At 36.8% G+C, this 57671-nt stretch carries 36 protein-coding genes and 1 other RNA gene; 18 read left to right on the top strand and 19 right to left on the bottom strand.

Features of this window, described 5'->3' with window-relative positions; all coding sequences use genetic code 11:
• Positions 1–245: 245 nt before the first annotated feature.
• The 8 genes from ssrS to lysA (Q4496_RS14765) all read left to right on the top strand — a co-directional run bounded on the left by ssrS (position 246) and on the right by lysA (Q4496_RS14765) (position 8966).
• Positions 246–426: non-coding RNA, 6S RNA (gene ssrS / locus Q4496_RS14730), on the top strand.
• A gap of 229 nt (positions 427–655) precedes the next feature.
• A protein-coding gene (locus tag Q4496_RS14735) for an IS3 family transposase (RefSeq protein WP_303610740.1) occupies positions 656–1833 on the top strand; the annotation gives its coding sequence in 2 pieces (ribosomal slippage) (positions 656–914 and positions 914–1833; 1179 coding nt in all).
• Between the two features lie 1345 nt (positions 1834–3178).
• Complete coding sequence (gene metK, locus Q4496_RS14740; RefSeq protein WP_303610741.1) at positions 3179–4366, top strand: methionine adenosyltransferase; 1188 nt, start codon at positions 3179–3181, stop codon at positions 4364–4366.
• A gap of 194 nt (positions 4367–4560) precedes the next feature.
• Entirely contained in the window at positions 4561–5307 is a 747-nt protein-coding gene (gene rsmE / locus Q4496_RS14745; protein ID WP_215971246.1) for a 16S rRNA (uracil(1498)-N(3))-methyltransferase, read from the top strand.
• Positions 5308–5354: 47 nt separating this feature from the next.
• The gene (gshB, locus tag Q4496_RS14750; protein WP_215971247.1) at positions 5355–6326 is read left to right on the top strand and encodes a glutathione synthase; all 972 of its coding nucleotides are present in this window, start codon (positions 5355–5357) and stop codon (positions 6324–6326) included.
• A 94-nt stretch (positions 6327–6420) separates the two neighbouring features.
• Entirely contained in the window at positions 6421–7083 is a 663-nt protein-coding gene (locus Q4496_RS14755; RefSeq protein ID WP_215971248.1) for a YqgE/AlgH family protein, read from the top strand.
• Entirely contained in the window at positions 7083–7529 is a 447-nt protein-coding gene (gene ruvX, locus Q4496_RS14760; RefSeq protein WP_303610742.1) for a Holliday junction resolvase RuvX, read from the top strand. The genes Q4496_RS14755 and ruvX overlap by 1 nt, the downstream gene beginning before the upstream one ends.
• 162 nt (positions 7530–7691) lie before the next feature.
• The gene (lysA, locus tag Q4496_RS14765) at positions 7692–8966 is read left to right on the top strand and encodes a diaminopimelate decarboxylase (protein WP_303610743.1); all 1275 of its coding nucleotides are present in this window, start codon (positions 7692–7694) and stop codon (positions 8964–8966) included.
• Between the two features lie 149 nt (positions 8967–9115).
• Here the strand turns inward: lysA (Q4496_RS14765) and Q4496_RS14770 are convergent, their stop codons facing one another.
• Both Q4496_RS14770 and Q4496_RS14775 read right to left on the bottom strand, forming a co-directional pair.
• Entirely contained in the window at positions 9116–9460 is a 345-nt protein-coding gene (locus Q4496_RS14770) for a rhodanese-like domain-containing protein (protein ID WP_215971250.1), read from the bottom strand.
• A gap of 38 nt (positions 9461–9498) precedes the next feature.
• The gene (locus Q4496_RS14775) at positions 9499–9705 is read right to left on the bottom strand and encodes a DUF2892 domain-containing protein (protein WP_215971251.1); all 207 of its coding nucleotides are present in this window, start codon (positions 9703–9705) and stop codon (positions 9499–9501) included.
• Positions 9706–9891: 186 nt separating this feature from the next.
• On the opposite strand from Q4496_RS14775, the gene Q4496_RS14780 reads away from it, so the two are divergent.
• From Q4496_RS14780 to Q4496_RS14805, 6 genes are all read left to right on the top strand, one after another.
• Entirely contained in the window at positions 9892–10197 is a 306-nt protein-coding gene (locus tag Q4496_RS14780) for a helix-turn-helix transcriptional regulator (protein WP_303602335.1), read from the top strand.
• Between the two features lie 40 nt (positions 10198–10237).
• Positions 10238–13684, top strand: a complete 3447-nt coding sequence (locus Q4496_RS14785) for an efflux RND transporter permease subunit (protein ID WP_303610744.1) — start codon at positions 10238–10240, stop codon at positions 13682–13684.
• Between the two features lie 8 nt (positions 13685–13692).
• The gene (locus Q4496_RS14790) at positions 13693–14817 is read left to right on the top strand and encodes an efflux RND transporter periplasmic adaptor subunit (RefSeq protein WP_215971254.1); all 1125 of its coding nucleotides are present in this window, start codon (positions 13693–13695) and stop codon (positions 14815–14817) included.
• A 154-nt stretch (positions 14818–14971) separates the two neighbouring features.
• Entirely contained in the window at positions 14972–16645 is a 1674-nt protein-coding gene (ettA, locus tag Q4496_RS14795; RefSeq protein ID WP_215971255.1) for an energy-dependent translational throttle protein EttA, read from the top strand.
• A 107-nt stretch (positions 16646–16752) separates the two neighbouring features.
• Positions 16753–17115, top strand: coding sequence for a PilZ domain-containing protein (locus Q4496_RS14800; protein ID WP_215971256.1), 363 nt, complete (start codon positions 16753–16755; stop codon positions 17113–17115).
• A 41-nt stretch (positions 17116–17156) separates the two neighbouring features.
• Positions 17157–17657, top strand: a complete 501-nt coding sequence (locus Q4496_RS14805; RefSeq protein ID WP_303610745.1) for a glycine cleavage system protein R — start codon at positions 17157–17159, stop codon at positions 17655–17657.
• Positions 17658–17822: 165 nt separating this feature from the next.
• On the opposite strand, the gene Q4496_RS14810 is transcribed toward Q4496_RS14805, so the two are convergent.
• The 5 genes from Q4496_RS14810 to Q4496_RS14830 all read right to left on the bottom strand — a co-directional run bounded on the left by Q4496_RS14810 (position 17823) and on the right by Q4496_RS14830 (position 26532).
• Positions 17823–18074: a TIGR03643 family protein gene (locus Q4496_RS14810; RefSeq protein ID WP_303602339.1), complete on the bottom strand. Its 252-nt coding sequence runs from the start codon at positions 18072–18074 to the stop codon at positions 17823–17825.
• A gap of 484 nt (positions 18075–18558) precedes the next feature.
• Positions 18559–19008, bottom strand: coding sequence for a polymer-forming cytoskeletal protein (locus tag Q4496_RS14815; protein ID WP_252727307.1), 450 nt, complete (start codon positions 19006–19008; stop codon positions 18559–18561).
• Entirely contained in the window at positions 18998–20155 is a 1158-nt protein-coding gene (locus Q4496_RS14820) for a M23 family metallopeptidase (RefSeq protein WP_215971259.1), read from the bottom strand. The genes Q4496_RS14815 and Q4496_RS14820 overlap by 11 nt, the downstream gene beginning before the upstream one ends.
• Positions 20156–20962: 807 nt before the next feature.
• The gene (pbp4b, locus tag Q4496_RS14825) at positions 20963–23452 is read right to left on the bottom strand and encodes a penicillin binding protein PBP4B (protein WP_303602340.1); all 2490 of its coding nucleotides are present in this window, start codon (positions 23450–23452) and stop codon (positions 20963–20965) included.
• Positions 23453–23601: 149 nt separating this feature from the next.
• Complete coding sequence (locus tag Q4496_RS14830; RefSeq protein ID WP_303602341.1) at positions 23602–26532, bottom strand: TonB-dependent receptor; 2931 nt, start codon at positions 26530–26532, stop codon at positions 23602–23604.
• Between the two features lie 328 nt (positions 26533–26860).
• On the opposite strand from Q4496_RS14830, the gene Q4496_RS14835 reads away from it, so the two are divergent.
• Complete coding sequence (locus Q4496_RS14835) at positions 26861–27715, top strand: MurR/RpiR family transcriptional regulator (protein ID WP_215971262.1); 855 nt, start codon at positions 26861–26863, stop codon at positions 27713–27715.
• 56 nt (positions 27716–27771) lie between these two features.
• On the opposite strand, the gene Q4496_RS14840 is transcribed toward Q4496_RS14835, so the two are convergent.
• The 12 genes from Q4496_RS14840 to Q4496_RS14895 form a co-directional block, all read right to left on the bottom strand.
• Positions 27772–28953 carry a DUF1343 domain-containing protein gene (locus Q4496_RS14840; RefSeq protein WP_303610746.1) on the bottom strand — a complete coding sequence of 394 codons (1182 nt, stop codon included), beginning with the start codon at positions 28951–28953 and terminating at the stop codon, positions 27772–27774.
• Entirely contained in the window at positions 28946–29908 is a 963-nt protein-coding gene (gene murQ, locus Q4496_RS14845) for an N-acetylmuramic acid 6-phosphate etherase (protein ID WP_303610747.1), read from the bottom strand. Before murQ ends, Q4496_RS14840 begins: the two co-directional genes overlap by 8 nt.
• Positions 29898–30812: a BadF/BadG/BcrA/BcrD ATPase family protein gene (locus Q4496_RS14850; RefSeq protein WP_303610748.1), complete on the bottom strand. Its 915-nt coding sequence runs from the start codon at positions 30810–30812 to the stop codon at positions 29898–29900. The genes murQ and Q4496_RS14850 overlap by 11 nt, the downstream gene beginning before the upstream one ends.
• Positions 30813–30814: 2 nt before the next feature.
• Positions 30815–32407 carry a sodium:solute symporter gene (locus Q4496_RS14855; RefSeq protein WP_215971266.1) on the bottom strand — a complete coding sequence of 531 codons (1593 nt, stop codon included), beginning with the start codon at positions 32405–32407 and terminating at the stop codon, positions 30815–30817.
• A 133-nt stretch (positions 32408–32540) separates the two neighbouring features.
• Positions 32541–33632, bottom strand: a complete 1092-nt coding sequence (locus Q4496_RS14860) for a dipeptide epimerase (RefSeq protein ID WP_303602345.1) — start codon at positions 33630–33632, stop codon at positions 32541–32543.
• Between the two features lie 66 nt (positions 33633–33698).
• Entirely contained in the window at positions 33699–35105 is a 1407-nt protein-coding gene (locus tag Q4496_RS14865; RefSeq protein ID WP_215971268.1) for an SH3 domain-containing protein, read from the bottom strand.
• 57 nt (positions 35106–35162) lie between these two features.
• Positions 35163–37061 carry a glycoside hydrolase family 3 protein gene (locus Q4496_RS14870; protein ID WP_303610749.1) on the bottom strand — a complete coding sequence of 633 codons (1899 nt, stop codon included), beginning with the start codon at positions 37059–37061 and terminating at the stop codon, positions 35163–35165.
• Positions 37062–37121: 60 nt separating this feature from the next.
• Positions 37122–38699 carry a serine hydrolase gene (locus tag Q4496_RS14875; protein ID WP_303610750.1) on the bottom strand — a complete coding sequence of 526 codons (1578 nt, stop codon included), beginning with the start codon at positions 38697–38699 and terminating at the stop codon, positions 37122–37124.
• A gap of 102 nt (positions 38700–38801) precedes the next feature.
• Entirely contained in the window at positions 38802–40196 is a 1395-nt protein-coding gene (locus tag Q4496_RS14880; RefSeq protein ID WP_303610751.1) for a Na+/H+ antiporter NhaC family protein, read from the bottom strand.
• Positions 40197–40302: 106 nt separating this feature from the next.
• Positions 40303–41304 (bottom strand): D-cysteine desulfhydrase, encoded by a 1002-nt coding sequence (locus Q4496_RS14885; RefSeq protein WP_303610752.1) that lies wholly within the window; start codon positions 41302–41304, stop codon positions 40303–40305.
• A gap of 193 nt (positions 41305–41497) precedes the next feature.
• Positions 41498–45592, bottom strand: a complete 4095-nt coding sequence (locus Q4496_RS14890) for an OmpA family protein (protein ID WP_303610753.1) — start codon at positions 45590–45592, stop codon at positions 41498–41500.
• Positions 45585–53936 carry an SdrD B-like domain-containing protein gene (locus Q4496_RS14895; protein ID WP_303610754.1) on the bottom strand — a complete coding sequence of 2784 codons (8352 nt, stop codon included), beginning with the start codon at positions 53934–53936 and terminating at the stop codon, positions 45585–45587. The genes Q4496_RS14890 and Q4496_RS14895 overlap by 8 nt, the downstream gene beginning before the upstream one ends.
• A gap of 391 nt (positions 53937–54327) precedes the next feature.
• On the opposite strand from Q4496_RS14895, the gene Q4496_RS14900 reads away from it, so the two are divergent.
• From Q4496_RS14900 to lysA (Q4496_RS14910), 3 genes are all read left to right on the top strand, one after another.
• Entirely contained in the window at positions 54328–55392 is a 1065-nt protein-coding gene (locus Q4496_RS14900) for an LD-carboxypeptidase (protein WP_215971275.1), read from the top strand.
• A gap of 7 nt (positions 55393–55399) precedes the next feature.
• On the top strand, positions 55400–56221 hold the full coding sequence (locus tag Q4496_RS14905; RefSeq protein WP_215971276.1) for a hypothetical protein: 822 nt from the start codon (positions 55400–55402) through the stop codon (positions 56219–56221).
• A 70-nt stretch (positions 56222–56291) separates the two neighbouring features.
• A complete protein-coding gene (lysA, locus tag Q4496_RS14910) occupies positions 56292–57563 on the top strand; it encodes a diaminopimelate decarboxylase (RefSeq protein WP_303610755.1) in 1272 nt (423 codons plus the stop codon).
• Positions 57564–57671: the final 108 nt, after the last annotated feature.

The raw sequence follows: 57671 nt of genomic DNA on the forward strand, positions 1-57671 counted from the left end.
TTTTATTTCTACCGTCAACTATTATTTATCAAAAAGTTCAATTATTTGTTTAAGTGCTCAACAATGATACAAAGCTTGTAAATACTGTGGTTTAAATAACCAAGACTCTTTATAATCTACACTTATCTATAAGCGTATTTATTAATATTGTTTGTAAGTGAGTAGTTAAGTAGCTAAATATTAAGCAAACAAACTACTCTTTCTAAAAAAAGCTTATCACTCATAAAATTTCAGTTATAATGGACATTCTTCTGGGGTGTTTGTATGTGACTATGTCCCTGAGCCGATAAGTTTTACCTTAGGAAGTTGATTATTAGCTATTGTGCAAGCCCGGCTCGTATCGGGAAGCCTACGGTTGAAATGATACTTCCGCCCTGAACACACGGTGTTCAGGACTACGGTTTACTGCGGCACTCTGGAAGAGCCTTCCTAATATATATAATTTCAACAACACTTAAGAATAAACTTCCGCGCCACCTCTAGAAAAGCACACGGTGTTCAGAGCTACGGTTTACTGCAGCACTCTGGAAGAGCCTTCCTAATATATATAATTTCAACAACACTTAAGAATAAACTTCCGCGTGAAGTGGCATAGTTAATTTGGCCACCTAATTAGAGGTGTTATTATACACCTCATCAAACTTTAGGTGACACTATGAAAAGAAGAACAAGACCCAATTTCACACCAGAATTCAGACTTGAATGTGCTCAGTTGGTCGTTGATAAAGGCTATTCAGTTATTGAAGCTTCACAAGCCATGAATGTGGGAAAATCATCACTCGATAAATGGGTTCGTCAGTTAAAAGGTGAGCGTAATGGCATCACAAGTAAAGCAACACCATTAACACCAGACCAGCTTGAAATTCGTGAGCTCAAAAAACGTATTGCCCGTATTGAGGAGGAAAAGGAGATTCTAAAAAAGGCTACGGCTCTCTTGATGTCGGACTCGCTGAACAGTTCACGATAATCAAAGCCCTTAAAGGGAGTCACGCTGTTAAACGTTGCTGTGAGGTATTCGAAATACATCGCAGCAGCTATAAGTATTGGGCAAAGCAAGCGAGAAGCATTAAACCTGAAGAGGTTGAAGCGTTGGCTATGGTGAAAAGCATTTACGCACAAAGTAATAGCTCCGCTGGTGCTAGAACGATTGCCGGTATTGCTACTACCAGAGGCTTGCCCTTAAGCCGTTATGTGGCAACTCGTTTAATGAAAGAACAAGGCTTAGTGAGCTGCCAACTCCCTAGCCATAAATATAAGAAAGCGAAACAAGAGCATGCTGCGATACCGAATACGCTTGAACGTCAATTTGCAGTAATAGAACCTGATCAAGTTTGGTGTGGTGATATCACCTTCATTTGGACAGGAAATCGTTGGGCTTATCTCGCGCTTGTTATGGATTTATTTGCACGTAAACCCGTTGGTTGGGCTATGTCTAACTCGCCTGACACGAAGTTAGCTGCAAAAGCATTAACGATGGCATTTGAATCAAGGGGTCGACCAAAAGGTGTTATGTTCCACTCAGATCAAGGCAGTACTTATACAAGTAGAAACTATCGTCAATTATTATGGCGATATCAGATTGAACAAAGTATGAGTCGTCGTGGTAATTGTTGGGATAATAGTCCAATGGAGCTGTTCTTTAGAAGTTTAAAAACAGAATGGGTGCCAACAACGGGTTATCGTTCATTTACTGAAGCTGAAAATGCAGTTGTTAAATACATTATTGGATATTACAATCAGGTTAGGCCTCACAGCTATAACGGTGGACTAACACCAAATGAGTCAGAGAAAAGATACTGGCTTGAATATAAATCCGTGGCCAAAATTAGTTGACCACTACAGCGCCACCTCTAGAAAAGCACACGGTGTTCAGAGCTACGGTTTACTGCAGCACTCTGGAAGAGCCTTCCTAATATATATAATTTCAACAACACTTAAGAATAAACTTCCGCGCCACCTCTAGAAAAGCACACGGTATTCAGACTACGGTTTACTGCGGCACCCTGAAAGAACCTCTTTATATTAGTTAAGTAGTAATAGGTAATCAAAACAAATTTCCGCGCTATCTCTAGAAAAGCACACAATGTAGAATAGTATGGTCAACTTCGCTACCTAGGTAAAAATTTTCTCCTTATACTTATAAGTAGACAACCTAATAACCACTGGCAAAATGAATGGTTATTTGTAATATAAAATCTTAACTCTTACTTTTATTATTCCCTTTAATTATTTAAAGATTGAATGTACATGATCGTTAAATATTACTTTTTATTAAACGTGTTCAAATAGGCTTGAAGTTATTATTTAAGCTGCTATATTGGGCCTATGAAAACACCTATCTCAGTATTTTATTATATTTTATTTTTAGGGAGCTTCGCCCTAAAATTCCCCGTTTAAACGAGCGTACCTTTACGCTCGTCTGTATTTCCAGATAAAAACTAAACACACAGCATTTATTTAATGGTTCTTTTTTAAGTTCGCTTAATAAAGAAGGCTTAATTGTATCCATATTTTCTAGAACTGTTTATTTCATAAAATATTTAGCTAACTCATTATAACTATCTAAGGAGGGTATTTTATTTGATTTATTTTCTATAATTTTTAGTTTTTGCAAAAAACATACGTAATTAATCTGTAATTTATTATTAGGTGATAATATGTCTAAAAATGAAAAGAAAAAGCCCGTATTAACGTTAAAAGAAAAACGTAAATTGAAAAAAGAATCAAATACTACTCAAGTAGTAAAACCGAGAAAAAGAAAAGGTTAAATTTACTGGGCGCCAATTGTAGTGGCGCCCTTTTATTTTCTTTTCCACAAAATAACGTCAACGACCGCTGATTCGCTAACGACTACTCAATTGAGTACCTTTCTCTATTTTATATACCCTGCCTCAACAAAAAGTAAATTTAATAAAAAGTGCATAAACCCCATAAATTACTACGTAAACAGTTGTAAAATAAATAAATTTCATATTTTTCATTATAAATTTAATGATTTATACTTTAAAAGATTAAAGCCATTTAGACGTCTAGGCGTAAAAAAGATAGAAAAGTGATTCCTATAATAGTAAACTGCATCTATATATTGTATTAATGTTAATTTTTATCTTTTTTATCTACTTTTTAAATAACTATTTACTAAGCGAGATAGGTTAAAGATTTAAACTGTTGAGGTTTTATGTCTACACACTTTTTTACTTCTGAGTCCGTTTCTGAAGGACACCCAGATAAAATTGCCGATCAAATTTCTGATGCGGTTTTAGATGCTATTATTGCGAAAGATAAATTTGCACGTGTTGCGTGCGAAACAATGGTTAAAACTGGCGTTGCTATTATTTCTGGAGAAGTAAGTACTAATGCATGGGTTGATTTAGAAACCATTACTCGTAATGTTATTAGTAATATTGGTTATACATCTTCCGATGTCGGCTTTGACGGTGAAACTTGCGGCATTATGAATTTAATTGGTCAGCAGTCACCAGAAATAGCGCAAGGTGTTGATCGCAGTAAGCCGGAAGATCAAGGCGCTGGAGATCAAGGATTGATGTTTGGTTATGCTACCAATGAAACTGAAACGTTAATGCCTGCACCATTATATTATTCTCATCGTTTAGTTGAACGTCAAGCTGAAGCCCGTAAATCGGGTATTCTTCCTTGGTTACGTCCTGATGCTAAATCACAAGTAACCTTTATCTATGAAAACAATAAACCTGTGGCAATTGATACTGTTGTTCTTTCAACTCAGCATAACCCTGATATTAAACAAGAGGATTTAGTTGATGCAGTTATGGAAAATATTATTAAGCATGTGCTTCCTGCTGAGTTTTTAACTAAAGATACTAAATATCACATCAACCCAACAGGCCGCTTTGTTATTGGTGGCCCAGTAGGCGATTGTGGCCTAACAGGTAGAAAAATTATTGTTGATACTTATGGCGGCATGGCGCGTCATGGTGGTGGTGCTTTCTCAGGTAAAGATCCATCAAAAGTGGATCGTAGTGCAGCATATGCTGGTCGTTATGTTGCTAAAAATATTGTAGCAGCAGGTTTAGCTGATCGTTGTGAAATTCAAATATCATATGCTATAGGTGTTGCTAAACCTACATCAATTTCTATCGATACCTTTGGTACAGGTAAAGTAAGCGAAGAACGCTTAGTTGAACTTGTTCGTGAACACTTTGATTTGCGTCCTTACGGCATTACTAAAATGTTAGATTTATTACATCCTATGTATCAACAAACAGCTGCGTATGGACATTTTGGTCGTGAACCTTTTGAAATGACTGTAGGTGACGATACATTTACTGCATTTAGTTGGGAAAAAACGGATAAAGCTGATGATTTAAGAAAATCAGCTGGAATTTAGTTAAAAGCTTTATTCATTAAAAACTGAAACAAAGTAATAAAACCAGCACTTGTGTATAAGCAGTGCTGGTTTTTTGCTTTTCTCCATTGAAAAACAAATATAGTACTAAATAGTTCATAGGGAGTATTGTTTTTATCATTTATGCCCTTATCTTTTAACTATATAGTCCCATACATTAATTAGTATTAACCAGCATGCCTAAAACACGTATTTACCAAGATAGTGAGCTAACTTTAAATGACACAGTGAAATTATCTGATGATGCCTTCGGTCATATTGTCAGAGTGTTACGTTTATCAGAAGGCGATACTGTTGCCCTGTTTAATGGTAAGGAGGCTGTACAATACACCGCCCAATTAGTCGATGTAAAAAAGAAAGAAGCAAGTGCAAAAATCATCGAACAAAAAGTAATAACAAATGAATCTCCAATAGATATTCATTTAGGGCAAGGTATTTCTCGTGGCGATCGTATGGACTACACTTTACAAAAGTCAGTAGAACTAGGGGTTAGTAAAATTACGCCATTATTTACTGAGCGTTGCGGAGTAAAGTTATCAGGTGAGCGTTTAGCAAAAAAACATGACCAATGGCAAAAAATAGTCATTAGCGCTTGTGAACAAAGTGGTCGTTGCATAGTGCCAGAAGTTACAGAACCTATGTATTTAGAAGATTGGTTAGCACAAGAAACCAACTCGCTTAAATTAAACTTACACCCTAAGGCTACACATTCTATTATGACATTACCCGTTGATAGCACTGAAAATGCGCTTCAGGTTAGGTTATTAATAGGTCCTGAAGGTGGATTAAGTGATGAAGAAATAAGCAAGGCGAATACAGCTGATTTTCAAGACATATTACTTGGTCCTAGAATTTTAAGAACAGAAACTGCGGCACTAACCGCAATAACGGCATTACAATGTCGTTTTGGTGATTTAGCATAAATCATTACCAAGTTACTTAACTAAATAACATACAGATAGGATATAAAATGACAATAGAACAACCTAAAACCATAAAGCTCGGTATCGTAATGGATCCTATCAGTGAAGTTAAAGTAGCTAAAGACTCTTCTATGGCGATGATGCTAGAAGCACAGAAGCGTGGCTATGAAATTTACTATATGGAAATGAAAGATTTATATCTAGATCGTGGTCAAGCTCGTGCAAATACTCAGAGAATAAAAGTATTTGATGACGCTAATCATTGGTTTGAATTAAGCGACCAACAGGATATTCCACTGAGTGATCTTGACGCGATTTTAATGAGAAAAGATCCTCCTTTTGATACTGAATTTATTTATGCCACTTATATGCTTGAGCGTGCAGAAGTAGAAGGTACATTAATCGTCAATAAACCACAAAGTTTACGTGACTGTAATGAAAAGTTATTCACTGCTTGGTTTGCAAACCTAACTCCTCGTACTTTAGTTACCAGAAATGATGTTCAAATTCGCGCTTTCCATCAAGAATTAAAAGATATTATTATTAAGCCACTAGACGGCATGGGTGGCTCTTCTATTTTTCGTATAAAAGAAGATGATGCCAATGTAGGTGTCATCATAGAGACCTTAACTAATCATGGGCAACAGTACGCGATGGTACAAGAATATATGCCTGAAATAGTTGAGGGTGATAAACGTATTCTTATTGTTAACGGTGAACCAATGCCTTATTGCTTGGCCCGTATTCCTGCTCAAGGAGAAACTCGTGGTAATTTAGCTGCAGGTGGCCGTGGGGTCGCACGTCCGTTGAGCCCTAGCGATAAGCTCATTGCCGACACTATTGCGCCAGCGCTTAAAAAACGCGGTTTATTCTTTGTTGGTCTAGACGTTATTGGTGATAAGGTTACTGAAATTAACGTCACTAGCCCAACGTGTATACGTGAAATAGAAGCAGCTTACCCCATTAATATTAGTGGTAAATTAATGGATGCTATTGAAGACAACATCCGTAAAAAATAAACTTAATATTTTACTCTTATCAATTTAGATAAAATATTATTTAGCATATGTAGTGTAAACTTTCTGTTTAAAACAATCTATAAAAGGTAAATAGATGAAAAGCTTAGAGAATCAATTTTTAATTGCTATGCCATCATTAGCCAATGACTATTTTAATAAAACCGTAACTTACATTTGTGAGCATAATGACCAAGGTGCTATGGGCTTAATTATCAATATGCCAGTCAATATCACCTTACATGATTTATTAAAGCAAATTGAAGAGAATGATCGAGAAGAAAGCAATAAAAATATCGCCAACCAGAGCACTGATGATGCATCTGAACAATCACTTGCACATCCCCCTATGTCTGAAACAGATAACGATAGCGACAACATCTTAGTAGATATCAGCTTAGAGCAACCCGTACTTTCTGGCGGTCCTATATCTCAGAACCGTGGTTTTGTTTTACATCAAACACAACCGGGTTGGAAAAGCTCTTTAGCGTTAAGTGAAGACATAATGATCACCACCTCGAAAGATATTTTAATGGCATTAGGTACAGATAAAGCACCTGAGCAATTTATGGTAACCCTAGGCTATGCCGGTTGGGGTCCAGGCCAACTTGAGTCGGAATTAAAAAGTAACGCTTGGCTAACAATTGATGCTGACAGTGATATTTTATTTAACACACCAATTGAACTACGTTGGAAAAAAGCGACACAAAAACTCGGAATAGATATTGCGCATCTTTCTTCTGAAATTGGCCATGCATAATGACTAAAAAAATAACAAAAGAAATAAGTCAACGTACCATTATTGGTTTTGATTTTGGTAAAAAGTATATTGGTGTAGCTGTCGGTCAAGAAATCACAGGATCTGCTTCGCCATTAGGATCGGTTAAGGCGACTGATGGAATTCCTCATTGGGATTCCTTATCAGTATTTTTAACAGAGTGGCAACCAGATTTAGTTGTTGTTGGTTTGCCTCTTAATATGGATGGTAGTGAACAACAATTAACGAAAGATGCTCGAAAATTTGGTAATAGACTTGCTGGACGCTTTGGCTTAAAAGTCGAATTTCAAGATGAAAGACTGACGACAGCTGACGCAAAAGAACAATTATTTGCACGTGGTGGCTTTAAAAATTTGAAAAAAGATAATATCGATGCAGAATCGGCAAGGCTAATTATTGAAAGCTTCTTCGAGCAAAGCTATCAATAATAGCTATTCAATAACTCACTAGTTTACTTAACAGTTAGCGACTTGAATAAACATCAAGAATAAGATAAATGTTCTTCAGCTATACTGATATCTTTGTATAAAAACTTTGTTGAAATACTTAGCTGGCAAACCTTACTAAAAAACTATACTGATGGTAATCAAATGACTACACAAAAACACTTCTCGCACGTTAATGGAAAAATGCTAGTAGAAGATATTCCACTTAGCGATATAGCAAAGCAAGTAGGCACACCTTTTTACTGTTATTCAAATACAGCTATTAGCGAAAATTATAAAGATTACCAACAAGCATTCTCTACGGTATTGCCTGATCAAGACACACTTATTTGTTACGCAGTTAAAGCAAATGGAAATCAAGCCGTTTTATCAACATTAGCGAAATTAGGCTCAGGTGCAGATGTTGTATCAATAGGTGAAATAAGCCGAGCACGTGCCGCAGGTATTCCAGCGAATAAGATTGTTTATTCCGGTGTAGCAAAAGTTGAGCCGGAAATAGAATATGCATTAAACGAAGGTATTTTTCAATTTAACGTTGAATCAGAGCCAGAGCTAGAACTCATCAGCCAAGTTGCTGTTCGTCTAAATAAAGAAGCCGCTATTGCCTTTCGTATAAACCCGGATGTTTGTGCGAATACGCACGCTAAAATTTCTACCGGTAAAGCTGAGAATAAATTTGGTGTTCCTATTAGTAAAGCTCGCATTGCATACAATAGAGCGGCTTCGCTTCCTAATATAAAGGTACAAGGGGTTGATGTTCATATTGGCTCCCAACTTACCAAAATTGCTCCTTTTGAAGAAGCTTACAAGCGTATTGCCCAGTTAATTATTGATTTAAGAAGTGATGGTCATAACATTAGCGTTGTTGATATTGGCGGTGGTTTAGGTATTACCTATAATGATGAAGTGATTCCAAGTAAAAAAGAATATGCTTCAATAGCCAAAAAGCAGCTAGGTCATTTGAATTGTAAAATAATAATTGAACCAGGACGCTCTTTACTCGGCAATGCCGGTATTTTAGTTGCTAGCGTTGTGTATGTTAAAACAGGTGAAGAACGCCAATTTCTTATTTTAGATGCAGGCATGAATGATATGATCCGCCCAAGTATGTATGAAGCTCATCATGAAATTTTGGCAGTTGATCAAAGCCAAACTGCACTTAAAGCGTATGATGTGGTTGGCCCTGTTTGTGAAACAGGTGACACCTTTGCCAAAGCACGCCAAGTGCATGAGTCAAAATCAGGTGACTTAATTGCTATTATGAGCTGCGGAGCTTATGGAGCAGTAATGGCGTCCACTTATAATACACGTATGCTAGCACCCGAAATTATGGTAAAAGGATCTGACTTTGCCGTTGTCAGAGCACGACCTAATTATGATGAAATCATAAACGCAGATTCTGTGCCTAGTTGGGTATAACGATAAGTTACCATGTAAATACAGCTAGAAAAATAAAGTTCAATAAAGAGATAAGTTACGTAACATTAAATATTAGTAGACTGTTTCGTAACTCATCCTTTGCAACTATCCTTTTGTAGCTAAAAGTCTCATCTAGGCTATTACAATGATTAAAATACGCAACAAACATCATCAAGCATACAAGTAACAACCCAAACATTTTTGTAACCAACACGATTCAGTTGTTCTGCAGCAAATGTAGCTCTAGCTCCTGTAGCACAATGAATAAAAATAGCTAAATTCTCATCTGGATACATTTGCAACATTTTCATTTCTAACAATCCGCGAGGGATATTAATAGTACTATCTCCTGACCTTTCAGCGAACTCTGCAGGCTCTCTCACATCAATAATAATACCATTCTCAAGCTTGCATTTTACTACAGCATCGGCTGCAGTTATGGTATTAAGTGATTGTCTTGCCTGAGCAATAACTTCAGGAATTGTTTTTAACATATTTATATCCTCAATTAAATTTTTTACTCTATTAATGGTTATCTACATTCAGTATTACTGTCTTTCAAACCTAGCTTTTTTAAAACAATCATCATTAAACACCACTTGCTGAATGCGGATTGTAATAAATTAAAACCAATAAACGCAGTAAACCATACCCAATTTGGGGAGTGATATTGTGTAAGCAGTAATGAAACTAGAATCATTACGCCTACGATCAAACGAAATACATCATTCACTGTCATGATCTTATCCTTGTAATCTCTATAGCGGTTATCACTTTTTATCAAATATATTTTCTTAATATAAAACAACCTTTAAATTAGATTATACTAAATTAACTTTATCTTATATAATATATATTAGCCTTTACTAAATTAAAGTACAATAGTAGACTAAAATAAAATTAACGGATGAAATTTGTACAAAATATGAAAGCAGATCAAAAAAAGTTACTGGAAAGTGCGCAGCATGTTTCAACAATACTTAAGCAACTTTCTAACCCTTATCGATTAATGGTGTTGTGTTGTTTAGCTGATGGCGAGCTAACCGTTGGAGACTTGAATGAACAAATAGATTTATCACAATCGGCACTATCACAACACTTAGCAAAATTAAGAGAAAGTGAAATAGTAGCAACTAGACGTGAATCTCAAACAATTTATTATCGAATTGCCAATCAAAAAATATCGTATTTATTAGACGTTTTACAAACACAATTTTGTGAAGATATCTAAGTTATTGCCATTGCTTCTATCGAAGGAAAGTTAACTAAACATGCAAACACCAAGCAACTTAACATCGACATTGCTAAAAAGAACATTAAACAGCAAAATACCTTTCATCTTGCTAATGTTATCTATAATCGCCGGCATAATGGCATTGAACTATACGCCACGCGAAGAAGAGCCACAGATTGTGGTACCTATGATAGATATTATAGTCAGTGCCCCAGGGGTCAATGTTCAACAAGTAGAACGACTCGTCACAACACCGCTAGAAAAATTATTATCACAAGTAACTGGGGTTGAGCATGTTTATTCAGTTACCAACAATAGCCAAACTATAGTCACTTTACGATTTCACGTTGGCGAAAACCGTGAAAAAGCATTACTTAATACCTACAACAAACTTCACTCCAATACAGATAATATTCCCTCTATTGTCAGTAATTGGCGTGTGAAACCCATAGAAGTAGATGATGTACCTATTGTTATGCTCGGTTTATGGAGTAGCGATAGTGAAACAGTAGACGACTACAGTTTACGTCGGTTAGCTGAAGAAGTTAGCACCTTCTTACAAGCGATAGAAAGCACAAGTGAAGTGAATATTGTTGGCGGGCGCTCAAGAGAGATTCAAGTCAATTTAAACCCTGAGCAAATGACTGCCAGAAAAATAGCAATGAACGAGGTATTGAATGCGATTCACTCTTCAAATGCTTTACAGCATCATGGCAATATTACTTTAGAGAACCAATCTTTTCGTCTTGAAAGTGGTGATGTTTTCAGAGACATAGAAACGTTAAAACAAACGCCTATTAATGTTATTGATGGCAGTGTGGTGCTACTTAAAGATATCGCGACTATTATCGATGGACCTAGCGAGCAAAATAATTACACTTGGATTGACTTCGCTAACGAATATCAACAAGAGCACTATTCTCCTAAGAACCGTTCATCAGAAGCAATAAAATTTCCTAATAATGGTGATCACCCTCTTGTGACTATCAGTGTTGCCAAACAACGTGGTAGTAATGCTGTAAAAGTAGCACAAGCAGTGCATGATAAAATTAATGAGCTACAAAAAACGATATTTCCAGCAAATGTTCATGTACAAACTTTACGTGATTATGGTGAAACTGCTAACGAAAAAGTAAACAACCTCACTACAAGTTTAGCGTTTGCCGTATTTACCGTTGTCGTTTTTATTGCTGTTTTTTTAGGTTGGCGCTCGGCTCTTGTCGTAGGTTTAGCAGTACCTATTTGTTATGGCATAACCTTATCGCTAGATTTACTCTTTGGTTACACTATTAATCGCGTGACACTCTTCGCTTTAATTCTTTCATTAGGTTTACTCGTTGATGATCCTATTACGGGTGTTGATAATATTGAACGTTACTTAAAAGAGAAAAGTGGTTCTTTGCAAGACAAAATTGTCGGTGCAATAAACGAAATTCGCGTGCCTTTATTAATGTCGACATTAACGATAGTACTAGCCTTTGTACCACTCGCTTTTATCACTGGCATGATGGGTCCTTACATGGCACCGATGGCGTTTAATGTACCGTTAAGCGTTATTAGCTCTACCTTAGTCGCTTTTTTAGTAACACCTTGGTTAGCCTCTAAATTTATCAAACCAAAAACAACGACCGATTTAGCGATCGCCGATAAAGGTAATCAAGGCTTTGAACAATTTTATCGTCGTATACTAACGCCTTTATTAGATAACAGGAAAAAAGGTAAATTTGTTTTATGGCTAGTATTAGGACTGTTTATTATTGCTGCCATGCTACCTGTATTAAGGTTAGTACCACTTAAACTGCTCCCCTTCGATAATAAAAATGAAGTACAAATTATTATTGATATGCCAGAAAGCGCTACCTTAGAGCAAACCGCTACCATAGCAAAAACAGTATCAAATAAAGTGCAGCAATTATCTGAAGTAAAGGCGATCGCCGCTTATGTTGGTACATCTTCGCCTATCGACTTTAATGGTATGGTTCGACAATATTATCAACGACAAACTCCTTACATGGCTGATTTGCGAATAATATTACTTGATAAAACAGAGCGAGAACATCAGTCTCACGCGATTGTTTTAAGATTAAGAGAACATTTAAAATCCATTAACACCTCGCTTTTTAAAGACAATGATATTCAAATAAAAGTAGTCGAAGTTCCCCCAGGACCACCAGTATTAAGTACATTAGTTGCTGAGTTATATGGTGATGAATTAACGCAATACAGTGAATTACAACAAGCAGCAAGCATAGTTAAAAAACGCTTAAAGCAAGAACCTCATGTGGTCGAGGTAGACTCTACTGTGGGTGATGACCAACCAAGATTACGCTTTATTACCGACAAAACCAAAGCAGCCTTATCAGGTATTTCAACACAAAATATTAACCAAGCTATCGCTGTTGCTAATAATGGCACTGTCGCGGGGTACTTACATGTTAACGAAGAAGCAACACCACTGGCCATTAATATTAAGCTTCCCATTGAGCAAAGAGAAACACTTGCCGATATTTATCGATTAACCATTAAAGGGCAAGCAGGCATAGTACAACAAACCACACCTCAAGGAATTGATATTGCACCTCAATCATTGGTATCGCTCGGAGAATTAGGTCAATTTGAGCAAGGTATCAGTGACAAAGTAATATTACATAAAGATTTAAGACCTGTGGTTTATGTCACAGCTGATATTTCCGGTAGAACCCCTGCTGCAGTGATTGCCGACATTAGTAGCGATCTACATTATCGTAATATCGAGGACAATATAGAGGAGAACTCCCCTGCTCTAGCTCAATCAAACGACTGGCAGAATCGTACTTTCTTAACAAGTGGTAGTGGTAACGCTTGGTATTTGCCTGACAATATCCACTTATCTTGGAGCGGTGAAGGTGAATGGCGTATAACCATTAGAGTATTTCGCGATATGGGTATTGCCTTTGCTTTTGCATTAACAGCTATATTTATTGTGTTAAGAATACAGACAGGCTCAGCAGCATTATCTGGCATTATCATGTCAGCTATTCCATTAACGGTTATTGGCATAATGCCAGGCTTTTTCATGCTAAACCAATTTGGTGAACGTACCATTGCCAATGCACCTGATTCAGTATTGTTTACCGCAACAGCCATGATAGGCATGATAGCTTTAGCCGGTATTGTTGTACGTAACTCTTTAATTCTCATTGAATTTATTACTCAAGCACGAGATAGAGGCGAGTCAATAAAAGAAGCATTAATTCAGGCGGGTTCAGTACGTATGCGCCCAGTATTATTAACAGCAGGTACAACGTTATTAGGCAATTTAATTATAACATTAGACCCTGTATTTAGTGGCTTAGCCATTGCTATTATTTTTGGCATCATCTCATCCACAATATTTACTTTATTGGTTGTCCCTATTGTTTACTTGTTAGTTTTTGACAATGAAAATCAACAACAATCATCAAACCATTCATCATTAGAACAACCAAATAAAGCGGTTATCTAGGAAAAAATATGACTAAAATTACCTCTCCAACAAATAATCAAAAAAATGTTAATAAAAGCACAGTAAAAAAACTACTACTGCCTGTTATCGCTCTGTTCGTGCTACTATTAATGGTCGCTTGGCTCGCTGGTTCATTTGATAAAAAAGTAGCTCCTTCGCTGAACAAAGATATCAATCAAGCGTCCAATCTCGCTAATTTTGATAAAACCAACACTTATACAGTCATTGAGAAATCTGAAGCGATATTCGAACCAGTTGCAGCCAGCGTAGAAGCAAAACAAACCACTATTATTTCATCACGTATGCTAGCTCGAATAAATACCATTGCTGTGAGAGCGGGTGATAAAGTAAAAAAAGGTGATTTATTAGTTGAGCTTGAACAAAGCGATTTACAATCACAAGTACTACAAACAAAGCAAAACATTATTGCCTTACAAGCACGCTATAAAGAAGCTAAACAGAACTTTGAACGCTCAGAAGAATTACTGGCAAAACAACTTATTTCGACATTTAATTTTGACAAGGCTAATGCGGATTACCAAAGTATTGTCGCTGAGCTAACCGCAGCCGAACAAAGGTTATCCCAAGCAGAAACTACGCTAAGTTATGCAACATTAACTGCGCCAATAAATGGTCTCATTGTTGATCGCTTTGCACAACCTGGCGACACTGCACAAGCCGGTGCTAAATTATTATCATTATATAACCCGTTACTATTACGTGTAGAAGCACAAGTACGAGAGCAATTAGCGCTAACCTTAACTCTTGAACAGAAAATTGATATTGAATTACCCAGTATTAACAAAACGATTACAGGTGAAATAGAAGAAATAGTACCTGCCGCGAATACAGGTTCACGTAGCTTTTTAATCAAAACACGCATTAAACATAATGAACACTTATTACCTGGCATGTATGCTCGTATGTTGATACCTGCTGGAGAGCAAGTAAGCCTAACGGTTCCATTAAATAAAATATCTCATGTTGGACAACTCGATTTTGTTTGGCTGAATGTGAATGGTACTGTGCAACGTCGTTTTGTGCGATTAGGTAAAATACAAGCCAATAATATGGTTACGGTCATTTCAGGGTTACAAAGTGGTGATGTAGTATTTACCCCGCTCTCTAAATAATATTGGCTTAATGTTAGCCAATACTCTCATCATTTTGAGTAGTATTGGCTACTTAAATACAGCGGGAGCAAAAGCAAAGTAGTCTAGCCCTTGATAACATCTAGGTAGTTACTTAAAATAGCCTACAACTTAATCTTTACCTCTTGGGATTCCCATGGCATTACCAGATAAATTTATATTCTCAATGAACCGCGTAAGTAAAGTGGTTCCGCCCAAACGTACCATTTTAAAAGATATTTCTCTCTCATTCTTCCCCGGTGCTAAAATTGGTGTTTTAGGCCTAAATGGCTCAGGTAAATCAAGTCTATTACGCATTATGGCAGGAATAGATAAAGAGTTTGAAGGTGAAGCAAGCGCATTAGCCGGAACAAAAATTGGTTATTTGCCGCAAGAGCCACAGCTAGATGAAGAAAAAACCGTTCGTGAAGTGGTTGAAGATGCAGTAGCTACGGTTAAAAATGCATTAAAACGTTTAGATGAAGTGTATAACGAATATGCAGAAGAAGGCGCTGATTTTGACGCACTAGCCAAAGAGCAAGGTCAACTTGAAGATATTATCAATACACAAGATGGGCATAATATTGACAATGTGCTAGAACGAGCGGCTGACGCTTTACGTTTACCACCTTGGGAACAAAAAATATCAGTACTTAGTGGTGGTGAACGTCGTCGTGTTGCTTTATGTCATTTATTATTACAAAAACCAGACATGTTGTTACTTGATGAGCCAACCAACCATTTAGATGCTGAATCAGTTGCTTGGTTAGAGCGTTTCTTACATGATTACCCTGGAACCGTTGTTGCGATCACCCATGATAGATATTTCCTTGATAATGTCGCCGGTTGGATCTTAGAGCTAGATAGAGGTGAAGGCATTCCTTGGGAAGGTAATTACTCTTCATGGCTTGAACAAAAAGATGCACGTTTAGCCCAAGAAAGTAAAAGTGAAAATGCCTTACAAAAAACCATTAAACAAGAACTAGAATGGGTACGTTCTAATCCAAAAGCACGTCAAGCTAAAAGTAAAGCTCGCATGGCACGCTTTGAAGAACTAAATAGTCAAGAAAATCAAAAACGTAATGAAACAAATGAGCTTTATATACCACCAGGTCCTCGTTTAGGTGATAAAGTTTTAGATGTGCATAACCTTAAAAAATCGTTCGACGGTCGAGTATTAATTGACGACTTAAGTTTTAGTATTCCAAAAGGCGCGATAGTTGGTATTATCGGTGCTAACGGCGCAGGTAAGTCAACTCTATTCAAAATGATGTCAGGTACAGAACAACAAGATTCGGGTACAATTGAAATTGGTGAAACAGTAAAGCTTGCCAGTGTTGATCAATTCCGTGATGACATGGATGATAACAACACCGTTTATCAAGAAATTTCTGAAGGACATGATATTTTAGAAATTGGCACATACCAAATACCAAGTCGTGCTTATTGCTCGCGCTTTAACTTCAAAGGTAATGATCAGCAAAAATTTATAAAAGACTTATCTGGTGGTGAGCGTAACCGTGTTCATTTAGCTAAATTAGTTAAAACTGGTGGTAATTTATTATTATTAGATGAGCCAACCAATGATTTAGATGTTGAGACATTGCGTGCTCTTGAAGAAGCTATTTTAGAATTCCCTGGTTGTGCTATGGTGATCTCTCATGACCGTTGGTTCTTAGATAGAATTGCTACGCATATTTTAGACTACCGCGACGAAGGTGAAATTAACTTCTTCGAAGGTAATTTTAGTGACTACGAAGCTTGGTTGAAGAAAACATTAGGTGCTGCAGCAATTGAGCCTCACCGTATCAAATACAAAAAAATCGGTTAAATATTTGCCACACTTAAAGATACATGCGTTAAACATGTATCTTTAAGTGCCTTTTGTTTAAAAGACAGCTATGCTGAAACTATAATTCATAACGATAATAAGTTTACATGGACAATAGACGACAATTCACCCGAGTATTATTTTCAATTAAAGCAGAGCTAAACATTGAAAATAATAGCTATCCGGTCTCTATACACGATATATCTCTTAAAGGTGCATTAGTAACTTTAGTAGAGCCTAAACAATCACTCAAAGAAAAGTTAGGCACGCTAACGTTTTTCTTATCTGACGGTGAATCTAAAGTTACTATGGATATTATCGTAGTTCACGAGCAAGAAAGCGAAATAGGGTTACACTGTGATGCTATCGATATAGACAGTATTACCCTGTTACGTCGCTTGATTGAGTTAAATCTAGGTGACAGTCAACAACTTGATAAAGAATTAAATCAACTTTCCCGAGTAGTATAGTACATTATCATTATTCACAAACTCCGTATTTAAGGATTCCTATGAACCATATTGTAATTTCATGTATTGGTGCAGACCAAACGGGTATTGTAGACACCTTGTCTAATGTTATTAAAGAGCATCAAGGTAACTGGCAAGTAAGTAGCTTACATCATTTATCTGGTTTTTTTGCCGGTGTAATAGAAGTTGCAGTGAGTGTAGATAAAACTCAAGCCTTAGTGACAGCAATTAACAATATTGAAAGTTTACATTGTAAAATTGAAATAGCTCACTCAGTTTCAGAAAAAATAAACGCTAACCTAACACTCGAGTTAACCGCAAATGACAGAGCAGGTATTGTACAAGAAATATCGTCTGTAATTCACCTTCAAGGCGGTAACTTAGTTAAACTAGTAAGCTCGCAAGCAAGTGCTGCTCATACGGGGCAACTAATGTTTAATGCTAAAGCTCACATTGCAATAAAAGCAGATGATGTAGATACACTAGTGGATGCTTTAGAAAATATTGATGATGACTTAATGGTTGATATTGCCAGAGCTTAACTGCGTTAATTTAAAGCTAAATTAACGCAGTTAATAAAAAAAACATTAAATAAAAATGGTTAAAATAGCGTGATAAATTCACAGGAAAGGGCTTGATAATAGAATACTATTACTTTTAAGCCCTCTAATAAATAGCAACTTAATACCTGTTTAATACGTACTCTTTTAGCGATGCTTGTACTGAGTAGGACAATACCCCCGAGAGACATCGGCACTGCGAAGTTTTATATGCTTTGTTGCACGCCCAGAAACACGAGAACGCCAAAGTTTAAAACTGCCCAACTTTAAATGACTACGCATAAAGCGAATAACGTCAGACTCATTCAAACCAAATTGTAGCTCTATCGCCTCAAACGGCGTTCTATCTTCCCACGCCATTTCAATAATTCTTGATTCACTTTCTTGAGATAATTTCATTGAGTACCCTTTATTTGTCAACAGAGTAAACATACGTACATTCTACACTTTTAGATCAAAAGGGAGTCATCTTAAACCGAGTTCAAGTTAAGTTACCAGTCGAGGGGAAATACAGTGGTAATATAAGCTATCAATTTAATGAATAAATTTTTTTAGCCGTAATGATGAGAAAAATCCTTTTATTTTAATTACAACTTTTGCCTCACTAATTAGTAGTGCTACAAGCTTAAAATAAGATGATACTTGTGGAAGAGCTTAGCCAGAATGTGTCTTCTCACTAGTTGAGCGTAGTTTTATATTTGTATAAAGACAAACATAGGGGTGCTGAAAATAACAGACTCCTGATAAAAATTGAGTAATTAAACTTAGCTAAAACTCATCATTAAAGGAGTCTAATTATCTTATTACCTATTTGAGCATTGTCATATTGTTATATCAAGCTATTACAATAGGTATATTGAGTATATTTAGAGTAGCTGTTCAGCTAATTTACGTTTAATTTAGAAACTTCAGCAACACTTTTCTTTGTTGAGTTGAAGCTACCTTCAATTACTGCACCCTCTTCAATACTGATAATTTCATGTTGGATGTCGCCATGCACCTTAGCACTTTTTTCAAGGACAACCTTTCTGGCCTTGATCGTACCAACGACTTTACCTTTAATAATCGCTTCATCTGCCACAATAGAGCCTTCAACCCAACCATCATTGCCGACGGTCAAATGATTGATATTGATATCGCCTTCTATTTTCCCTTCTAATTGCATTACGCCTTGGCTTGAAACATTGCCAACGATAGTTACATCTGAGCCTATGATTGAAGGAATAGCATTATTTGAAGTTTTTTTCATATTTGTTTCCACTTTAGTATCTTTGGTTACTTTCGTATCTTTAGTATCTTTGGTTACTTTAGGCGATATAATTTTAGAGAACATCTGTCAGAGCCCTTATCAATTTTACTGGATTAATCTGCTTTTTATCGAAGATAACTTCATAATGTAAATGAGTACCTGTGCTACGTCCGGTGCTCCCCATTAACCCGATAATATCATCTTTATCAACTTGCTGTCCTTTTTTTACTTTGATGCTGTGTAAATGACCATAGCGTGTCGTAAAGCCATTTTTATGGTCAATTTCAATAAAAATACCATAACTACCATTACGACCTGCTCGACGAACAATACCGTTAGCAGGAGAGTATATTTTAGTTTTTGGCCAGCCAGCCATATCAATGCCTTTATGCATTGCAGGACGAGTCATCATTGGATCACTTCGAATACCAAAATGGCTCGATATATAATATTTTTTTGCTGGAAATGCTCTAGGAACGTTACTAAGTGCCTCTTCAATATTAAGCAGAGAGACAAGTTTATTTAGTAAACTTTGATTATCGGCAGACATAGAGTCGAGAGCTAGATCACCTAAAGGTCCACCCTGCGCTTGTCTCGTCATATTTTGCAGTAACATATCAGGAGAGATCCCTGTTGACAAAACAGCGTTTGTCAACACTTGTTGTCGTTGACTAATTTGCTGAGCAAGCTGAGCCCGACTACTTACCTGATAATTTATAATATTTTCCAGCCTAACTTTTACGTTCTCTATACTATCCAGTACAACATCCGTTTGTTGGTTCGCTTTAGCTGTAGGTTTTTCACTTCCATCCTTCAATTCTGTATTTAAGATCTCAGACGATTTAATATCAGGACTTGTTTGGCTGGTTTGTTTTTCTGGTAGTACTAATGACATTGAATCAAGAATATTTTGTAAAAACTTTTGCTGCTTTTCTACTTGTTCTAGTTTTAATACCAGAGCGTTTTGCTTTTCTTGATAAGTTAATGATAACTGATTCAGAGAGTTTCGAGATTCACCTAGCTCATTTTTAGTTAATGATATTTTGTCATTAAGCGTAAAATATTCCAAACTAGAAAAGGCTAACCAAACAATACAAACGCATAAAACAACTACAAAGCTAAACTGCAGACGGGCAGAAGCGCTAATATATTTAATTTCACCGTCTTGACGAATTAATAATTGTCGACGCGGAAAAAGGTTCTTATAAATTTGTTGTATTTTTTTGAGCATGAGTTCGATTTAATATAAAAGCTAAAACATGAGTTCCTTGATAATATAACATCAAATCCCTGTAAAAAAAGAAATAATATCCTATTTTTATTTCATATATATATATACGGTTAAAAATCAAAATATAACAGTGTCATTAATAGCATAAAATCAGTTAGTATTGTTAGTTATTGAATTAACTTATTAATAGTTTCAAATAAATAGCTTTTCAATAACATCAATAAAGTATTAAAACGACTGTCTAAGTAGTCGAATCGCCTTTCGCTGAAATATGAAGCATGAACAAGGTCAGTTTTATTTGTATTGCTTGGTCAACTTTTATAGACACTTTTCTTTTGGCGTGAAGTCACTTTCAATAGTTTCTCCTTTAGCAAATATAAAAGCTATCGATAGATCTAATAATAAAATACTTTTATCTGAATGCGACATACACCATGCTTATCTCTACCACATTTTATTTCTATGCTATTTCAGCCCTTGAATAAACTCACAAGCATAGTTTTTTTAAGGTGCGCTAGCACAAGAAGAAACAAGCGCTAAATTGCACCTGATTACAATGTCAGTTATATGATCTACAACCAATTTTATATCCTTATTCAGTTTTTTGTTATGTTACCTACTAACTAAAAACCTTGTCTTATATTAATCCCAGTAAAGTTTGACGGATTAGCCTTTAGTAATTTTCCATAAAATCTACAGCCATTACAAAAGGCTTTTTATTACCTAATTTTTCTTTCCTAGTATTTCTTATACTGTTATTTTAAATAAACTATTTAGTAACTAGCTATTTACTAACTAACCAGATAGCTATTTCCCTGTTAAAACAGCTTCATAAACTAATGAAATAATACTACCGTATTTTCCAGTTTCAAATGCTTTACCTTTAAAGGTGTAATGCGTTTCATCACCTTCTACTAAACTGTGTCTAGCGTTAGTAAGCAATACAATAGCCAAATCATGTTCAGGGTCAATAACTGTCACTGTGCCTGTCCAACCAGTATGTCCGTAAGCTGATGGACTAGCATAAGGTCCAAAGTGCCATTTTAATGCGCCATTGTTATTTCGACGCCAACCTAAACCGTAACTACCATCGGTGTCTGCGGGTTTGATAAATTGGTCTAATACGCTCTGATCAAAAACCTGCGTACTTCCATAGCCGCCTCTATTTAAAAGTGTTTGCATTAATACCGCTATATCTGACGTTGTTGAAAAAACGCCTGCGTGCCCTGCTACACCAGAAAAAGAATGAAAAGCTTTTTCATCATGCACTTCACCTTGTAAAACATAACGACGAACATTGTCAAAATCTACGCGACCACCGCGTGTTGTACCATGAATTTCAGTTGCCGCTATTTGTTTTTTACTTTTACCTTTAGTTAAAGGATTAAATAACGTGTTATGTAAATCAAGTGGCTGATAAATATCAAATTCACAATATTGGTCTAGACTTTTCCCTGTGATACGTTCAATTAACATTCCCAGTAACATGAAGTCAGTATCACTATAAATATGCTTAGTATTCCTACCCATTGAAAATGGTACTTTAGTTAAAATAAGCTGTTTAGTTTTATCACTATTTTGAGAATAAAAAGCTCTGCCAAGTTTATTGTTTTTATCAAAAAAACGTACTTGAGGGCCATAGCCTGCACTATGAGTGAGTAAATCTTTAACACGTCGCGTTTCCCTACCTGAGCCACTATAATCGGGTAAATAATATGACAGTGGTTTATTGGTATCTAAACGACCTTCACTCACTAACTTCATTAAAGCAAAGTTAGTTGCAAACATTTTAGTATTTGAGGCAATGTCAAAAATGGTATTGGTTGTCATAGGTACAGGTGAAGCTAATAACTCGCCGCCATCACCATACTTTTGTGCATAGCCATAAGCCGTGCTTTTGATCACTTTACCATCTTTAATAACCATTAATGCTGCACCTGGAAAGCCTTGTTCGATATCCGCATTAATTTGTTTATCTACATTGATAAAGCGTTTGTCTTGTTTTTTACTATTAAATTCAAGCTCTGGAAATGGAATGATAATATTTAACGACGCTCCTTCTGGGAAAATATTATCAACTTTTAACGTGTTAACACCATTGATAGTACGGCGCTTCAAGCTATATTGATATCGTTCGCCTATTTCCATGCGTTCTCTAATATTGATTTTTTGACCATTAATATAGATATCTGCAGATAACGCATCGTTATTATCAATGATAATTTCACCTGAGCCACGATAGCTTTTAAATGTAGTACGGTCATTAACCAGTTCTCGGGTACTTCGATCAATTTCAGGAAAACGTTGATCAACTTGGCCACGTTTTTGTGTAAGTAATACTTCAGGGGCAGCAGTTAACTCGCTCTTATATCGTTTTAATAAAGCAGTGGCTTTTTCAGGAAAATATTTTTCTAATAAGGCGAATATAGTAGCCACTGTTTTTGAGTCGGGTTGACCTGTTACTTTCCAAGGCACAAAGTGCATTTGAAATGCTGATAAAGTATCTAGTGTTTGAGCATCTAATTCGCCCGTTTCTACCACACCATAACCGTAACTTTTTAGTGCCGCTTGAATAAGGCCAGTATTCGCTTTTTCTTGTTCGAATATTTGCCAGTATTTATCTACTGTATCGGTTTCATACCAAGCACCAATCCCCGCCTGATAAAGTTGTTGCCATGGAAATCTTGGACCGGGATCATTTTTTCGTGTTGGGGTAATATCTGAATGACCAACAATCTGTGTAGGTGATATATCTGGGTTACGTTTAAGTATATCTTGTGAGAGTTTTATAATTAATTCGACTTGTTTCGGGTCGAAATCGGGGAATATACAGAGTTTACTCTCGCTATTTTCTCGTATATAGGTTGTCGTTTCATCGGCAACTTGTGCTAACTTTCGGCATTGCGGTACATTAACAATTTCAATTCCAATCGATTGATCGTTTAATTCAGTACGGCCTTGCCAATAACTTTTACCAGCATGCCAGGCACGTTGTGATTCAGGCACTAATTGGTAAATATTTAATTCATTTTCAGTATAGGTTTCATCATTTGTTTGTGGAATAAGGTAATGTGAGCTTACGTGACCTTTTTCTACTAACGCCTGCACTGATTTTTCATAATCAATGGCAGTGTAGTGCATAACTAAAAACTTTATTCGTTCACTGTAATTATGTGATGGCAGTGATTTTATTGGTAATGATGAGCAGCTAGTCAATAATAAGACACACGCAAGTAGTTGTCCTACTAAAAAGCACTTGGTGTTTTTACTATTAAAAGAAAAGAGTTTTTTTTTCATAATACTTGCCTATTCACTGCTGAGATTTCTGTTTTTGTAAAATCATAAAATAATAATCAAAAAGTAATAAGAAAAATCCCCATCTAATGACGGGGATTTCAATAATAACGTTAGCTAAAAACGTTAAAGATTCACTATTCGATTTTCAATTAAAAGCTAATTTTAGCTGATAATTGTAGACGACGTGGATTTATTAGACTACGTGCTTCACCAAACGTGGTATTTGATGCATACGGGTCGTAATCATAACCTGTTTGATTATCAAACACGTTAAATAGGTCTGCTTTAAATTCAAGCAAGAAATCATCATAAATAGTAAAGTTTTGGCTATAGTTTAAATCCATTTGCCAATGACTACTTTCACGACGGCTACCCGCAGTTTCAGCATAGCGTATTGTTGAGCTGCTAAAGCCGTATGCAGCGCCATCCCATTTCTCCCATACATCACCTGATTGGTAGACAAAGTATGCACCGATATTAGCTTCCCAATCCGTTGTGTAATAACCATAAGCTTTAAACACATGTGGTTTATCACCATTTAATGTACCGTATTTACCATCCCAAACTTGACGACCTGCGCCATCAGCAAGGTTTGATGAACCAATAAATAAGTTAGCATCGCTATCGGCACCAGTAACATCTTGATCATAATTACCATAATAATGACTCCACACATAAGAGGCATTAAAGTATGTTCTATCACCGATATATTCAGCTTCTAAACTCACTTCCCAATACTTAGTGAAGGCATCATCCAGTTCAGCAATAACGTATGATGAACCACCTACTTCGGCGCGCATTGCGTCTAAGTTTTCGATATAAAGTCCTTTTTCAGCAATATGTGCTGGCACACCACCAAATGGACTTTGGTAATCACCTAACAGACGATCTGTGTTTGCTGTATCTTCCCAGAAATGATCACCTTTACGATGACGTACATGGCCACGTAAATATAGGTTATTAGACATTGATTTAGTTGCACCAATGGTAAATTCATCAATACTACGAGGTGTCATATCATCTTGGAAAAACTTACCAGAAGAGCCTGCACGTGCTTCAGATTCAATGTAATCACCATTTTCATCAAAATCAACATCTAATGCAGCACGCGTATTTCGTGCCCACGAAGCGGCACGCGCTAAAGAAGTTGCTTCAGGATTATATTTTGCGTAATTAATAAATATAGACGCATCCTCTTCATAATTCCAAGTAGCTCCTAAACGCGGCTGAATCATATCTTTAAAGTCAACGGTATACATTTCATATTTTTCACCAGGTGCGAGTTCATACCCTGACACATTTGATGAATTTTTTCTAAGACCTTGACCATATAATACGTCTTTGCTGATTAATACACCAACTTCGAAAATAAAATCACGGTACTCTATTGAATCATTAATTTCAAAGTTAAAGCTTTCACTAGATGATTCAATTACTGGTACGCTAGCACCCGAAGCATCTTGTAAGCTCATTTGTTCGGTAATAGTACGATAATAAATTGGCGTACCATCAGTTGCTGTTTCTTGACCACCAATATATTGCAGAGATCCCCAACCATTTGAAAAACGGCTAATTTCTTCAGTACCTTCAGCCCATTTAAAGCCGAAATGAAGTGTGTGGTATGCAGGACCCCATTCAAATTCATGATCTAAAGATAGCTCTAAACTATCGCGGTAGAAATTTTGTTCATTAATTGTAGAAGCAGCGCCAATAGAGCCGCCACCCGTTAGAACACCTGCCTCATCAGTATAACCATATTGGTTAATTAATGCCTGAGCGCCGGCACTATCAAAATCGGCATTATCAGCTTGCAAGTTTGGTACTGAAAATAAACCAAGGTTATCTAAATTATTTAAATCTAAAGAGTCACCTAAAGACGGGGTAACGCCTGATAATAATCTATCTGGGCTACCAGCAGTTTCAAGGGTAAATTCACTGTACTGGAAATTAAAGGTTGTCATATCATTAATAATATATGAACCTTCAAACGTTAAAATATCTTGATCCGCTTGTGAGCCTTCAGAAGTACTATCAGCACTAAATGCTTCTATTGACTCACCCGTCAGGGTTTTATCAGAGGTACGGTAACTAAAGTTTAATAATAAATCATCTACTGGTGCATAAGTTAATTTACCAAAATATTCTTTACGTTCACTGCTGTAATCTTTTGTTTCACCGTAAGCGGTTTCTTTGTTTACGCGATCTTCTTCTGGTTGATAAAATGAACCATAGAAAAATAGTTGATCTTTAATGATAGGACCACTTACGCTACCCGTTAACCAACTTTTATTTGTATCGAATGAAGTACCATCAGCATCATCTTTGTCAGCAACAAAGTTTTTATCTTGAATTTTGTACTCTAAACTACCATGAAATTCATTAGTACCTGATTTTGAAATAGTATCAATTGAAAAACCACCAGAGCGGTTAAAGCCTATTGCTTTTGCTCCACCACGGTCAACAGTAACACTTTGTACATCATGCGTAGACGGCTCAGAAGCTAAAGTACCAAACATAGGTAACGATACATCAACACCATCAAAACCATACTTATTATCACGACCAGAGCCACCTGCAGATGGGCCCAATACTTCATTCTCAGAATATTGAACACCTGGAATTAGTTTCATTAAATCACGATAGTTAGTACCTGTTGGAATGCCTTCAACAACATCAGCACCAATAGAGTTAGTTAATGAAGAGTTACCTTCACGCACTATTGAAGAACCTGTAACCGTAATAACTTCAATTTTATTATCAACCGGTTCAAGTGCTAAATTTACTCTTGTTGATTGATCTAAGAATACTTCAACATTCATTCTACGTGTTGTGCCATCAGCAGAAACAAAGGTAAGTTCATAATTCCCAGGAATTAACGCTGGTAAATTGTAACTACCATCAGCGTTTGTTACCACACTACGTGGTTTTGGCATATTTTCACTTGAAGCGGTTACCTTAATACCACCAATAGCAAGGCCTGAGCCTTCAGCAGTTACATTCCCTTTAATGCTAGCAGACTGTGCGAATGTAGATACACCCAGTCCCATTGCAATGATAAGAGCTATTTTTTTTAATTTCATGTTTAACTTCTCCAACTTAATTATTATAAGAATTAAATACGCGCTGTGCTTACATTTTAATACAGGTATTTCGTTTTAAAATCCGTAACCTTTTTAAATGTAGAATTTTTATTCAGTGTTATTAACTTATCACAATAGTAATAAAAGTAAATATTTTATTACTATATATTAAAAATAAACAAATATATTATTATTAATATGTCTAAATATAATTTTTCAATTTTATTTTCAGGTGTTTTTCTGTCTTATATAATTTTTTACTAGTAATTCTTACTTATTAATTAAATAATAATATAAGTTTAAAAATAATTTATTACTGTAGGTAACAATGTCAGCACTTCTTAAAATTAAAGCTATTCAAAAGTCTCTTTCAGTAAGTGAATTAAAACTTGCCAACTTTGTATTAAAATCATCCAATGCAATCAGAGATTTATCATCGCAAGAGCTAGCCAATGTGATTGGAATAAGTCAATCTAGTGTGGTTAAATTTACCCAAAAACTCGGTTATAAAGGCTATCCAGCTTTTAAAATGGCTGTTATTGATGCTCTAAATAGTGAAGCAAGTAGTGCCCCAACCTTACATGGGGAAATCACCTTAGATTCTACATTAACTCAAATTGCGGATATATTACTTAACAGTAAAATGGCTGTGCTTTCTGAAACCAAAGCACTTAATGAACAAAGTGCTTTTGAAGAAGCAGTAAAGTTAATCACTTCTGCTAAGCGTATTTTAATCTGTGGCTTGGGCGGCTCAGCTTTGGTCGGTAAAGATTTCTCATACAAATTACAAAAGCTAGGTTTACCGGCCTGCGCAGAGCTGGACGGTCATGCACAATTAGCTTATGTATCAACGTTTAAAAAAAATGACTTAGTCTTTGCCATTAGTGAATCAGGCCAAACAAGAGAAATTAAAGCAGTTACCGCTCAGGCAAAAGCGAATAAAAGCTCAGTAATATCTTTAACCAAGTATGGCTCTACACCTGTTTCAGATAATGCTGATGTGAAACTCTATTCTATTGCCGAACAAGAGTCTGTGCGCTTATCGTCGATTATCGCCAGAACATCACAAGAATTTATTATTGATATCTTGTTTATTGCGTTAACGCAAGCCTCTAGCCAAGGCAGAAAACTATTGGAAAAAAGTAACCGTGTGGTTAAAGACTTCCAACAAGCTTATGATTAATTGATACAGAGCTAATGGAAGTAAAGCCAACTAATAGTAGCCTAGCCAAAACCAAGCTAATTAGGATAAAGCAAATATTTAGCGCGTAACTGTTTAAAATCTGATAATCCCTGTTGCCAACCTGCTTCTATTTGCTTGAGGCTAACCCCAGCTTGAATACTCTTTCTTAACTCATCAGTGCCTGCTAACTTATCCATAAAATCAGGGTACTTGAAAAACACTTTCTCGTTTGTTGCGAACACCTGATACCACTGAATAAATGGTTGAAGATCTAGCCCATTCATCGTTGAAACTCTTAAATCTTGCCCAGTGAGTAACTTATCCATCAATTTAGGACTAAGCGCACTGCCTGGCATTGAAATAGGAGTAAAATGAAAATCACCAATAGAATATTCATTATGACCAATCACTTGAAAAGGAAACTCTGTTCCTCGCCCAATACTTACCACGGTTGATTCAAAAAAAGTAAGCGATGGATAAAGCTGAATAGATTGATCATTAGGTAAATTAGGACTCGGTTTTATTGGTAAAGAATAAGTGCTATGTCGCGTGTAGTTTTTGACTGAAATCACATGTAAATCGAGTTCATTTTTACTTGTTAACCACCCTTGCCCACTGATCATTTTTGCTAATTCACCTAATGTCATACCGTGTAAAACAGGTATTGGGTGCATACCAACAAATGACGAAAACTCTGCTTCCAATATTGGTCCGTTCACAAACTTTATATTAGGGTTAGGTCGATCGAAAACAATAAAGCTTTTCCCTGCTTCAGCCGCGGCTTCCATCATATAATGCATAGAGCTTAGAAAAGTGTAGAAACGGACACCAACATCTTGAATATCAAAAATAATAACATCAAGTTGTCTGATAATATCTGGTGAAGGCTTTTTGTTTTTTCCATAAATAGAAATAACAGGAAGCTGAGTAAGTGGGTCTATATTATCTTTAACCTCAGCACCTGCATCATGATTACCTCTAAAGCCATGCTCTGGAGCAAAGATATATTTAATATCAACATCGTGACTAATTAAAAAATCAACAAGATGTTTACCTTCCACGCTAGACGTTTGATTAACCACCAAACCCACTTTTTTACCCTGTAAAAAAGGTAAATACTTAGCAGGCTGTTCAGCCCCCACAATGATAGATTTAGCATGCCCAGTGAAACTAACAATACTTATAACAACAAGACACAGGCAATATAAAAACAAGTTAAGTGTTTTCATTTTATACATTTATTTTAATAGGTTGTTCGATAGAGTCATTAACCGCTGCTCTTAAGAAACCATGTTTACTTTCTAGTAATACAGCAGCTTCTTCTATTGGTAAATCAGTTAACACTAATAAAATGGCAAGCTTTACATTGTTATTTGCCTTAGCTAAAGCAGCTGTTGCTATATGAATATCACAAGCCGTTGCTTGCATAACAATACGGACTGCTCTAGCCTTCAGTTTCTCGTTACTTGCATGCACGTCAACCATCAAATTTTCATAACTCTTACCGGTTTTAACCATACTTGCCGTGGTGAGCATATTCAAAATCAATTTTTGTGCTGTGCCTGATTTTAGGCGCGTAGAGCCGGTTAATGCTTCAGGACCAACCTCGGCACAAATAGCAATATCAGCCTCGGTTAGTAACTCAGATCCTGAATTACAAGAAACACCAACAGCAACAGCACCAATTTCTTTAGCATATTTCAACGCTGAAATTGTATAAGGCGTACGTCCACTAGCCGCTATGCCAACCACGACATCCTCTTTGCATAAATGACAAGACTTTAACTCTGTTATTGCAAGAATAGGATCATCTTCAGCACCTTCTACAGCTTTATACATAGCACTTTCGCCACCCGCTATTAATGCGATGATTTGATGTTCAGAAACACTAAACGTTGGCGGACATTCAACAGCATCAAGTACACCTAAGCGACCGCTTGTACCTGCACCAACATAAATAAGTCTTCCACCTCGGCGAAACGCAGAAACAATTTTTTCTACTGCTAAGGTTATTTCAGGAATAGCTCGATGAACAACGTGAGCAACTTTCTGATCTTCTTTGTTTAAGGCAACTAACAAGCTTTTTGTATCGAATAAGTCTAAATCCATGGTATCTGGATTACGACCTTCGGACGCCATTAGTTGTAGATCATCAATCAATTGAGATTGTTGACGGTTTACTTTAATTTCCATGTATTACACACCCTGTAATTTGAATCTGTGTTAATTTTTTAGCCAATAAACAAGCGCCGTCTAAAGCATTACCTTTAGCTTCAACTAACATACTTTTTATTCTTGAGTTTAAAAAAGGCAATGTTGGTATTGATAAACCACCAAGTAATATAACTGGCAATTGATAATTTGATCGTGTTTTATCAATGAGATTTTCTACATGACCAACATGTTCCATTAAAATATTTCTAGCGACACAACATTTGTCATGATGTTCGAAAACTAAAGGCGTCAGACTTGCAAAATCAGACGGTTTCGCTGAAGTAGACCAAGCTAAAACATTATTTTGGTCGCCCCCAAACTTACTTACAATTGCTTGCGCCAATATACTTTCTACATGGCCTAGATCTTCTAGCTCTGATAATACTGCTCTAATAGCGAGTACTCCCATTTTGGCGCCACTCCCTTCATCGCCGACATTAAAACCCCAACCGCCAATTTGAATCTCTTTTCCATCAGCGGTTAACACCGCACCTACTGAGCCAGTACCTAGCGAAACAACCACAACAGGATTGCCTTCATTAGCTCCATATAGAGAGGTTTTTGCATCCGTATAAATGTTGACATTTTTATAGTCAGCGACAACAGAGCATTTAAATTCAGTTGCTTTTTCTTTATTACCTGCACCAGCTAAGCCAAATACAGCAGTAACATCAGTACTGCTACAGTTGGCTTGCGCACATAATTCAGCGACTAACGCCTTACAATGTTGTAAGGCTAAATCAAAATCATTAGTTAGTGATGCTGAACCGCCAGTTGCTAGCCACTGCTGTCCAGTGTGTAAATTTTCGAGTCTCGCAATGGTTTTCGTACCACCACCATCGACGCCTAAAATAAATTCACTTTTATTTATCATATCATTCATCGTTAGGAATCCAGACTAGCCGTTAAGTTGTTATCAACTACCTTTTTATTACGTCCTAGCATACAAACTAATAATGAAATAAACGAACCTATACATAATTGCCACGTAAAACCTAAATCAAATAACCATGCTTGAGGAAGGAAAATAGACATAACGTAAGGTTGGAAAAATAGCGTCACAATAAAGCCAATCATCAAGGCCCAAAACACAGAACTTGCATTCCCTCTTTGGGTAAACAATGCGGTAAAATAAACACCCAATAAGCCACTATAAGAGAAAACCATAACGCTTAATGCAAATTTCAGTAATGGCATATCTGTATATCGTTGCCAATAGAAGCAAAGAATTGCCATTAAACAAAGCGCGCCTGCAACAACAATCATGCCTACTTGGCCTGCTTTTACATAGTGTGACTCAGGCAAAGCTATTGTTTGTTTCTCTTTAAATGGTCGATATAAATCATTCACAATAACTGATGACATTGAGTTGAGCCCTGAGTTCAATGTCGATAAAGCCGCAGCAATAATACCAATAGTCACTAGTCCACGCACTCCTGAAGGAATTTCATTGAGCACGTAATACATAAATATTGTAATTTTTTCTCCTTGGAAACTTTGAATAAGATCACCCGTAGCCGACATTTGCATAATGTCAGGACGCTGATACAAAATAAAAAGTAATAATCCTATAACAATAAATAGCAACATCACAGGAATAACTAATAAAACAGAAAGTAGCATAGCTTTATTGGCTTCTTTCGCATTCTTACACGTTAGAATGCGTTGAGTCATATCTTGATCTAAACCAAAAGCAGCAAAATTTAGTAGCATGAAACCAGTAATTGCTGACCAAAAATTAAATACACCTGCTGATGAGAAATCCCAATCAAATTTGAAAAGTGCTAATTTAGAAGGAGCATTAGGTGCTGGATGTTGCAAAGCCTCAACTATTTGAGAAAAACTAGCGGGTATTGCAGTATAAATAAAATAGATAACAAAGACTGCCGCACTAACATAAACAGCACATTGAATAACATCACTATAGATTACCGTTCTAATGCCACTAAATACGGTATAAAGTAGGCCAACTAAGGTTAAAATAATCGTTGCTATAATCACGTTTTCAGCGTCGATATTACCAAATAGAATCATAGCGACAGCTAAAGCGGCCATATAAAGCCTTGCACCACTAGCAAAAATTCGCCCGAATAAATACATAATCCCTGCCTGCTTTTTAGCAGAGCTACCCATACGCTTTTCTAATAATTCATATACAGTAAATACTTTATTTTGATAAAATTTGGGGACTAAAATAACCGTCACTAAAACAGCAGCAATAATAGCACCAATATTTGTCGCTAAATAAGATAGATCACCTTGATACCCTTGATCAGGCCCACCTAAAAATGTCGCTGCTGACTGCGAGGTCGCTAAAATAGAAATAGCGACCATCCACGTTGGAATAGTATTCCCCCCAAGAAAAAAATCTTGGGTGTTATTTGATTTTTTACGGTTAAAATAAAGGCCAGAGCCTAATAACATAGCCCCATATAACCCAAAAACTAACCAATCCAAGCCTGAATATAATGTGCTCATATACTTCTCACAACGCCACTTCGTTAACACTTAGGAATAAATTATTCAAAGATTAACACAAATATATAATTAAATATAACAAAAATCTATAATTTACTATAACAAAAAGCTGATTCGAACATTAATTTGAAACTTAAAGCTCAATTAAACCATTGACAACATCTATTCCTAAACCAGGTAGTTCATTTAACTGAATTATCGACTTGTTGAAGGAAACACCGCCAGAGACAGGATCAAACTTACCTAATGCCGGACCATCCAAATCAATTTTAGTGATAGTGTTAGATTTTGCGACGGCTAAATGTGCTGCTGCAGAAACCCCAATACTGCCTTCAAGCATGCAGCCGATCATACATTCAACTTGATAAATTTTTGCAATATCAGCAATTTTAATGGCGTTAGAAATACCACCTGTTTTCATTAATTTAATATTGATAATATCGACTGAATGGCTGGTAATTAGATCTATTACTTGTTTAGGCGAGAATGCACTTTCATCAGCCATTATCGGGGTATGAACGCGATCTGAAATATATTTCAAACCCGCAATATCATCAGCCCGAACAGGTTGTTCAATTAGCTCTAATTGAATCCCTATACGCTCGAAGTAGTTAGCTGCATAAACCGTTTGTTTAGCGCTCCATCCTTGATTAACATCTAATCTTATCTGTACGTCATTACCTATAGCACTATGAATGGCTTTAACTCGCTCAATATCTTCTTTGATATCAGTACCAATTTTAATTTTTAGTATGTCAAAGTCATCCTCTATCGCTTTAAGTGAATCACTTACCATTTTATCGATTGTATCGACACTAATAGTTATATCAGTTTTTAATCTATTATTCCCTCCTCCTAATAATTTATAGAGAGGTGCGTTATGAAATTTCCCCCAAAGATCATAGATAGCAAGTTCTACTGCAGCTTTAGCACTACTGTTATTTACTAGTGAAGATTGAATAACATCAATAATATTGTTTAAATTCTCAATCTCCATTCCTCGTAATTTAGGTGACAATACACTACTGATTGCCGCCATAATACCGCCATGGGTGTCACCAGTAATTACAGGCGTTGCAGGAGCAGATCCATAACCTACCTGACCAACATCTGTTTCCACAATAACAACCAAGTCTTCAATATTTTCTACCGTTCTCATAGACGTTTTAAAAGGCGTGATCAATGGCACAATTAACTTGGCGAAACGGATATTTGTAATTTTCATTTTGCTACCTTATAACTTGAGGTAAATCATGTACCTCTATTACTTTGCGTTTGTTTAATCTGGGTTTTAGTTAAGTCTGATCTTTTTGATGTTATAAATTGTATCAATATAACTTTTCGTTTCTGACAAATGTAACGGCAACAATGGTGTAACTGAAACGCCATTAAGTGTGCCTTTATAATATTGTTTGTCTTTAGTGTAATATGACAGTCCTTTAACATCATGAATGATGTAAGGCTCGCCATTGTCATCACCTAAGTACATAACCACATGACCTGGAATATAAATTAAATCACCAATCTCTAACTGGCTAATAGCAGCCAATTTCTCTTGTTTACTAGATTCCGTAGTAAAATCAATATTTTTTCCATAACTAGCTTTGCCTTGTTGGCCTGAATTTCTCGGCATTAACAAACCAAATGTTTTATAAATTTCGCCAACAAACCCGGTGCAATCACGGCCATTATAGTCATGCCCCCAACCATAGCGTTCACCTAAAAACTTAAAACCTTGCTTGATAATATTTTGTTTTGTGAACGGTAAGTAACCAATATGGGTGTCTTTACTTTTGGCTATCATTGCGGGTAAAAAATCTAATCTGCCTTCGCTCGTTCTCACCGGTAATTGCACAATATAAGAAGCAAATGGATTTTGACCATATAAATGAGCAGTGTAGTCTTGCTTACTTATTAAAGGTAATTTAACTCCCATATCCAATTGAATCTCAGATACTTGTGCTTTATTAGGCACAAAAGTAGTAAAAACTTTATCTCCGGTGATCATTAAGAAATTAGTGTTATGTACAAAGTCATGAACGATTTTTTTGTCGCCTAGCGCAATATCTTCTTTTAATACCCAAGCAAGGTAGTTGTATGACTGTACGAGGTACCATTTTTTATCTTTACTTTCATGCAACACGGCAATAGCTTCACCGGGAAATACTGCCGTTTCTTGAAACCTATCAAGGTCGGTATCCATACCATTATTAAATACTCTGTCGGTTGTCGGAAAAGTACGCAAAGAGGTACGTTTAACAACGAGTCCCCATCTAACATTATTTTGCTCAAGTACCGCCGGTATATTTACATTATCTCTGTAATCGTTAAATTCTTTATCAGTTAACTTATGACCATCATAATAAAACCTATCACTACTTGGCACAGAGCTAATAGTATTAATATGGTGAGTTAATTGTGCTTTCGTTAACACCTTTGGTATTGCTAATGGATCAACAACGTGTGAATTACTCTGCATCACTTGCTGGTTAAATAGATTAACGCCCTTTTTATCTATTAACACTATGTTATCACTCGCTTTATTTTTTTCGTATAAATCAACCCAATAAGCACTATCTAACTGTGCTTCGTTTACATTAATAACATCTGATTTCCCTTCTACATAAGGAGATGCAGTAAGAGAGTAAACATTCATTTGTATAAATAATACGAATGAAACAAAAATTTTAACTTTCATGTAAAGTCCTTAAAACAGTAAATAATGTGACGCTAGATTTAGCTGAGTAATAAAAAGTTATATCGTTATAGGTAAATGCCCAGTCGCGCTTATTTGCCCACTGATTATTTGAGTTAAACCATTAAAAACAGCACCTGTGTATTCATCTGATCCACTAACTTGATACGCATTACCATCAAAGCAAGCTAATACCCAATCAGCGGTATTAGTAAACTGCTCTAATTGATAAGGCGCTTTAAGTGAAATATAAATAGTCGCTAATTGCTTCTGTTTTGCGTAAGCTAAAACATCTAATGCTTTATCCGCGTTACTTTTGTCACTTGATTTTTTAAGTGTTGTCGCCAGAGCTAAATCGCCAGCTTGCCCTAATTCAACAGCCGTCTTTTGACTATCATTTGCCACAATAACAAGCTCACTATTATCTAGCTGCTCAAGCATTGCAGTAGAATTACTCTCATCTAAACTTGAGCTAGTAATTGACCATGACGCTCCACCAATATTTAACGCGTATTGATTAAGTGCTAACGCCATTGCCTCTGATTGTGATTTTTTAGGGAACACAAGATGAATATTGTTAATCGTTGACATGCGTTTAACTAATACTGGATTAGGTTTTATTTCAACAATTGAATGCTGCACGAGTGCTTGTTCTAACGCTCTATGCTTTTCTATACCAAGCGTTTCTTTAGCTTGCGTCGTTAATTCACTAACATCTGTACTAACAGTGGCAGTTACCGCAGGTGCTAATTTTTGCTTTAAGGCAGTAATTCTTTCAACAGAGCTGTCAATATCATCAAGTGATAATTCTTCTGATAATACTTTATCAACTAATAGTTCAATAAATGCTTTAAAACGGGGTATATCTGAAGGTTGTCTAATACTCATTGGCATCATGGCAATATCAGCGCCAGCATTAAAAGTGTGAAGTACCGCCTCTTCTTCAGAAAAGAACTCTGCAATACCCGCCATATCTAACGCATCAGTAATAATTATGCCATCAAAGCCCATTTCATCTCGTAATAACGACGTTAATATTTTTTTCGATAACGTGGCGGGCTTTATCATTGATTCGCCAAATTTATTTACCACCAAACTATCATCAAGCGCTGGATATTGAATATGCGCGGTCATGATCATTTCAACATTGCTACGATCAATAGCTTGTTGAAATGGGAGTAAGTCAACCGATCTAACAACGTCATAAGGGTGCTCGACTCGCGGTAAACCAGTATGACTATCGGTATTGGTATCACCATGACCAGGAAAGTGTTTTAACGTGCCAATAACACCTTTAGACTGCAATCCTTCAAGCATCGCAATACCTAGCTCAGCAACAATCTCTGGTGTTTCACCAAAAGATCGTACATTGATAACGGGGTTATTTGGATTAATATTTACATCAACATCTGGAGCATGGTTAACATTAACGCCCAAAGTAGCTAATTCAGCACCAATAACTTCGCCAACTTTTCTTGCGTAATAATCACCATGGTTCTCATAGGTGGCACCAATTGCCATATTGCCGGTAAATGAAGTAGCCATAGTGCGAGGTAAACGAACAACTCGTCCACCTTCTTGATCAATTGAAATAAGTAATGGCTCTTCGCTTGCTGATGCTAACGCTGCTTGTTGCAAATCTTGAGTTAAATGAATAGTTTGCTCAATACCGGTAAAGTTTTCAGCAAATAAAATGACCGAACCTAATGATGTATCGGTAATTAACTCAGCTAAGTCCTTAGATAATGTTGTTACCGGCGTCACACATTGATTATCATCGGTAAAAACAACATGTTCTGTTAGCTCTGGACAATAATAGCGAATATCTAGCATTAATTTTTGCGCTATTTTTTGTGCTATTTCTGTACGACCGTCTTGATGTTTCCCCAATAAAGAGAGCGCTATAACTATCATTACAGCAAAGCTCAATATAATTTTTATACTAATACGACTCAACATACTTCCTCTTATTCTAATTAATGTTGTTCTATGGTTAAAATATTTGTAATGCTTGATGGCTTATTTTGAAATACGTGTGAAATTTAGATCAATGTAATCAAAGCTTGCATCAACATCATCCGAGTATCTATCCATTTTTAGCCCTACTACATTATTGTTTCCATCAATAATAAATTGTGCAAATGCATCTGCTTCTAGGCTTCTATCGTCATACCAAACAATAAATTCGTTATTTTCATTCTCTATTAATTGCCCGTGCATACGAATGGATTTCAATGATTCAAAATACAGTTGTTTATTTTTCATGGAAATTTTTACCTGACCAAACCAAGGGTCTTGATAAATACCTAAATAAGACGTCAAAGGTAAATTAACGCTTTTTCTATCAGGCATCACTTTGAGGTTTACTGTTGAATTTTTTGCTTGAATTCGGTTTTGTCGCTCTTGCTGCCTTTCCAATTGAATTGCTAGCCAATCTCTTTGTTCTACATCCATAAATGATTGCACAATACTGCTCATGATCGCACTTCTGGCATATGATGAGTTTTGGTTTATCAAGACAATAACACCTAAATCAAGCTCAGGTATCATCGTAATATAAGATAAGTTTCCTGATAGGCTACCAGTATGAGATACACGCTTATAGCCATGCATATCGGCTAAGCGCCAGCCTAAAGCATAAGACTTAAAGTTGGTGTTATCGTATTTTTTGTCATTATCAGAAACAGATAAAATAGTATGTGGCTGCCACATTGCTTTACTTTGTTGTTCACTAAATATTTTAACGCCTGCTGGTGATGTACCTTGGTTTAATTGTGTTTCAACCCAAGTAAGTAAATCATTAACGCTACACTTAATCCCTCCTGCCGCAGCCATAACACTATCTTTATGGTAGGTTTGATTCCGTTTAATAATGGTAGGTTTATTATTGATTAAGCCATGTGGTTGAGCAATGTTCGTCATTTGTTTAGCTGGTACTGCACCCGCAAAACAGCGGCTCATCTGTAGAGGCATAAAAATATTTTTTTCGACAAAATTCTCCCAAGACATACCTGTAACATTAGCGACAACTTCTCCAGCAACAATATAAAGCAAATTATCATAAGCATATTCACTACGAAAACCTGATGCTGGTTTGAGGAATTTTAAGTTATTAATAATCTCATCACGGCTAAAACCAGCCGGCTCAGGCCACAACATTAAATCGCCAGCAAAACGAGCTAAACCGCTGCGATGTGTTAACAAATCAGCTATGGTAAACTCTTTTGTTACCCAATCATCATATAAGGCAAAGTTAGGAATAATATCAACAACTTTACTTTCCCAAGTTATTTTTTCCTGATCAACTAATATAGCTAACGCAGCAGCAGTAAACGCTTTAGTGGTTGATGCTATTTTAAAGAGCGTTTTTGAATCAATTGCTAGCGCTTTATTAACATCTTGGCGTCCATAACCTTTATTTAATAATACTTTGCCATCCTTTATGACTCCTACTGCCGCACCTGGTACATTAAAAGTCGTTAATACGTCATTGACCAAGGTATCAACGTCTTCAGAATTAAAGGCCTTTTTTTGGGCATATACTGGTTGGCTAACCAATACACAAATAGAAATGAATATAATTAAATAATTTTTCATCGTTAAAAACGTCTCGAGTTAAATAATAAAACAGAATGTTGTCTAAAAAAGCAATACTTCAAATGAAGCATTGCTGATAGTAAACATCATAAAATAATGTTTTTACAAAAAGGCGATACCATAAAGTGCATAAAGAATAATAGTTAATGCTCCACCAAATAACGCATAAGGTAATTGCGTTTTAACGTGCTCTAATAATTCACAACCGGATGCAATAGCAGAAACCGCGGTAGTATCAGAAATAGGTGAACAATGATCTCCAAAAACACCACCACCTAAAATAGCCGCAATAATGAAAGAAGGTGGTAAGCCCATAGTTTGAATAAGCGGAACGCCAATTGGGATCAAGATGGCAAAAGTTCCCCAAGATGTTCCAGTAGAGAAGGCAATGACAGCACCTGCGATAAACAACATAGGGGCAATCATAAATAATGGTAAAGTGTCACCAATAATTTGTGCCACATAAACACCGGTACCTAATACTTTTAAACTAGCGCCTAATGTTAATGATAATAAAACAATGGTCACCAATGGCAATAACTCACTCATACCATCAAAACCAATTTTCACTAATTGGTGATGAGTAAATTTCTTAGTAGACAACATCATAATATAAGCTACTAGGCAGGCACTAACGGTTGCATACAAAACTGATTTTGAACCGCTGCCATTAGCTAAGGTGCCATCACCGGTCAAAAACATAAACATGATCATACCTAACACCATGGTTAATAAAGGTACAAACATAAATCTTGCTTTTGTTGGTTTAAACTCAGGTGTTGGTGCCGCATGGTTGTTTGATTTGTTGTCAATTTGACCTTCCCCTATCGATTTTGAACGAGCTAGAGGACCGTGTAAATTTCCAGTGTAAGCCGTATACCAAACCATCATAAGTGCAATAATAGGGTAGAAGTTAAGCGCAATAGTTCCCCACATAATTTCTGCCGCACTTTGTTCAAATTCATAGTTACTTAACAGGCCCAAAACAAAGGCTCCCCAGCCATTAAGAAGGACTAAAATACAAATAGGTGCTGCACTACTGTCAATAATATAAGCAAGTGTTGCACGACTCATTTTATAACGGTCAAACAAACCTCTAGAAACAATGCCCGCCGTTAATACCGAAAGATTACTTTCAATAAAAATTGCCATACCGGTGAAATTTGCCATAAACGCAGCTTGTCGCCTATTTTTCCCTAAACCTTTAGAGATAACATATTCAACCATTGCTGTTACGCCGCCAGAGTGACGCATAAATGCAAGCACAGCACCAATAATTAAACTAAAAAGAAGAATTCGCGTATTTCCTGCGGAGCCAAATACTGAGACAATACGCTCAAAAGCACCAACAACACCATCAAACAACATTGTCGAGCCTGTTTTAGCGAGTAATACTTCAGAAGTAATAATCGCTAATAGCAAAGCAAGTATTACTTCTTTCTTCCATAAGACCACTAAAACAGCAACTAACGGCGGTAACAATGAGTACCATTCCATATTCAACCCTTTATATAAATATAACTAATAAGACATACTGACAAATAAGAATAGATTATTCAAGCTTTAACAGTAAATGGTAATTTTTTATTAATAATAACAACGATTATTTGTTATCAAAAATTTCTTGGTAAGCATACACACCTTGGCTTCCTCCGGTATGTAAAAAAAGAATATTTTCTTTAGCACTAAAAACACCTTTTCGGCATAAATCAATCATGCCAGACATCGCTTTGCCCGTATAAACAGGATCTAGTATTAAACCTTCATGTTGTGCACAAAGTCTAACAGCCTCAATCATTTCATCTGTTGGAATACCATAACCTTTGCCATAATAATCTCCATTAGCAAACACTCGACCTTTGGCTAGGCTAGGGTCTAAACCAATTAAGGTTAAAGTTTTTTCTAATAATTCCGTTACTATCTGAATTTGTTCATCCGCTGGGCGACTAACACATATACCGAGTACCGGAATATCAACATCAGCTAAGATTAACCCTGCTAAAAGCCCTGCTTGTGTACCAGCACTGCCTGTAGCAAGTACAATATGATCAAGCGCGATGTCTTGATCTTTAATTTGGTCAATAACTTCTTGAGCACACTGAATGTAACCTAAGCTACCTATTTCGTTTGAGCCCCCCATCGGAATCAAATAAGGCTGTTTACCACTATTTTGTAAGCTTACCATCAGCTCATTTGCATAATCAGCGCAATTCTCTTCTGCTGATATACGATGAATAGTCGCACCCAATAAATTATTGAGTAAAACATTGCCATTTTGGTAATAGTCAGATTTTGGCGTACCTGATACATCTTCTAATACTAATTCACACTTTAAGCCAAACTTTGCAGCGACAGCAGCTGTTTGGCGCGCATGGTTCGATTGAATTCCGCCAACAGTGACTAAGGTATCAGCATTACCGGCTAAAGCTGCAGCAAGCAAATACTCTAACTTGCGCGTTTTATTACCCCCGCCAGCCAAGCCCGTACAATCATCACGTTTTATCAAGAGATTGTGGTTTAATATTTTCGATAAATGTGGCATCACCTCCAGCGGTGTAGGACTATGAGAAATAAGAACACGAGGGATTGCATTGAATTGTGGCATTGTTCGAAAACCTTAAACTTAAAAAATAAATGATAATATTGGATTATTGTCGGTCAGACACATTAAAAATACTATTAAATTGTGATCAACTATATATTTTAGAATAGATAATGTAATCACTGAAATAAAAATCCCCGCAAAAGCAGGGAGTTTAAATATACAAAAGTAATGTGATTTAAGTTGGTTTTATTGTTTAGAACTTACCGACTAAGTTAATAAACCAACCTTTTGAATCGTAATTTAAATCAGTTAAATCATCACTAAAATCGGTAAAGTTATAACCAACACCTACTTTAAAGTGTTGACCGATATGACGATGCAAAGCAACCAACATACCGCTACGCTTATCGTCAGCTTCACTGACTTCAAGCATACGTCCTTCAATTAAGAAATCCCAATGTCTAATAACATGCCAATCAATTCTGGCAACATATAGGCTAGATGAACTATCGAACCATTCTCCAGCTTCTCTACCTGCTCGAATTTCACCTTTACGATGAGCTATTTTACCACCAATAGTCCAACGGGCGGTTAAATCGTAGTTCATATCAATGGCCGCAACATGACTGCGTTGTTGATAATCATTCTGCTGATAACTGGCAGTAAATTGTTCTGCAGGTGCTAAATCATATAAGTAGTTATAAGTTAGCAAAGCATTAAATCTATCGTTGGTAACAGGTCGATAAGCAAAACCTAAAAGCGCTTCGCTATAATCACTATTTAAACTTTCATCGATACTCGAATTACTAATAGCAAAATCAATACGTAATTGCGCTCGCCAATCAGGATTCACTTTATAAGAAAGGTTATTTCTAACTAAATAAGAGTCACGCTCTTCCAACGCTTGTTTGTCATTTCGATACTCTAACGCACCACCATATTTAAAATCTGTTGTCGCGTAATTGGCATTTACTACCACAGCATTACGCTCCAACGATGGGCGTCCAGGCTCTTCTTGCGTACCGTTCTCTAAGCTGAGTCCTAGCAACCAACGTTCACTTGGCAAATACTCAATACCGTAAGCATGTGTTAAACCAACACGATTATCTCCATGTTGATAGCGCTCTTCACCATAAACATTCACGGTATCACTATAGCGATGACGAATACCACTAACGAGCTGCCCATTTCGGCCACCTAAACCGTTATCAGTTCGGTCAGGATCCAGTGCATAATTTAAATAAATATTACTGGCATCATCATACTGATAATCAGTACCTATTAAGGCACCTAATCCTTGATTACCACCCGAGACTTCACCATTTAACTTAATGTTTTTAGATATTTGATAATTACCACCAAGACCCACACGGTTATTCGCTAATTTACTTTCGTCGTGCGTTAACGTTCCTTGTACAAAAGCGAGTAGCCCCCAATTAGCATCATGTTGATAGTCAACCTGTACCGCTAAATCGGTTCGTTTACCTATATTTTGTTGCTGAGCTTCTGTCGTAGCCTCACTATTTTCTGCGCGTAAACCGGCACTAATAGCCCATTGTTGATCAAGATCGTGACGTAAGTTTAGCTCGGCACTAAATTTATCTATACCGCCCTGCTCGTCTCTCGAGTCAACTTTCAAACTCGCTGCAGTGTCTTCCCCCACAGGTAGATTGATTTGAATACCCGCTTGCTCAGTATCATATTGACTAAATTGACCAACGCCTGAAAAATCTGCATCACGGTTTTGCCAATAGATATTTCCTCGTCCATTATTGTCCAAACCTAAATCTTTAAAAAGAAATGCAGATTCGACGCGCAACGCCTGAGCTTTATCATCAGTTGCGACTGGCGCAGTTAAGTCGCCAAAGTGATAGCCACCATTATTGGAGCTAATACTTGTAACACCTTGCCCTTCGGTTTGAGCACCTTCTAATTTAATATAAGTTTGAGCAGAGTGACGATAGGTTAAATCAAGACCTTGTAACTTGTGGTCTTCAATCCCCATATCTTGCTTACTGCCACTAAAGCCTATTTTCCAGCTATCATTAACCCAATGGCTTATTCGTCCGCCAAGCGCTAAGTCATCTAACTCATCAAAACCCGGTGTATATTCATAATTAACCACTAAATAGGCCGAATGACCAGATAAACCACCTGTTCTAACCGTTTGATCATCTTGGCTAATAGAAGATAATGGTGTTGTTAATAAAACTCGTCCTTGAATCGCATTAATATCGTAATCAACACCCGCAACTAAAGGCTGTGAACTTAACACTAAACCAGAATCTTTATCACGTATTTCAATGGATAAACGTTCTGAGCCCTGGCTAATATCTTGATTGCCCAAATAGTATAATGAACCGCCTGTTCCACGGAATTCTTCGTAAGCGGCATTAGTACCTGCTTCAGCAGCAAATAAATCAACTTGCGTAGTACGCTCGCCAAATTCCGTTAATTTTTCACCATTCCAATCTAGACTAGCACCGTAGAGTCCGCGCTCAATACGAGAAAATTCTGTCTCATTTATATCAGAGATAAAATTACCCCACATTAAATGAGATTTATAATCGTTTATCTTGGCATAGAAACGACCTTGCGTAGGCGCGTCATCAACAAGTGTTGAATCATCGCCATAAACTGCATAATGGTTTTCTTCTTCTAACCGTCGTAATAAACTACTTGGGTCTTTCTTGTCAAAATTAGAAAATAAATCTTCTAACGGCTCTTCCGTTGAATCGATGCTGGTAGTGATGGTGTATTTATCACGCCACTTACCTTTTGCGTAAAAGGCAAGACGTCCATCAATGAATAGGTCGTCATCAAAGGCATCGTCCTGAGTCAAAAGTTTAGCCGCACCATTGGTAGAGTTTTTACCTAGGGTTATATCAGCTAAGCCAACATAGAACCAATCCTCTTTTTTCAATTCAAGATGACGTTGAAATAGTTCCCCATTACCATCTTTATCAAGTACTGCCACTTCCGCATTGAATTGCCCCGAAGGTATTATTTGTTGATTTACAAATTCACCTTGTTCGTTAACAGGTACTTGCTGACCTAAAAAGTAAACGTGATGTTCAGCTGGCACTTTTTCGCCATTAACCGTTAACGTTCCACCACTTAACGGGATATTTTGCAATACAAGTCGACTCTCGCCATAGCCACTTAATGTTGCTTGATTTACAGGTAAATCAGGACGTAGAGGTGTACTTGTAGGCATAGCCGAGAGTTGTGTTTCATCAAAATTGCCTTCACTATCATAGACTCTTAATAAGTAATGATATTCAGCCAATGGCGTATCAGGCAGTGCCCACTGAGCTTGAAGTGCTTTATTAAGTGAAATGATCGCAACAGGATCAGCCTGAGATGATTGCCTATTACTAAATACACGTACCTCTGCTTTATCAATAAAATTAAGATAATTGCTATAACCTTGCCAATATATTTGCCAATGTTCATCAATCTCTTGCAGCACAGGTGTCATATTTAATGCTGGTTTTATTGATAAATTATCATACTGTAACTTAATGTCAGCTTGATCCAAGGCAACATCAGTACAGCGTTGATGATCTGCATTACTACTTTGCTCTATGTCGTTCAATACTTGCCCATCAATACTAATCACTAAAGGACGAGCCTCTGTACTAGTAAACTGACAAACATCATTGCGCATCATCGACATCATAGGTTCAGGTATAACAACCTCATCATCAAACCAAGCATTTAATTCTACTCGACGATTTTGAGCTCTATCTTTTTCGGTTAAATTAGACGTGAGTGGTTCATTACTCCCTTTACCTTCAATAGTTATCGCGGTATCAGCCAATAACAATTTTTGTTGAAAATACTCAGCGACTACCTTGGCTCTAGCTATTGATAACGCTACATTGCTTTCATAAATTTTATGACTTCTGGTACTTAATGCTTGGCTATCAGCATGACCAACAAAATGTAATCGTACATTTTTCTTTCCTTTCAAGCTTTCAATAGCCTGATCAAACACTGATGTTAATTCATTGGACAGTGCATGTTTTCCTGAAGAAAAATGAACTTGAGGTAAGTTTTCCATCTCTAACGTTTTTGGTTCAAGCGCAAGAGTTGCCTGACTATTATTGGGTACATCAGGCAAGCCAAGGAAAACCCAAGATGCACTCGCTAAATTTTTCTCTGTATTCTCTTGTTTTTTAACAAGTACTTGACTGTTGTCTTCACTAACACGACCGGCGGAATCACGTGAAGTACAAACACTGGATTCTTCACAAAACTGCTCAGCAACAACAGGTATTGTGGTAGATATAGCAAGCGCGATTGAACTAGCTAGTAAACTGCGACGCACCATTAAATTACTCATTGCCAGCTCTCCTTACATTAACAACATCGTTAATATTTCCCTCATCCTGATATATTTCTTGTTCAATAATCAGTTCATATTGACAGTCACACTCTTGCCATAACTCTTCACTACTTTCGCGTAATAAAGTTAGGCGGCGTTCTATCAAGTCATCACTTTCATCATGCTTGGCATAAGCTAAACGTAAAATCGATGGTTTAAAGTGCAGCGCCTTAATCGCTGATTGCAACTGTTGTTGAGACTCATCATTCAACTTATCTCCTTCAAAAGCACCAGCACTTAGCTGAATACGCACAACACGGTGAATGGTCGCACCAAAGTTAGCTTTTACCATTTTACCGCGCGTTAAACGAACAACTCTTGGGTTTTCAGTCGTGATTCTAAAACCTGACGGTAAAGTACGTTCATCAATTTTAAGAATAAAATTAGATCCGCGCATTTCATTCGGTACACCAGCGCAAGCGATGTGATAACGGCCCTGTTCATCGGTAGTAACTACTAACCCCTTTGCCGTAGCTAAACGTACTGCGGGTATGCCAGCTTCATCCTTGTCTTGGTAACCATTAGCATTTAAGTCATCAAATACCTTTCCGATAATATCTGAACAATCAAATAACGGATCTGGCACAATACGTACGGTCGCGTCAGCAATATTAGTAACAACTAATTGACTTTGTAAATATCCACCCCATGCCTGATTGACATACTCTCCTTCGCCAACACCAGCTCCAATAATAGTAATAAGATCAATTTGATACTGTTGATTTGGGGTGAAATCTAAATCAGACCAAATAAGTTGGCGTTCAGTAACAAGTGGCTCAACTTTCTCGCCGTCAATAGTCGCAGAGCCTTCAACATATTTGAATCCTGGCGGCAATTGATCAATGACACTAAGCTGACTCAAACTAAAGTTTTGATTATTCGTGACAACAATAGAGTAAGGAACAAAATCACCACGAGAAGCATTTTTCACGTTAGTCGTTTTAATGACACCCAGCATTTCATTATCAATAGGATCAACAGGAATATGATTATTAATAATATTGCCTGATGGTAATAACGGGTCAATATTGAAAGTTAAGTAATACTGTGTTCCTTCGTCTCCGTCGGAAAAATCTGCCGATGTAGCACCACAAGTTTCAGGATCTTGAACACTAGCACTCAATGCAGGAGGACTATCTTGACGTTGTACCAACGCTGGATTTGGCGATGCAAGCACGTCGACAGTATTAGTACACGCTAACAATACTCTAGATACTCCGGGTAAATAACCCGTTGGTTCGGTTACGACAAGGGTGTAAACCCCTTTAGGTGCAGAATTAAAAATTAGAAATTGATAAACACCATCTGCCCCGGTGATTTGTTCTACATTATCTAAACCACCAACTAAATCACGTTCTGGATCAAAGCCTGCAGGCCCTTCAAAACGAACAGTAGCACCCGCAACAGGCTCTCGAGTTTTACTGTCATAAACAATGCCTGACGGATCAATCGGTAGGTTTTGATTTTCAATATCCTCACCAACCTCTAAGGTGATGTTACGAATAGTACCAAAAGATAAATCAACACCTGCTTCATCGGAAACACCATAACCATAAATGGCACCATTTTGTTCGTGCATAAAACGCACTTCATAAACACCCGGTGATAAACCTTCAAATAAATAACGACCATTACTGTCTGTTTTTACGACCGCAATAGGTGTGATATCTTGATTATTTTTAGGATTATCTCGTGTATCAATAAGCTGAACGGTCCAACCTTCAAGACCATTACCTTCATCTTCATCACGGTTGTGGTTACTATCTAACCATACCAAGCCGCTGATACTAGCGGGGTCTCTAAGTAACTCGCCAAAATCATAGTCAGTAAGATGACTAATATGTTCAGTAAAAATAATCTCGCTGAATGAATCATTGTGTAACTCACCACCATGACTACCAATACTGTCTAGTCCATCATCTACATCACTTGGCTGTGTTTCCGTTACCAGATAACCTTGGCTATTAGGTAATGGTAAATGTTCAAAGGTATAACGACCATCAACCCCAGTTAATACACTGCGAACCACCGGATGGCCATCAAGATCGATACCTTCAAGCTGTATAACAACATTTGGAATACCCGGCTCAGTTTCTGAACGGTTACCGTCTCGGTTTTGATCATTAAATACTCTGCCGCTTAATAGGCTACCTCGTTCGCCAAAGTTATAATCTACGCCGTTATTACCAGCAACAATGATAATATTACTAAATTGATCATTGCTAACTTCGCCCTCTAGACTACCGAGGTGCTCCTTACCATCGTGCCATGCTGCAGGCTGTGTTTGGCTAAGAACATAAGTGCCTGCACGTAATCCGACAAAGTTATACTTACCTTCACTATCGGTTACTTGAGTATATTCAACATTTTCATCTTCTTGCCAAGATTCAAGGCCTGTTAATGTGATAGTGACATCCGCAATCGTTAGTAATTCGTTTTCATCACGTTCACCATTATCATTTTCATCAACCCAAACCTCACCACTGAGTGACGCACCTTCTAACTCGGCAAAGTTATAGTTTTCAAGCTGTGTGTTTGATGCAAGTTGTATGTCAATAATGCTATCAGTTTGATAACTATCAGCAATAATTTGCTGGCCAATACTTTCTGCGCCATCTAAGTATTCAGTAGGCTGTGCTTCACTAATTTGATAACCGTTGACATCACTCGGGTCTAATGAGTCAAATAAATATCTCCCCTCGTCATCCGTTTTTACAGTACGAGAAACACTACTACCTAAGTGATCTTTGCCTGTTAAGGTAAGGTTGACATTGGCAATACCTGTTTCACTGGCTGTATAAAGGCCATCGGCATTAGCATCAATAAAAACAACACCGGCAATAGAAGCAATTGGCCATTCAGCAAAATTATACGCTTCTAACTTACTGGTTAATGTGATTTTAATGTTCGTGATTATATCGCTACCTTGACTATTAGGAACAATCACACCAGCAATACTTTCTTGGCCATCAAGATATTCAGTTGGATGCGTTTCTATCAAGCTATAGCCAGCAGCATCACTTGGTGGTAATTGCGTAAAGTGATATTGACCATCGGCATCAGTCTGTTGAACTAAATTGATCACTTGTCCGTTTTTACTGGTACCCGTTAATGTTAATTCAACATTAGCTAAGCCACTTTCAGTGGTATCTTTAAGACCATTTTTATTGTTATCAACAAAAACAACACCACTTAAACTACCTTGATATAACTCACCAAAATTATTGTTTGATAACGTCACCTTTGCTTTTAGCACTAAGCCAGTCAAATTATCTGAAGCAAGACTGTTTGCAACAATTACCCCTGCAATACTGTCTAAGCCATCGATATAATCTTTTGGCTGTACTTCACTAATTTGATAGCCGTTCTCATCACTAGGTTGTAATAAATCAAATAGGTATAAGCCATTTGCATCTGTCGTTGTATGACGCTCGACAACTGCACCAACATTATCTTTACCAGTTAAAGTAAGACTAACGTTTGCTATACCTACTTCATCTTTTGAATTAGCTAAATAAATACCATCAGCATCAGCATCAACAAAAACAGTACCCGTAATAGCCGCAATAGCCCACTCAGCAAAATTATAATTATCTAGCTTACTGTTTAAGTTAATTTGAATAGCGTCTAAGGTATCACTCGCTTCACTATTAGCAACGACGATACCGGCAATACTCTCTTTATTATCAAGATAGTCAGCAGGATGCGTTTCTATTAAGCGATAACCAGATGCGTTACTTGGTGGTAATTGGGTAAAGAGATAATAACCATTAGCATTTGTTTTCTGAACTAGGTTTATCGTCTCTCCATATAAACTCGTACCAACCAATGTCATTTCAACATTAGCGATCCCTGTTTCATTATTATTTTTAAGGCTATCTTGGTTAGCATCAATAAAAACAAAACCACTTAATTGACCTTTATAGACTTCACCAAAGTTATTGTTGGTAAGCTCTTGGTTCGCAATTAATTTAAGGCCCGTTAATATATCGCTACCACGGCTACTGGTTATAACAACGCCAGATATACTATCTAAACCATCGTTATAATCAGCGGGCTGTGTTTCAGTAATTTGATAACCATTACTATCGCTCGCATCTAATAGACCAAAATAATAAAAACCATTGGCATCGGTTGTGGTGGTTCGTGTTACTGCAATATCAGAAATATTTTTACCTGATAACGTTAATTCAACCCCAGCTAAAGCCCGTTTATTGATAGAGTATTGACCATTATTATTGTCATCAACAAAAACATAACCCGAAATTGAAGCCGTTGACCATTCTCCAAAATTATAATTTTCAAGTTGACTCGTTAGGGTTATTTGAATAGCAGTTAAACTATCACTACTCTCACTATTTGCCTGTACAACACCATTGATACTTTCTTGACCATCAAGATAATTAGTAGGATGTGTTTCTGTGACTATATAACCCGTAGCATTACTTGGTGGTAAGTTGGTAAAAAGATACTTACCATCAGCATCGGTTTGTTGTACTAGATTAAGTGTTTCTCCATTACTAGAAGTACCCGTTAAAGTTAACGTAACACCTGCAATCCCGTTATCACCAATATCTTTAAGGCCATTTTGATCCATATCTCCAAAAACAAAACCACTTAAGCTACCTTTATATAATTCACCAAAGTTATAGTTTTCTAAATTGGTATCGGCAATTAAATCAATACCGTTGATGTTGTCTGTGCTACGACTATTAGTAACCAAACTTCCTGAAGCATTATCTAAACCGTCATCAAAACTACTAGGCTGAACTTCACTAATATTATAACCAGCAGCATTGCTAGGAATAAGGTTATCAAATAAATAATTACCATCGACATCCGTGGTTTCGCTTAAATTAACAATGTTCCCATAAAGATCGGTACCACTTAAGTTAAGTGTAACCCCGGCAATACCTTCTTCATTACCATCTACTATCCCATCATCATTAAAGTCTGCATAAACCTGACCAGCAATAGACGATTTTGTAACCAGCACTATGTCACTATCAGTATTATTAGTGCTATCAGAATCGAAACCGGCGGTGGTAATAGTCGCTGTATTGGTACTCGTTCCACCTGGAGGATAAGTAATAAAGCGGACTGGCACGTCAATTATTACATTGCCACCATTATTGATGGTCTCCAAATCACAAACAAAACTTGTATTATTAGCCGCTCCAGTACAACTACCCTGAGCAGGAACCGGTGGTCCAGTTAATTCCATGCCTGCAGGTAAATTATTAGTTAGTTCTGAATCTGCACTATCCCCAGGACCATCATTAGCCACTATCATGGTCCAATTAAAGGGTTCGTATACAGTGACCGAGGTTTTAGACGGCGTAATATCAACCGTTAAATCGAGTTGAATCCGTAACGAGGTACTTTCATCTTCTGTATTATTACCTAAATTAGTATCGGTTTCATTAGAGCCTACTGTTGGAGTAATAGTGACGGTATCGCCTGTTGGCTTAGGTTGAGTATCAGCCTTAAAGAATAAATAACGCGTGTATGTATCATTAGCCTCTAACTGAGTAGTTGCGGGTAATTCACAGTGCATTGTCATGGTAGTAGCACCCGTTACCGAGCTTCCTACATTATCACAAATTGCAGTAGCGCCAATACAGCTACTATTACCTGCATCATCACATAAAAAAGTAAATTGTTTACCAGCTTCAGGTGCTAATATGGCGTCAAAATAGACACTAGTAGCGACAGAAGGACCACGATTGGTAATTTCCATTTTATAACGAATAACGTTATCAGTCGTTGCTGGGAATGCGGCAGGAGTTGGAGTCCAGCTTATAGGGTCTTCGACATCCGTGGTATTGATGAGTAAATCTAACTCTGCTGATTTAATGATTAAATTATTACTTTTATCATTATTAGTCAGATCGCTCTCTACTGTTGTCGTCTTAATTTCAGAAGCATTACCTAATGTCCAATCTGAGTTAGTATTTTCCCAACTTGGTCGTGCATTGAGTGTAATAGTATGAGTTTCATTACGATTTAAAGTACCGATAGTACACGTGAGCACATTACCACTAAGCGGATCACAGCTACCCTGTGTAGAAACCGCTGAAATTAGATCGTAAGTAAAACCAGCATCAGGATCAAAAGTATGGGTTACCACAACGCCTTCGGCTTGTGATGGGCCATTATTTCTAAAAGTAAGTACCTTGCTAACATCTGTACCCGCTTTTGCTGGGTTGGGGTTAATAGTTAATGCTGTCATCTCAACATCAGCAATAGGATCTACCGTTAAATTGATACTGGCACTATTGTTATTTGGGTTATTATCACCTAATACAGCGGAATCCACTTCTGCAGTATTCGTCAAAAGGCCATCAGCTAAAGGTCGATCAACCGTAATGGTAAAAATTGAAACATCACTCATGGCCATAGTAGAACCATTTTTCAATTCACAACGCACTGTGCCATTAATGACGGTACAATCGAATTTACTTGAATTATCAGTCACTACTATTGGTGTTTCATTAGGCGAAGCACTAATAATATTTGATAAATAACCAGGAATATCATCCGTCACTACTACGGCATCATTATCCGTTCCACTCAGTGTATTCGGACCATAGTTAGTTACTGTTAATGTATAAGTTGCTTGGCTTTCCGTTGTTTCTAGTACATCATTTGTACCGCTGGTTGTGCTAACACTTTTAGTAATACCTAAGTCAGCAATTAAAGTCGTACTTTCTACTCCTGCACCAGTACAGTGATTATGATCAACAGGGTCATCTTGGCCTAATGTTGTACCATTATCTTCATCTGTAGCACAAGCATTGTTAGTTAACGTACCTGCAGCATTTGCGGTTGTTACTATAGATAAATAAGTTGAAAAATTTCCATTTGATAATTGATTACTATATTCACAGGTAACTACTTCAGGGCCAGATCCTGTAACAGCACAAGTCCAGTTTGTTCCAGAAGAAGAAACATAGCTTTCATTCACATCTAGGATGTCAACGATTGTCACGATACCTGTAGTGGTTCTAGGTCCATTGTTTTTGACTCGCAGAGTACTGGTCATATTAGAGCCTTGTGCGACAGGATTTGGTCCTTTAGTTTTAAAAATTTCTAAATCAGCGCCATCAGCAACAACATCAAACGTGACTGAGTCAGTATTATTACTTGCAATAGGATCATCATTATCAGCATCAATCACGACGCTATTAACAACATTTACTCCTGTGGGAGGGACATTAGTTGTAATAATAATATTATCAGTTGTACCGACAGCATAAGAAGTTCGAGTACATGTTACCGGGTTAGCAGTACCAGCGGTGCCAGAACAACTCCAACCGGTGCCGATAGCACTTATAAACGTAAAATCACTCGGTAAGGTATCAACAACCGTTATATTACTGGCATCAAATGGACCATTATTGCGAGGAGATAAAGTAAATGTAACGGTTTCACCGCCAATAATTGGCGATGCGACTGTTTTAGTAATACTGAGATCAGTACCGGGATTAATGACAGTGTTTTCTGTTGTCGTATTGTTATTATCAATAGGGTCTTTAGTCGTTAATGATTCAGTTGAGACAGTAGCGCTGTTAGTAATAGTACCTGTAATAGCTCCTTCAACCTTGGTATTAATAATAATCGCAGGAGCATTGGTACCATTAATTAAAGAGTTTCGGGTACATGTGACTAACTGACTTGCACTACCACAGCTCCATCCCGAGCCGCTGTATGAAACATAACTAACGCCGTTAGGTAAAGTATTAATCACTTTAATATCTTCAGCATCATTAGGTCCGGCATTATTAACAATTAATGTGTAATAAAATTCACCGCCAGCAATAACAGGGTCAGCGCTATCACTCATTGTTAAACTGAGATCTGCACCATTATCAATAGTGGTATTTTGAGTTGAGCTATTATTTCCAGAATTAATATCACTAGACGAAGTTCCCGCTGTTGCGGTAACCGCTATATCTGCTCCTGTACTAGCACTCGTCTTAATAACGATATTTACATCGATATCAGCCAAGCTTGCCAAAGTACCAAAAGCACAATTTACTGTACCGGGTGTAGCTAAATCATGAACACAGCTACCATTATCAACTGATACAAAAGTGGTCGTTGCTGGTAAAGGAAAAACCAAGGTTACATCATTTGCTGTATCACTGGCATTGTTACTCACCTTAACAGCATAATTGATTTCCCCACCACGAGGCGCGGGATCTGGAGTATCTTCTAGTGTTGATACAAGCACATCAGCAGCAAAAATATTGGCGCTAAAAAGTGCAATAAAAAAAACTAAATAATATGAATTTTTCATAACTTCCTTTTTTATTATATTAATCATCAATGAATAACGTTTAATAACGACTCATAAACCACTTGAAATTTTTTAATAAAATCAAGTCTATGTAGGACAAAAATCTCAGAGTAATAATTTATCCTCTGATAAACCCACAACGGTTAAAACAATAAAAAAGTCACATATAAGTTTATTTTTTTATAAAATTAAATTATTAATACTATAAAAACACATAATTAAAACCTATAAAAACAGAAAGTTAAATAAAATACTGTAGTAGTTAAAATAAATAGAATCACTTCTTTTTAAATTTCCAGCAATATAAAATTCAAAAAAAATAAAAACCCTGTAATAATTTATTTTCTATGTGATACTATTTTATTATTAAGTTAAAAAAGTAGGAATAATCATGACTCAAAGACGAAACTTTATAAGAGCAATAATAGGCTCTGCTATTGCTACCAGTTTGCTACCTAATATTAGCAACGCTAAGACAACATCAAACACTAGCGCTAATGCTCACTCTCAAATAAAACCTAAGCGTTTAAAAGCAGGAGATACCATAGGTTTAATTACTCCTAGCAGTAACACATGGGAAGATGAGGAAATTCATTTCGCCATTGATGTACTTAAATCTTTTGGTTTCAAAGTAAAACAGGGCAAATATATTTTTGAGCGTAAAGGATATCTTGCAGGTAGTGATAAAAATCGTGCTTGGGATGTTAATAACATGTTCAAAGACAAAAATGTTGATGGTATTTTTTGTCTACGAGGTGGCTACGGATCTCCTCAAATCTTGCCCTATTTAGATTATGATCTTATCGCAAAAAATCCCAAAGCACTTATCGGATACAGTGATATAACAGCACTATTAAATGCAATTCATGCTCGTACCGGTTTAGTGACTTTTCATGGACCTATTGCCAAACAAAATTTCACTGAATACACCTTAAAAAGTTTTAAAGATGTATTATTTACTCCCAAAGCGAATATAGACCTTGGAACACCACCTCTTTTTGAAGCAAAAGAAGGCCAAGCGGAAAAAGACAATAGGCTAACATTAATCAATAAAGGGGTCGCACATGGGCAACTTATTGGCGGAAATCTTTCTTTGATGGTGAAATTAATAGGCACCCCTTTTGAACCAGATTACACCGATAAAATTTTATTTTTAGAAGATGTCGAGGAAGCGCCCTATCGCGTTGATGGTATGTTAACGCACTTAAAAATCTCTGGTCGATTAGATAAGCTCGCTGGTATTGTTTTTGGTAAATGTACCGATTGCACCGCAACAGGAAACTCATTAAGTATCGAAGAAGTAATTAAAGAGCGTTTAGGCGATTTAAATATTCCAGTATTAAAAGGCCTAATGATCGGGCATATTGATGATATATCGACAATACCTGTTGGCGCTATGGCAAAACTTGATGCAACCAACAAGCGATTAATATTAACTGAAACAGCAGTTAGCTAGATAACTTATGCATAATTTACTATTCGTATTATCTCAAGCGCTAGTTTTCCCCCAACAATCTGATATTTATTTAGAAGTTGTTGGTGATCCCCATTCAACTAAAGACTGGGTCTTTTTTGCTCCACACGAAACAGAGTTTGTTGCCAATCAATATGTTGCTAAGCAAGTCGTTGATAAAGGTGGGGTGTTTATTATTTTAAGGCAAGATGGTAAACGCCTTATTACTTTAAATATTGACGGCACAAAAGTAAAAATAGATCCCAACCGTATCTTTACGTCACATGGACGTATAGAAAGTATAAAAAAATTAAATCCAACTATTGCTGAACAAAAAAACTTGGTTAATAAAACCGAGCAATTAGCGGAAAATCTCAGCAAATTTGTACTCAAAGCGCTAAACGGAAACCAAAAGCCAACGGCATTAGTTGCTATGCATAACAACACTAATGGTTATGAAAATGACGGTAAAAATGGTGTTGGTGATGTCTCTATTATTCGTTATCAAAAAAAATTTTCTAGCGGGGCTAACTATTTAATTGATGTATCTCATGGCTCCTATGATGAAGATGACTTATATTTCATGACCGATAGAAAAGACTTTGAAGCAGCAAAAGAACATGGATGGAATGCCGTATTGCAAAACCCACAAGTCGCTTACGATCCATCAGAAGACGATGGTTCGTTATCTGTGTATGCTGAAATGAAAGGCTATCGTTATATCAATGTGGAAGCAGAAAGAGTCAATAATGGTTTTGGTGAAGATCACCTATCAGTACAAACTGAAATGGTTGATTTTGTCTTTTCATTACTAGAAGAAAATAATGAATAATAGTATCCCTTGCTTACCAACCTAAAAAGAAATATATTATTCTCATATTAAAATCAATAATGAATTATTTATGAAAATAAAACCTCACATTTCGTACATCGACAATCAAATGCATATAGAAAATGTGTCGGTAGAGTCCATAGCTAAGGACATTCCTACACCTTTTTATTGTTATTCTTATGCTGCCATTAAGGCTGCTTACTTAGAATACGAAGCCGCCTTCAGCGATTTAGATACAATGATATGTTATGCGGTAAAAGCAAATTCTAATCAAGCAATATTAAAAACACTGTCCGACTTAGGTGCTGGGGCTGATGTGGTTTCCGAAGGTGAAATAAGAAGAGCATTAAGTGCCGGTATACCTGCTAATAAAATTGTCTTTTCAGGTGTAGCTAAAACTGAAGCTGAAATATCCTTGGCCCTGGATAATGATATTTTTCAGTTTAACGTTGAGTCTGAGCCTGAGTTATTATTAATTAGTCAAATAGCCACTAGAAAAAATAAGTCTCCTGCGATTTCACTTAGAGTAAACCCTAATGTTTGTGCTAAAACACATGAAAAAATAACCACCGGAAAATCAGAAAACAAGTTTGGTATTCCAATAGCTAAAGCGAGAGAGGTTTATCGCTATGCTGCTTCATTACCAAATATCATCGTTCAGGGTGTCGATGTGCATATTGGCTCTCAATTAATAGATCTAGTACCTTTCGAAGAAGCGTTCAATAAGGTTGCAGAATTTGTTACTGTGTTAAAAGCTGATGGACATAAAATCTCTATTATTGATATTGGTGGCGGTTTAGGCATAGATTACAGTGAAGATGAGATTGAACCTGACAAAAATGCTTATGCAACCATAGTTAAACATTGCCTTAGTCATTTAGATTGTAAAATAATTATTGAACCAGGCAGGTCAATTGTTGGGAATGCAGGTGTACTTGTATCAAGTGTTGTTTATGTTAAAAAAGGGGAAGAGCGACAGTTTTTAATTTTAGATGCTGGTATGAATGACCTTGTTAGACCAAGTATGTATGATGCTTATCATCAAATAAAACCAATTAGTAATGCTATAACAGAAACCTCCCATTACGATATTGTTGGTCCGGTTTGTGAGACTGGCGACACCTTCTCGAAAAATAGAGAGTTACCGACTGCAAAAGCAGGTGATCTCATTGGTATTTTAAGCTGTGGCGCCTATGGTACTGTTATGTCTTCAACCTATAACACTCGCCTCAACGCACCTGAAATCATGGTTAATGATAAACAATTCGCAGTGATTAAATCGCGTTTAAGTTATGAAGAAGTTATTGCTCAAGATATAATTCCTAATTGGTTATTAAAATAATGTACGGGTATTTGTCCGGGCATTTGTAGAGGCGTTTGTAGGGGCGACTTCAGTCGCCTGAGCACAATAAACGCCGATAACGCTGTATTATGTTATATCCCATTATTA

This window comes from Colwellia sp. 5_MG-2023 (assembly GCF_030547795.1).
Taxonomy (GTDB): Bacteria; Pseudomonadota; Gammaproteobacteria; order Enterobacterales; family Alteromonadaceae; genus Colwellia.

What these genes read in the sequence shown, in the direction of transcription:
- Q4496_RS14810 (WP_303602339.1), bottom strand. Translation starts at nt 18,074, where the DNA reads ATGAAATTATCTCAAGAAAGTGAATCAAGAATTATTGAAATGGCGTGG.
- Q4496_RS14840 (WP_303610746.1), bottom strand. Translation starts at nt 28,953, where the DNA reads ATGTATAAAATGAAAACACTTAACTTGTTTTTATATTGCCTGTGTCTT.
- ettA (WP_215971255.1), top strand. Translation starts at nt 14,972, where the DNA reads ATGGCATTACCAGATAAATTTATATTCTCAATGAACCGCGTAAGTAAA.
- Q4496_RS14905 (WP_215971276.1), top strand. Translation starts at nt 55,400, where the DNA reads ATGCATAATTTACTATTCGTATTATCTCAAGCGCTAGTTTTCCCCCAA.
- Q4496_RS14895 (WP_303610754.1), bottom strand. Translation starts at nt 53,936, where the DNA reads ATGAAAAATTCATATTATTTAGTTTTTTTTATTGCACTTTTTAGCGCC.
- Q4496_RS14880 (WP_303610751.1), bottom strand. Translation starts at nt 40,196, where the DNA reads ATGGAATGGTACTCATTGTTACCGCCGTTAGTTGCTGTTTTAGTGGTC.
- Q4496_RS14890 (WP_303610753.1), bottom strand. Translation starts at nt 45,592, where the DNA reads ATGAGTAATTTAATGGTGCGTCGCAGTTTACTAGCTAGTTCAATCGCG.
- Q4496_RS14860 (WP_303602345.1), bottom strand. Translation starts at nt 33,632, where the DNA reads ATGAAAATTACAAATATCCGTTTCGCCAAGTTAATTGTGCCATTGATC.
- Q4496_RS14790 (WP_215971254.1), top strand. Translation starts at nt 13,693, where the DNA reads ATGACTAAAATTACCTCTCCAACAAATAATCAAAAAAATGTTAATAAA.
- lysA (WP_303610755.1), top strand. Translation starts at nt 56,292, where the DNA reads ATGAAAATAAAACCTCACATTTCGTACATCGACAATCAAATGCATATA.
- pbp4b (WP_303602340.1), bottom strand. Translation starts at nt 23,452, where the DNA reads ATGAAAAAAAAACTCTTTTCTTTTAATAGTAAAAACACCAAGTGCTTT.
- Q4496_RS14870 (WP_303610749.1), bottom strand. Translation starts at nt 37,061, where the DNA reads ATGTTGAGTCGTATTAGTATAAAAATTATATTGAGCTTTGCTGTAATG.
- Q4496_RS14800 (WP_215971256.1), top strand. Translation starts at nt 16,753, where the DNA reads ATGGACAATAGACGACAATTCACCCGAGTATTATTTTCAATTAAAGCA.
- Q4496_RS14900 (WP_215971275.1), top strand. Translation starts at nt 54,328, where the DNA reads ATGACTCAAAGACGAAACTTTATAAGAGCAATAATAGGCTCTGCTATT.
- Q4496_RS14830 (WP_303602341.1), bottom strand. Translation starts at nt 26,532, where the DNA reads ATGAAATTAAAAAAAATAGCTCTTATCATTGCAATGGGACTGGGTGTA.
- Q4496_RS14820 (WP_215971259.1), bottom strand. Translation starts at nt 20,155, where the DNA reads ATGCTCAAAAAAATACAACAAATTTATAAGAACCTTTTTCCGCGTCGA.
- Q4496_RS14755 (WP_215971248.1), top strand. Translation starts at nt 6,421, where the DNA reads ATGAAAAGCTTAGAGAATCAATTTTTAATTGCTATGCCATCATTAGCC.
- Q4496_RS14815 (WP_252727307.1), bottom strand. Translation starts at nt 19,008, where the DNA reads ATGTTCTCTAAAATTATATCGCCTAAAGTAACCAAAGATACTAAAGAT.
- Q4496_RS14865 (WP_215971268.1), bottom strand. Translation starts at nt 35,105, where the DNA reads ATGAAAGTTAAAATTTTTGTTTCATTCGTATTATTTATACAAATGAAT.
- Q4496_RS14855 (WP_215971266.1), bottom strand. Translation starts at nt 32,407, where the DNA reads ATGAGCACATTATATTCAGGCTTGGATTGGTTAGTTTTTGGGTTATAT.
- Q4496_RS14835 (WP_215971262.1), top strand. Translation starts at nt 26,861, where the DNA reads ATGTCAGCACTTCTTAAAATTAAAGCTATTCAAAAGTCTCTTTCAGTA.
- Q4496_RS14875 (WP_303610750.1), bottom strand. Translation starts at nt 38,699, where the DNA reads ATGAAAAATTATTTAATTATATTCATTTCTATTTGTGTATTGGTTAGC.
- Q4496_RS14805 (WP_303610745.1), top strand. Translation starts at nt 17,157, where the DNA reads ATGAACCATATTGTAATTTCATGTATTGGTGCAGACCAAACGGGTATT.
- lysA (WP_303610743.1), top strand. Translation starts at nt 7,692, where the DNA reads ATGACTACACAAAAACACTTCTCGCACGTTAATGGAAAAATGCTAGTA.
- gshB (WP_215971247.1), top strand. Translation starts at nt 5,355, where the DNA reads ATGACAATAGAACAACCTAAAACCATAAAGCTCGGTATCGTAATGGAT.
- Q4496_RS14770 (WP_215971250.1), bottom strand. Translation starts at nt 9,460, where the DNA reads ATGTTAAAAACAATTCCTGAAGTTATTGCTCAGGCAAGACAATCACTT.
- rsmE (WP_215971246.1), top strand. Translation starts at nt 4,561, where the DNA reads ATGCCTAAAACACGTATTTACCAAGATAGTGAGCTAACTTTAAATGAC.
- Q4496_RS14850 (WP_303610748.1), bottom strand. Translation starts at nt 30,812, where the DNA reads ATGAATGATATGATAAATAAAAGTGAATTTATTTTAGGCGTCGATGGT.
- Q4496_RS14780 (WP_303602335.1), top strand. Translation starts at nt 9,892, where the DNA reads ATGAAAGCAGATCAAAAAAAGTTACTGGAAAGTGCGCAGCATGTTTCA.
- metK (WP_303610741.1), top strand. Translation starts at nt 3,179, where the DNA reads ATGTCTACACACTTTTTTACTTCTGAGTCCGTTTCTGAAGGACACCCA.
- murQ (WP_303610747.1), bottom strand. Translation starts at nt 29,908, where the DNA reads ATGGAAATTAAAGTAAACCGTCAACAATCTCAATTGATTGATGATCTA.
- Q4496_RS14775 (WP_215971251.1), bottom strand. Translation starts at nt 9,705, where the DNA reads ATGACAGTGAATGATGTATTTCGTTTGATCGTAGGCGTAATGATTCTA.
- Q4496_RS14885 (WP_303610752.1), bottom strand. Translation starts at nt 41,304, where the DNA reads ATGCCACAATTCAATGCAATCCCTCGTGTTCTTATTTCTCATAGTCCT.
- ruvX (WP_303610742.1), top strand. Translation starts at nt 7,083, where the DNA reads ATGACTAAAAAAATAACAAAAGAAATAAGTCAACGTACCATTATTGGT.
- Q4496_RS14785 (WP_303610744.1), top strand. Translation starts at nt 10,238, where the DNA reads ATGCAAACACCAAGCAACTTAACATCGACATTGCTAAAAAGAACATTA.